This window comes from Weissella sp. ESL1156, from assembly GCF_058505625.1.
In genome coordinates, this window is sequence record NZ_CP196372.1 from 1,499,460 (window position 1) to 1,557,130 (window position 57,671).

At 37.9% G+C, this 57,671-nt stretch carries 52 protein-coding genes, 2 tRNA genes and 2 rRNA genes (1 of these 56 only partly in view); 48 read left to right on the forward strand and 8 right to left on the reverse strand.

Features of this window, described 5'->3' with window-relative positions:
* Window positions 1–17: 17 nt before the first annotated feature.
* The 5 genes from ACSKY2_RS07695 to ACSKY2_RS07715 all read left to right on the forward strand — a co-directional run bounded on the left by ACSKY2_RS07695 (window position 18) and on the right by ACSKY2_RS07715 (window position 5,308).
* Window positions 18–839, forward strand: a complete 822-nt coding sequence (locus ACSKY2_RS07695; RefSeq protein ID WP_489877348.1) for a TatD family hydrolase — start codon at window positions 18–20, stop codon at window positions 837–839.
* Window positions 829–1,386, forward strand: a complete 558-nt coding sequence (gene rnmV, locus ACSKY2_RS07700; protein ID WP_489877349.1) for a ribonuclease M5 — start codon at window positions 829–831, stop codon at window positions 1,384–1,386. Before ACSKY2_RS07695 ends, rnmV begins: the two co-directional genes overlap by 11 nt.
* Entirely contained in the window at window positions 1,386–2,282 is an 897-nt protein-coding gene (gene rsmA / locus ACSKY2_RS07705) for a 16S rRNA (adenine(1518)-N(6)/adenine(1519)-N(6))-dimethyltransferase RsmA (protein ID WP_489877350.1), read from the forward strand. The genes rnmV and rsmA overlap by 1 nt, the downstream gene beginning before the upstream one ends.
* A 50-nt stretch (window positions 2,283–2,332) precedes the next feature.
* On the forward strand, window positions 2,333–3,697 hold the full coding sequence (locus ACSKY2_RS07710; protein ID WP_489877351.1) for a hemolysin family protein: 1,365 nt from the start codon (window positions 2,333–2,335) through the stop codon (window positions 3,695–3,697).
* A 249-nt stretch (window positions 3,698–3,946) separates the two neighbouring features.
* Window positions 3,947–5,308 carry a hemolysin family protein gene (locus tag ACSKY2_RS07715; RefSeq protein ID WP_489877352.1) on the forward strand — a complete coding sequence of 454 codons (1,362 nt, stop codon included), beginning with the start codon at window positions 3,947–3,949 and terminating at the stop codon, window positions 5,306–5,308.
* 56 nt (window positions 5,309–5,364) lie between these two features.
* Here ACSKY2_RS07715 and ACSKY2_RS07720 read toward each other — a convergent pair whose 3' ends face one another.
* Window positions 5,365–5,598, reverse strand: coding sequence for a Veg family protein (locus ACSKY2_RS07720; protein WP_489840608.1), 234 nt, complete (start codon window positions 5,596–5,598; stop codon window positions 5,365–5,367).
* A 335-nt stretch (window positions 5,599–5,933) separates the two neighbouring features.
* Here ACSKY2_RS07720 and ACSKY2_RS07725 point away from each other — a divergent pair, with 335 nt between their 5' ends.
* The 10 genes from ACSKY2_RS07725 to ACSKY2_RS07770 all read left to right on the forward strand — a co-directional run bounded on the left by ACSKY2_RS07725 (window position 5,934) and on the right by ACSKY2_RS07770 (window position 15,763).
* A complete protein-coding gene (locus ACSKY2_RS07725) occupies window positions 5,934–6,407 on the forward strand; it encodes a deoxycytidylate deaminase (protein ID WP_489877353.1) in 474 nt (157 codons plus the stop codon).
* A 15-nt stretch (window positions 6,408–6,422) separates the two neighbouring features.
* Window positions 6,423–7,379: a thymidylate synthase gene (locus ACSKY2_RS07730; protein WP_489877354.1), complete on the forward strand. Its 957-nt coding sequence runs from the start codon at window positions 6,423–6,425 to the stop codon at window positions 7,377–7,379.
* A 182-nt stretch (window positions 7,380–7,561) separates the two neighbouring features.
* Window positions 7,562–8,893, forward strand: a complete 1,332-nt coding sequence (locus tag ACSKY2_RS07735; protein ID WP_489877355.1) for an LCP family protein — start codon at window positions 7,562–7,564, stop codon at window positions 8,891–8,893.
* A gap of 234 nt (window positions 8,894–9,127) precedes the next feature.
* Window positions 9,128–10,057, forward strand: coding sequence for a phosphate/phosphite/phosphonate ABC transporter substrate-binding protein (locus ACSKY2_RS07740; protein WP_489877356.1), 930 nt, complete (start codon window positions 9,128–9,130; stop codon window positions 10,055–10,057).
* A gap of 123 nt (window positions 10,058–10,180) precedes the next feature.
* Entirely contained in the window at window positions 10,181–10,945 is a 765-nt protein-coding gene (gene phnC / locus ACSKY2_RS07745; protein WP_489840378.1) for a phosphonate ABC transporter ATP-binding protein, read from the forward strand.
* Between the two features lie 3 nt (window positions 10,946–10,948).
* Complete coding sequence (gene phnE, locus ACSKY2_RS07750) at window positions 10,949–11,731, forward strand: phosphonate ABC transporter, permease protein PhnE (protein WP_489877357.1); 783 nt, start codon at window positions 10,949–10,951, stop codon at window positions 11,729–11,731.
* Window positions 11,731–12,525 carry a phosphonate ABC transporter, permease protein PhnE gene (phnE, locus tag ACSKY2_RS07755; RefSeq protein ID WP_489840376.1) on the forward strand — a complete coding sequence of 265 codons (795 nt, stop codon included), beginning with the start codon at window positions 11,731–11,733 and terminating at the stop codon, window positions 12,523–12,525. Before phnE (ACSKY2_RS07750) ends, phnE (ACSKY2_RS07755) begins: the two co-directional genes overlap by 1 nt.
* A gap of 159 nt (window positions 12,526–12,684) precedes the next feature.
* Window positions 12,685–14,244: a bifunctional metallophosphatase/5'-nucleotidase gene (locus ACSKY2_RS07760; protein ID WP_489877358.1), complete on the forward strand. Its 1,560-nt coding sequence runs from the start codon at window positions 12,685–12,687 to the stop codon at window positions 14,242–14,244.
* Window positions 14,245–14,588: 344 nt separating this feature from the next.
* On the forward strand, window positions 14,589–15,317 hold the full coding sequence (locus tag ACSKY2_RS07765) for a threonine/serine exporter family protein (protein WP_489840607.1): 729 nt from the start codon (window positions 14,589–14,591) through the stop codon (window positions 15,315–15,317).
* Complete coding sequence (locus tag ACSKY2_RS07770) at window positions 15,314–15,763, forward strand: threonine/serine exporter family protein (RefSeq protein WP_489840374.1); 450 nt, start codon at window positions 15,314–15,316, stop codon at window positions 15,761–15,763. The genes ACSKY2_RS07765 and ACSKY2_RS07770 overlap by 4 nt, the downstream gene beginning before the upstream one ends.
* A gap of 123 nt (window positions 15,764–15,886) precedes the next feature.
* On the opposite strand, the gene ACSKY2_RS07775 is transcribed toward ACSKY2_RS07770, so the two are convergent.
* On the reverse strand, window positions 15,887–16,165 hold the full coding sequence (locus tag ACSKY2_RS07775; protein ID WP_489840373.1) for a PspC domain-containing protein: 279 nt from the start codon (window positions 16,163–16,165) through the stop codon (window positions 15,887–15,889).
* Between the two features lie 116 nt (window positions 16,166–16,281).
* Here ACSKY2_RS07775 and ACSKY2_RS07780 point away from each other — a divergent pair, with 116 nt between their 5' ends.
* The 4 genes from ACSKY2_RS07780 to ACSKY2_RS07795 are packed head-to-tail and all read left to right on the forward strand — an operon-like array spanning window position 16,282 to window position 18,744.
* On the forward strand, window positions 16,282–16,605 hold the full coding sequence (locus ACSKY2_RS07780; RefSeq protein WP_489840372.1) for a PadR family transcriptional regulator: 324 nt from the start codon (window positions 16,282–16,284) through the stop codon (window positions 16,603–16,605).
* The gene (locus ACSKY2_RS07785) at window positions 16,595–17,227 is read left to right on the forward strand and encodes a DUF1700 domain-containing protein (RefSeq protein ID WP_489877359.1); all 633 of its coding nucleotides are present in this window, start codon (window positions 16,595–16,597) and stop codon (window positions 17,225–17,227) included. Before ACSKY2_RS07780 ends, ACSKY2_RS07785 begins: the two co-directional genes overlap by 11 nt.
* Window positions 17,220–18,158, forward strand: coding sequence for a DUF4097 family beta strand repeat-containing protein (locus ACSKY2_RS07790; protein WP_489877360.1), 939 nt, complete (start codon window positions 17,220–17,222; stop codon window positions 18,156–18,158). The genes ACSKY2_RS07785 and ACSKY2_RS07790 overlap by 8 nt, the downstream gene beginning before the upstream one ends.
* A gap of 34 nt (window positions 18,159–18,192) precedes the next feature.
* Window positions 18,193–18,744, forward strand: coding sequence for a DNA-3-methyladenine glycosylase I (locus ACSKY2_RS07795; protein ID WP_489878244.1), 552 nt, complete (start codon window positions 18,193–18,195; stop codon window positions 18,742–18,744).
* Window positions 18,745–19,004: 260 nt separating this feature from the next.
* Here the strand turns inward: ACSKY2_RS07795 and ACSKY2_RS07800 are convergent, their stop codons facing one another.
* Entirely contained in the window at window positions 19,005–19,904 is a 900-nt protein-coding gene (locus tag ACSKY2_RS07800; RefSeq protein ID WP_489877361.1) for a YihY/virulence factor BrkB family protein, read from the reverse strand.
* Window positions 19,905–20,080: 176 nt separating this feature from the next.
* Between ACSKY2_RS07800 and ACSKY2_RS07805 the strand changes: the two genes are divergently transcribed.
* Both ACSKY2_RS07805 and ACSKY2_RS07810 read left to right on the forward strand, forming a co-directional pair.
* A complete protein-coding gene (locus ACSKY2_RS07805) occupies window positions 20,081–20,476 on the forward strand; it encodes a LysM peptidoglycan-binding domain-containing protein (protein WP_489877362.1) in 396 nt (131 codons plus the stop codon).
* Between the two features lie 205 nt (window positions 20,477–20,681).
* Window positions 20,682–22,067 (forward strand): MFS transporter, encoded by a 1,386-nt coding sequence (locus ACSKY2_RS07810; protein WP_489877363.1) that lies wholly within the window; start codon window positions 20,682–20,684, stop codon window positions 22,065–22,067.
* A 135-nt stretch (window positions 22,068–22,202) separates the two neighbouring features.
* Here the strand turns inward: ACSKY2_RS07810 and ACSKY2_RS07815 are convergent, their stop codons facing one another.
* On the reverse strand, window positions 22,203–23,225 hold the full coding sequence (locus ACSKY2_RS07815) for a branched-chain amino acid aminotransferase (RefSeq protein ID WP_489840366.1): 1,023 nt from the start codon (window positions 23,223–23,225) through the stop codon (window positions 22,203–22,205).
* A gap of 54 nt (window positions 23,226–23,279) precedes the next feature.
* On the reverse strand, window positions 23,280–24,299 hold the full coding sequence (locus ACSKY2_RS07820) for a ketopantoate reductase family protein (RefSeq protein ID WP_489877364.1): 1,020 nt from the start codon (window positions 24,297–24,299) through the stop codon (window positions 23,280–23,282).
* Between the two features lie 688 nt (window positions 24,300–24,987).
* On the opposite strand from ACSKY2_RS07820, the gene ACSKY2_RS07825 reads away from it, so the two are divergent.
* Genes ACSKY2_RS07825 through ACSKY2_RS07850 form a run of 6 tightly spaced genes read left to right on the forward strand, consistent with a single transcriptional unit; the run spans window position 24,988 to window position 28,940 of the window.
* Entirely contained in the window at window positions 24,988–25,824 is an 837-nt protein-coding gene (locus ACSKY2_RS07825; protein ID WP_489877365.1) for an HAD family hydrolase, read from the forward strand.
* On the forward strand, window positions 25,817–26,770 hold the full coding sequence (locus tag ACSKY2_RS07830) for a LacI family DNA-binding transcriptional regulator (protein ID WP_489877366.1): 954 nt from the start codon (window positions 25,817–25,819) through the stop codon (window positions 26,768–26,770). The genes ACSKY2_RS07825 and ACSKY2_RS07830 overlap by 8 nt, the downstream gene beginning before the upstream one ends.
* Window positions 26,771–26,806: 36 nt before the next feature.
* The gene (locus ACSKY2_RS07835) at window positions 26,807–27,277 is read left to right on the forward strand and encodes a YbaK/EbsC family protein (RefSeq protein ID WP_489877367.1); all 471 of its coding nucleotides are present in this window, start codon (window positions 26,807–26,809) and stop codon (window positions 27,275–27,277) included.
* 37 nt (window positions 27,278–27,314) lie between these two features.
* Window positions 27,315–27,797 carry a GNAT family N-acetyltransferase gene (locus ACSKY2_RS07840; RefSeq protein WP_489877368.1) on the forward strand — a complete coding sequence of 161 codons (483 nt, stop codon included), beginning with the start codon at window positions 27,315–27,317 and terminating at the stop codon, window positions 27,795–27,797.
* 60 nt (window positions 27,798–27,857) lie between these two features.
* Window positions 27,858–28,307: a DUF3290 family protein gene (locus ACSKY2_RS07845; RefSeq protein WP_489840360.1), complete on the forward strand. Its 450-nt coding sequence runs from the start codon at window positions 27,858–27,860 to the stop codon at window positions 28,305–28,307.
* A 3-nt stretch (window positions 28,308–28,310) separates the two neighbouring features.
* Window positions 28,311–28,940 carry a DUF421 domain-containing protein gene (locus ACSKY2_RS07850; protein WP_489840359.1) on the forward strand — a complete coding sequence of 210 codons (630 nt, stop codon included), beginning with the start codon at window positions 28,311–28,313 and terminating at the stop codon, window positions 28,938–28,940.
* A 254-nt stretch (window positions 28,941–29,194) separates the two neighbouring features.
* Here the strand turns inward: ACSKY2_RS07850 and ACSKY2_RS07855 are convergent, their stop codons facing one another.
* Complete coding sequence (locus tag ACSKY2_RS07855) at window positions 29,195–30,166, reverse strand: AEC family transporter (RefSeq protein ID WP_489840358.1); 972 nt, start codon at window positions 30,164–30,166, stop codon at window positions 29,195–29,197.
* A gap of 116 nt (window positions 30,167–30,282) precedes the next feature.
* On the opposite strand from ACSKY2_RS07855, the gene ACSKY2_RS07860 reads away from it, so the two are divergent.
* Window positions 30,283–30,723, forward strand: coding sequence for a cytidine deaminase family protein (locus ACSKY2_RS07860; RefSeq protein ID WP_489877369.1), 441 nt, complete (start codon window positions 30,283–30,285; stop codon window positions 30,721–30,723).
* Window positions 30,724–30,917: 194 nt separating this feature from the next.
* Here ACSKY2_RS07860 and ACSKY2_RS07865 read toward each other — a convergent pair whose 3' ends face one another.
* A complete protein-coding gene (locus ACSKY2_RS07865) occupies window positions 30,918–32,324 on the reverse strand; it encodes an oligosaccharide flippase family protein (RefSeq protein WP_489877370.1) in 1,407 nt (468 codons plus the stop codon).
* A gap of 161 nt (window positions 32,325–32,485) precedes the next feature.
* Here ACSKY2_RS07865 and ACSKY2_RS07870 point away from each other — a divergent pair, with 161 nt between their 5' ends.
* The 4 genes from ACSKY2_RS07870 to ACSKY2_RS07885 all read left to right on the forward strand — a co-directional run bounded on the left by ACSKY2_RS07870 (window position 32,486) and on the right by ACSKY2_RS07885 (window position 35,753).
* A complete protein-coding gene (locus tag ACSKY2_RS07870) occupies window positions 32,486–33,130 on the forward strand; it encodes an ABC transporter ATP-binding protein (protein ID WP_489877371.1) in 645 nt (214 codons plus the stop codon).
* Window positions 33,130–33,891, forward strand: coding sequence for an ABC transporter permease (locus ACSKY2_RS07875; protein WP_489877372.1), 762 nt, complete (start codon window positions 33,130–33,132; stop codon window positions 33,889–33,891). The genes ACSKY2_RS07870 and ACSKY2_RS07875 overlap by 1 nt, the downstream gene beginning before the upstream one ends.
* A 370-nt stretch (window positions 33,892–34,261) precedes the next feature.
* A complete protein-coding gene (cbpA, locus tag ACSKY2_RS07880) occupies window positions 34,262–34,906 on the forward strand; it encodes a cyclic di-AMP binding protein CbpA (RefSeq protein ID WP_489840353.1) in 645 nt (214 codons plus the stop codon).
* 136 nt (window positions 34,907–35,042) lie between these two features.
* The gene (locus ACSKY2_RS07885) at window positions 35,043–35,753 is read left to right on the forward strand and encodes a TatD family hydrolase (protein WP_489877373.1); all 711 of its coding nucleotides are present in this window, start codon (window positions 35,043–35,045) and stop codon (window positions 35,751–35,753) included.
* A gap of 15 nt (window positions 35,754–35,768) precedes the next feature.
* Here the strand turns inward: ACSKY2_RS07885 and ACSKY2_RS07890 are convergent, their stop codons facing one another.
* A complete protein-coding gene (locus tag ACSKY2_RS07890) occupies window positions 35,769–36,371 on the reverse strand; it encodes a TetR/AcrR family transcriptional regulator (protein ID WP_489840351.1) in 603 nt (200 codons plus the stop codon).
* Window positions 36,372–36,505: 134 nt separating this feature from the next.
* Between ACSKY2_RS07890 and ACSKY2_RS07895 the strand changes: the two genes are divergently transcribed.
* The 16 genes from ACSKY2_RS07895 to ACSKY2_RS07970 form a co-directional block, all read left to right on the forward strand.
* Window positions 36,506–39,025 carry a YhgE/Pip family protein gene (locus ACSKY2_RS07895; RefSeq protein WP_489877374.1) on the forward strand — a complete coding sequence of 840 codons (2,520 nt, stop codon included), beginning with the start codon at window positions 36,506–36,508 and terminating at the stop codon, window positions 39,023–39,025.
* A gap of 218 nt (window positions 39,026–39,243) precedes the next feature.
* On the forward strand, window positions 39,244–40,200 hold the full coding sequence (locus tag ACSKY2_RS07900; RefSeq protein WP_489877375.1) for a TerC family protein: 957 nt from the start codon (window positions 39,244–39,246) through the stop codon (window positions 40,198–40,200).
* Window positions 40,201–40,561: 361 nt separating this feature from the next.
* Window positions 40,562–41,128 carry an aminoacyl-tRNA hydrolase gene (gene pth, locus ACSKY2_RS07905; RefSeq protein WP_489877376.1) on the forward strand — a complete coding sequence of 189 codons (567 nt, stop codon included), beginning with the start codon at window positions 40,562–40,564 and terminating at the stop codon, window positions 41,126–41,128.
* 17 nt (window positions 41,129–41,145) lie between these two features.
* Window positions 41,146–44,646 (forward strand): transcription-repair coupling factor, encoded by a 3,501-nt coding sequence (gene mfd / locus ACSKY2_RS07910; RefSeq protein WP_489877377.1) that lies wholly within the window; start codon window positions 41,146–41,148, stop codon window positions 44,644–44,646.
* Between the two features lie 4 nt (window positions 44,647–44,650).
* Window positions 44,651–46,249, forward strand: coding sequence for a polysaccharide biosynthesis protein (locus ACSKY2_RS07915; protein WP_489877378.1), 1,599 nt, complete (start codon window positions 44,651–44,653; stop codon window positions 46,247–46,249).
* Window positions 46,240–46,512, forward strand: coding sequence for an RNA-binding S4 domain-containing protein (locus ACSKY2_RS07920; RefSeq protein WP_489840345.1), 273 nt, complete (start codon window positions 46,240–46,242; stop codon window positions 46,510–46,512). Before ACSKY2_RS07915 ends, ACSKY2_RS07920 begins: the two co-directional genes overlap by 10 nt.
* A gap of 140 nt (window positions 46,513–46,652) precedes the next feature.
* Window positions 46,653–47,024 carry an FtsB family cell division protein gene (locus tag ACSKY2_RS07925; RefSeq protein WP_489840344.1) on the forward strand — a complete coding sequence of 124 codons (372 nt, stop codon included), beginning with the start codon at window positions 46,653–46,655 and terminating at the stop codon, window positions 47,022–47,024.
* 185 nt (window positions 47,025–47,209) lie between these two features.
* Complete coding sequence (gene tilS / locus ACSKY2_RS07930; protein WP_489877379.1) at window positions 47,210–48,184, forward strand: tRNA lysidine(34) synthetase TilS; 975 nt, start codon at window positions 47,210–47,212, stop codon at window positions 48,182–48,184.
* A 106-nt stretch (window positions 48,185–48,290) separates the two neighbouring features.
* The gene (gene hpt / locus ACSKY2_RS07935) at window positions 48,291–48,887 is read left to right on the forward strand and encodes a hypoxanthine phosphoribosyltransferase (RefSeq protein WP_489877380.1); all 597 of its coding nucleotides are present in this window, start codon (window positions 48,291–48,293) and stop codon (window positions 48,885–48,887) included.
* A 73-nt stretch (window positions 48,888–48,960) separates the two neighbouring features.
* A complete protein-coding gene (gene ftsH, locus ACSKY2_RS07940; RefSeq protein WP_489877381.1) occupies window positions 48,961–51,030 on the forward strand; it encodes an ATP-dependent zinc metalloprotease FtsH in 2,070 nt (689 codons plus the stop codon).
* 129 nt (window positions 51,031–51,159) lie between these two features.
* Entirely contained in the window at window positions 51,160–52,056 is an 897-nt protein-coding gene (hslO, locus tag ACSKY2_RS07945) for an Hsp33 family molecular chaperone HslO (protein WP_489877382.1), read from the forward strand.
* A 104-nt stretch (window positions 52,057–52,160) separates the two neighbouring features.
* Complete coding sequence (gene lysS, locus ACSKY2_RS07950; RefSeq protein WP_489877383.1) at window positions 52,161–53,645, forward strand: lysine--tRNA ligase; 1,485 nt, start codon at window positions 52,161–52,163, stop codon at window positions 53,643–53,645.
* Window positions 53,646–54,166: 521 nt separating this feature from the next.
* A 16S ribosomal RNA gene (locus ACSKY2_RS07955) occupies window positions 54,167–55,741 on the forward strand.
* Between the two features lie 89 nt (window positions 55,742–55,830).
* A tRNA-Ile gene (locus tag ACSKY2_RS07960) sits at window positions 55,831–55,904 on the forward strand.
* Window positions 55,905–55,910: 6 nt separating this feature from the next.
* Window positions 55,911–55,983, forward strand: a tRNA-Ala gene (locus tag ACSKY2_RS07965).
* Window positions 55,984–56,185: 202 nt separating this feature from the next.
* A 23S ribosomal RNA gene (locus ACSKY2_RS07970) occupies window positions 56,186–57,671 on the forward strand; it runs 1,430 nt beyond the window's last position.
* The 16S and 23S rRNA genes sit together here with 2 tRNA genes alongside, the layout of an rRNA operon.

Consider the following 57,671-nt stretch of genomic DNA (forward strand, 5'->3'; position numbering starts at 1 on the left):
ATAAAAGAGGACTGAACATGTCAATTTATAATTCAGGAAAACGACCATCAAATGGTTATGATACGCATACACATTTAAATGATGATACGTTTTGGCATGATGTCGCAGCTTATTGGGCTCGTGCGCGTGAGTTTCGGATTGTTGAGATGAACATTGTTGGTTTTGATATCCAATCTAATGAACGGGCTATTCAATTGGCACATGAATTTGAGGGGATGCACGCTATTATTGGTTGGCAACCGGAAGATATTGCGCAAATCAATGATAAAGCACTAGCAATTTATCGTGAACAATTAAAAGATGATGCCGTGATTGGTGTTGGAGAGACGGGATTAGATTACTATTGGGATGAAAATCCATCATCAACAGATCAAAAGCGTGCTTTTCAACAACAATTGGATTTAGCACACGAATTTAAATTACCAGTAACGGTGCATACACGCAGCGCAATCAAGGATACGTATCATTTGCTAAAAGAAGCTCATGTTGAAGAATTTGGTGGCGTGATGCATTCATTTACGGGTACGCCCGAAGAAACACAGCAATTTATTGACTTGGGGATGTATATTTCATTTTCAGGGATCGCAACTTTTAAGAATGCCAAAGAAGTACAAGAGACCGTGAAATCAGTGCCACTAGATAAATTATTGGTTGAAACGGATGCGCCTTACTTGGCACCAACACCAATGCGGGGCAAGCCAAACGAGCCAATGTATGTTCATTATACAATAGAACATATTGCTGATTTATTGGGAAAAACCTATAACGAAATTGCTGAAATAACAACAAATAATGCCCATCGCTTATGGCATTTAGATCAACAGACTAATGAAAATTAAAGAAGTGATTGTTGTCGAAGGACGGGCAGATACGGAAGCCTTACGGCATGCGGTGATAGCGGATACAATTGAAACAAATGGTTCAGCATTGAGTGAACAAACGATTGCAGCGATTAAACAAGCAGCAAAAACACGGGGCATCATTGTCTTTACTGATCCTGATTTTAATGGTGAGCGATTAAGAAAATTAATTAGTACAGCTGTCCCTGATGCCAAGCATGCTTTTTTAACGAAAGATGAAGCAGGGCGTCAGATTAAACATCATAGTTTAGGTATTGAGTATGCGACACCGGCAGTGTTGCGTATGGCACTTCAGTCAGTCTACACAGCACCAACTAAAACCATGCAATCAGATATTTCGTTGTCGGATTTACGGCAATGGGGCTTAATGGCAGGCCGTGATGCAGCAAAACGACGTGAATATGTGGCTGAAAAAATGGGCTTAGGTTATGTTAACGGTAAACAATTAATGAAACGCCTAACGATGTTTGGTATTAAGAAACAAGAACTCTTACAAATTTTACGGAAAATAGATGAGGAAAAATAATGACAGATGTGCCAGATATTGCGACGCCGATGCGGACGCAGGCCATTATGAATAGTTTTGGTATTAATACAAAAAAATCTTTGGGTCAAAATTTTTTGACAGATATTAATATTTTGAAAAATATTGTTGCCGCTGGAGATGTTCAACCAACAGATAATGTGATTGAAATCGGACCAGGTATTGGTGCTTTAACTGAGCAGCTGGCTCGGGCAGCAAAGGAAGTCTTAGCATTTGAAATTGATGATCGTTTGATACCAGTGCTGGAACATACTATGGCACCTTATGATAATGTCAAAGTTATTAATCAAGACATTTTAAAAGTAAATTTGGCAGAGGCGATTCAGCAACATTTTAGTGATCCAGATGCTCCGTTGAAATTAGTTGCAAACTTGCCTTATTACATCACAACACCAATTTTAATGCAGGTACTGCAATCAGAAGTAACATTTGCAAATATCGTTGTGATGATGCAAAAAGAAGTGGCCGATCGCTTGTCTGCAGAGGTGGGGACAAAAGATTACGGTGCATTAACATTAGCTGTGCAATATCGTATGCATGCGACCTTAGCGTTTACGGTCTCACGAACGGCATTTGTGCCAAACCCAAATGTTGATTCAGCGATTATTTCATTAACACCACGCGAACCTTTACAAACATTGCCACATAACGAAAAGCAATTATTTAATTTATTCAAAATTGGTTTTACGATGCGTCGTAAGACATTGTGGAATAATTTAATGACAGCTTTTGGTAAAGATGATGAAATGAAAGTGAAGTTAACTAACGCATTAACGTTGATTGACTTAGATCCACGGATTCGTGCAGAAAAATTATCGTTGGAACAATTTATCATATTGCATAATGCTTTAGTTGAATCAGGTGTGTACAGTAAGTAACGCCATTTGGTATAATTAAAATTATAACCAATTTTGAAAGAAGGTATGTCATGGATTCCGGTCCGTCTATTATCACTAATCTGGTGATTATCATTGTTATTTTGTTGTTAGCTGTTTTGTTCACTTTAACGGAGTATTCATTGGTTAAAGTACGTCCTAGTTCTTTGCGTGCGCTACAAGAAGCACGTGAGAAGCCTTCAGGTAAGATTTCTCATGCATTGAATATGTTGGACCATCTATCAGAATATCTATCAACAGCACAAGTTGGTATTACATTAACATCATTGATTTTAGGTTGGTTAGGTGAAAACTTTATTGCCACTTTGATTATCAATGCAAATATTTTGCCAGCTGCTATTGCACATAGTGTCGCATCAATCGCTGCTATTTTAATTTTTACGTTTATACATGCTGTATTTACTGATTTGGTACCTAAAAATATCGCCATTGATCAGCCTGTCAAAATATTATTAGCGATCGTTCGACCTGTTATGTTTTTTCATGTGATTTTATACCCATTAATTTGGTTGTTTGATCGTGCGGCCGCTTTCTTTACTAAGATTTTGGGATTTGACGCCCATCCTAATGAAGATATTTATTCCGAGGCTGAAATTTTATCTTTATCCAGAGATGCTGCTGATGCAGGGGAACTTGATGAAGAAGATTTAACGTTTATGACGCGTGCATTTGCCATGAATGACAAAGAAGCAATTGATATTATGATTGATCGTACGCAACTGACGGTTGTGAATGTCACAGATTCTATTGCAGATGCTTTGAATTTGTATTTAGAAGAAAAGTTTTCACGAATGCCAGTTGTTGCAGATAATGATAAAGATAAGATTCTTGGCTATGTCTTTTCATATGATTTGGTTCGTCAAGGACGAATCAGTCCAAATGCGTCAATTCGTACCGTATTACGTAACTTACCAACGGTTTCTGAAACGCAACCAATCACAGAAGTCTTACAAGAGATGATTGAACATCGTGCACCAATCGTTGTTGTAAAGGATGAGTTTGGTGGGACATCTGGTATTGTGACTGATAAAGATATTTATGAAGAATTATTTGGGTCAGTTCGAGATGAAATTGACGATGTCGCTGATGATTTAGTCGAAAAAATGGGCTCAGATACTGCTGGTAATATGCACTATAAAGTATCTGGTAAGATGACGTTATATGACTTTGAACGTTTCTTTAAGACAGAAATTAAATCTTTTGAAGAGTCGGAAAAAGTCACGTTAACTGGTTATGTCTTGGATGAGCATCCAGATTTCCATGTTGGCCAAGCAATTCACATTGCTAATTTTGAGATTACAGCGCTTGATTTTAAGGATGCTTATATCGAAGAGTTTGAGGTGGTTGCTCTACCTGCTACGGAAATTGATACATCAGACGATGCTGATAATAATTAATGATAAAGAGAATAAACATTAACCTCGTTTGATTGCATCATTCGATAGTCTAATAAATAAAATACAAGAAAGGTATCAAATTCCAATGTTTTGGAGAATTTGATGCCTTTTAAAATAAAAACGTTTGCTAAGCATGATATATTGAAGTAACTCAAATTAGATGAGACTGATTAGGTATGTCTCTAAATATAAAAAATTTGATATAATATGTTTAATTAGTGTCATTATATTTGAAAGTAGGAAATTAATTTGAGTGAAGGAAGATTGATTATATCAATCATTGTAATAATTTTAGTATTAATGTTTGCAGCATTATGTGTTTCTGCTGAATTTGCTTTGGTTAAAGTGCGTCGTAGTGCCTTAGTTGAATTACAAGAAGCTCGTGAAAAGCCATCACGTAAAATTGCTGCGACCATTCATATGGTTGATAATCTAAATGAATATCTCTCAACAACCCAGGTTGGTATTACGGTCACCGGTTTAGTCTTAGGTTGGATGGGTGAAGAAACAATTGCGCACCTGTTATTGGCAGGTGGTGTTTTGAAAGAAATGACAGGAACGAGTGCTGCAGCGATTGCATCAATTGTGGCGTTGATTCTGTTGACGTATATTGAAGTGGTATTAACTGAGTTGGTACCTAAAAATGTTTCGATTGAATTTCCAGTTAAAGTGGCACTGTTCGTTTCTGGTCCTTTACGACTATTTCACGTTTTGTTTTACCCATTTGTCTGGTTACTCAACAAGTCAGCGACTGGTGCAACTCATTTAATGGGTTTGCGGACAGCGTCTGAAGATAATGAAGTTTATTCAGAAGCCGAAATATTGAACTTATCACGTAATGCAGCTAGATTTGGTCAGTTACAAAATGAAGATTATGTCTTTATGGAACGTGCTTTTGAAATGAATGATAAAGTTGTTAACGATATTATGATTGATCGTACGCAGCTGTTAGTTGTCGATGTGACGGATAGTATTGAAGATGCGCTACATGCTTATTTTGAAACAAAACATTCACGATTTCCTGTCGTTGCTGATGGAGATAAAGATAAAATATTGGGTTATATTTTTAATTATGATATTATGCGCCAAGTAGAAGTCGACCGAACAGCATCGATTCGTAAGATTATTCGTAATATGCCAACAGTTCCAGAAAATATGCCAATTCAAGATGTTTTGAAATTAATGATTTCAAAGCGGACCCCTATGATTGTTGTAAAAGATGAGTATGGTGGTACATCAGGCATCGTAACGGATAAGGATATTTACGAGGAATTATTTGGTTCAGTGCGTGATGAAGTTGACTGGGTGGTTGATGACTTAGTTGAAAAGCTTGGTTCTGATGATAAGCAACAGATGCATTATAAAGTATCTGGTAAAATGACCGTTTATGATTTTGAACGATATTTTAAAACAGATATCCATGCTTTTGATAAATCAGATATGGTGACATTGACAGGATTTATTATTGAACAGTTCCCTGATATTAATGCAGGCGATACGATAGAATTAGAAAATTTTGCGATTACACCATTAGATTTTAAGGATGCATATATTAACGAATTTGAAGTGGTGCGTTTAGCAAAGCAAGATCAACATACGAATGAATCATAAAATAAAAGCGCTGATTATAACAATGTGATGTCATTATAATCAGCGCTTTTAATATATTAATCGAAATCAATTTCAATGTTTTCTGTCAAAATGTCGGTGTAGCTAAATGAAGCACGATCAAATTCGTGACCATCTTGTTCTAGATCAAGAACGAAAACTGAACGGAAGGTATTGCGAACGATTGCTTGGTGTTCAATGGTGCGGTGACGACTTTCGTGGGTTGTCAAAGTAATTTGTTCACCGATGTGTGCATCTAATTGTTGCTTAATTTCTGCTAATGCTGCAGGCATAAGAACTCCTCTCATGGGGCACCCCCATAGCCAGCGACAAATGAAATCGCTGCGTGAATTGTGAATGTTATTCTAAAAATAGATAAACCAAAGTTAATATCATTTTAACATAAATGAAATTTAAAATCAATCTTGCCTATGTCTACTTTTTGCAACAGTAAATTCAAAAAAATAGTAGCTATTTTAACATGTTTTTGGTATATAAAAAGGTCATTAAATAAATGTAGCAGGTACTATTAGATATTTTCGGTATTTCATAAAATTCAAGCCTTTTCATTGGAAGGTATCCTTGCTAATATTAGGAACAACTAGGACATATGAAGAGGGGTTAAAAAATGAAAGATGAACGTATTACTTGGGATAAATATTTTATGCTTCAGGCGATCATCTTAGCTGCACGTAGTACTTGTACCCGACTACATGTCGGCGCAGTAGTTGTGAAAGATGGGCGCATCATTGCAAGTGGTTATAATGGTTCTGTGTCAGGTACGCCCCATTGTACGGAAGTTGGTGATCTAATTGTCGATGGCCATTGTATTCGAGCGGTACATGCTGAACAAAATGCGTTAATGCAATTAGCAAAGATGGGAATTAGTGCTGATGGTGCGCAAGTATTTGTGACCGATTTTCCATGTGTGCATTGCACAAAATTATTGCTTCAAGCAGGTATTGTGAAGATTAATTATTTACGAAACTATCATAATGATGATTTTGTCGCAGATTTATTACAAGCAAAGCAAGTTGAGATTGAACAAATTAAAGTCGGATCAAGTGACTTACAGAAAATTGATTTCGAATCATATTTATAGAAAGGATATCATCGTATGAGTAAAAATGAACAGGGTTATTTAGATTTAGCACAGGATATATTGAACAATGGTGCTATCAAAGAAGATCGTACTGGGACTGGCACGCGATCAGTTTTTGGTCGTCAGTTACGGTTTGATATGAACGAGGGCTTTCCTTTACTGACAACAAAACGAGTGCCTTTTGGATTGATTAAGAGCGAATTATTGTGGTTTTTGCGCGGTGATACAAATATCAAATTTTTATTAGAACATAAAAATCATATCTGGGATGAATGGGCGTTTAAGAATTGGATCGAGTCTGTTGAATATGATGGCCCTGATATGACTGATTTTGGTCGTCGCTCGTTGGTGGATAAGGATTTTAAAGCACAGTATGACGAACAACACACGATCTTTGTTGATCGCATTTTAAATGATGATGAATTTGCGCAAAAATATGGTGAATTAGGTGATGTTTATGGTGCACAGTGGCGCCATTGGCGTCGGGTACAAGGTGGATTTATTGATCAAATTCAGGATGTTATCACACAAATAAAACAAAATCCGAATTCACGGCGATTGATTGTGACAGCATGGAATCCTGAAGATGTTCCCACCCAAGCTTTGCCACCTTGTCATACGTTGTTCCAATTTTATGTTGCAGATGGTAAATTGAGTTTACAATTGTATCAACGTTCAGCAGATGTTTTTTTAGGTGTGCCATTTAATATTGCCTCGTATTCACTGCTACTTCATATGATCGCTGCACAAACAGGATTAGAACCAGGTGAATTTATTCATACTTTTGGTGACACGCACATCTATTCAAATCACATTGAACAAGTGAAGGAACAGTTGCAACGTGATATGCGACCATTACCAACAATAACATTAAATCCTGAAGTTAAAGACATTGCTGACTACACGATGGCGGATATTAAATTGCACGACTATGATCCACACGCCAGCATTAAAGCGCCAGTGGCTGTTTAAAAAGATAAATTAGAATTGACTTCTTAATTTTGATTGATGATTATATCTACCAAATTTAAAATTATGGTATGATAGACAAGTTACTATAAGCTTTGTCAAAGGAAATTTTTGTAAACTCATAAGGGTTATTTTTTTAGAGTGTAACATATAATCAATTATTGAAGTTAAGAGAGGAGATGCTCATGGATAATGAGCCACAAACTCGATCGGCTCGTCGTGAAGCTGAGAATAAAGAAATTAAGCGGCGGAAACGCACAGGCGGACCACGTGGCAATAAAGCGCCACAGTCGGGGGAACCACGTAAGCATCCAATCCGTAATGCTATTTTACTAGTCGTTGCGTTGATTGTGTTAGCTGTTGGGGTGATGTTTGGTATTGCTTACAATAATACAAAAAGTGCAATTGATAATTCTTATCAAGGAACAGGATTAACGAAATCACGAAATGTTTCTAGCGTCATAAAAAATGGTAAGCCATTTTCTATTTTATTGTTGGGAACCGATACCGGAGAACTCGATCGAACATATAAAGGACGTACTGATTCTTTGATGTTAGTGACAGTTAATCCCAAAAAGGAAAAAGTAACGATCATGTCGTTACCACGTGATTCTGTTATTGCGCCAATTGGCTATGAAAATCAATTCCCACAAAAGCTAAATGCAGCTTATGAGTTTGGATCAGCAAAGACAACCATTCAAACGATTCAAAAGTGGTTGAATGTCCCAATTGATTATTATGCCTTGGTTAATATGGGTGGTTTGGAGAAAGTTATTAATCAGATTGGTGGTGTACAGGTCAAGTCACCATTAACATTTGGTTATAATCCATATACTGCACATAATACGGGTGATGTTATTTATAACTTTACTAAAGGATCTTCTACGTTTACATTAACAAAGAGTGGATCAACAAAGACTTATACAAAGATGAATGGTGCTGCTGCGTTAGCATTTTCACGAATGCGTTATGATGATCCACAAGGTGATTATGGTCGTCAAGCACGACAACGATTGGTTTTGCAAGCAATTGTTAAAAAAGCAAAGAGTAATCCAACAACTTTGATTAACCAAAAGTTCTTGAGTACCATTTCGGACTCAACCAAAACAGACTTAACTTTTGGTGATATGTTGACGATTGCGTCAAAGTATCTCAGTGCGACAAAAACAATCAAAACAGATCATGCACAAGGGACTGAGGTGACCTTAACTTCAGGTTCTTCAGAGTTAATTACACAAAGTGAAAAGCAACGTGTCACAAATATTTTGAGGTCATCATTAGGCCTAAAGCATAAGAAAACAGGATCACTTTATGGTGGTCATGTTGCGGAATCAACATTAACGGCAAATGGATTACCATCAGAGAATACGTCTTCTTCAACGAATACAACGACTAGTACTGCGGGTACGTATGGCACAACTAGTGATAGTACATATGGTACTACTGGTGCTGGCAATTACGGCGGTGGTGCGACTATGGATCCAAATGGTGTTGCAGGCGCAGGTGTTGGTTATTAACAAATATCATACAAAAGACATCAGTCAAATGTTAGACGGATGTCTTTTTTTGTAGGGGTTTTGATTAAAACACGAACAATTAATTGGTACAAACCAATTAGATAAAACGTTTTACAATAAAAGTGAACGATATAAATCATTGACGTTTTTAACGTTCGTTGATATTATTTAAGTAACCTTTAAGCATAACTATACATAGCGTGTATCAGACAAACATTAAGGAGTATAAAGGGCATGTTTAAGAAAATTGTAGCGGGAGCCACTGTCGCAATGTTAGCAACAACTGTTGTATCAGCGATACCAGCAGTTAATGCGGACGCAGCTTCAAAAGTTGATTTGAAAGAGTTGAACGTACAATTCGTACCTTCATCACAAGCAGATACGATCCAGGCAAAGGCTAAGCCATTGGAAAAGTTGTTGAAGAAGCAATTAGGTATTCCAGTTCACGTTACGATCTCAACTGATTACAATACAGTTGTCGAAGCAATGGGATCAGGCAAGGTTGATATGGGCTTCTTGCCACCTGATCCTTATGTGCAAGCACATAAGCAATATGGCGCAAAAGTTATTTTGCAGTCACAACGTTATGGTATCAACGATAAGAAAAATGATGGTTCTGATACTGACAAGTTAGTTGATTACTATCGGGCACTGGTTGTTGTCAAGAAGGATTCAAGCATTAAGAATGTTAAAGATTTGAAGGGCAAGAAGATTGCTGTTCAAAATCCAACGTCAGATGCTGGTTACATTTTCCCTGTTGTTGATTTGAACAAGAAGGGCATGAATGTTGTTAAGAATTCTAAACTAGTCACGGTTAAGGGACATGATCAAGGAATTATCTCAGTCGTTAATGGTGATACAGATGCTGCGTTTGTCTTTGATGATGCTCGTAACCTTGTTAAAAAGGATAATCCTAATGTCTTTAAAGATACACGTGTACTAGCTTACACAGCAAAGATTCCTAACGATACCATTACATTGCGTAAGGGTATCTCAAAGGCTGATACAAAGACCATTCAAAAGGCAATGATCAAGGTATCAAAGACAGCTAAGGGTAAGCAAGTTATGAAGGATGTTTACAGTTGGGCTGGTGTTTCAAAGTCAAAGGATTCAAACTTTGACACAGTTCGTAAGTATCAAAAGCAAGTTGAAAACATTAACTAAAAATCTATCATAAGCATATCTAAAAGCGAGCCCTGTCATAAACCATCATGACAAGACTCACTTTAATACATATTTGAAAATATATAATCTTTTTCGGGTTATATAGGATAGGATGGCATAATTATGGCTAATGGTGCAGGCACCATAAAAATTAATAATGTTTCTAAGATTTACCCTAATGGGACCATTGGATTGGATCATATTAATCTGGATATACAGTCAGGCGAATTTGTCGTGATTGTTGGTTTATCTGGTGCTGGTAAGAGTACATTATTAAGAGCAATCAATCGACTTCATGATGTGAGCGAAGGCGAAATTTTACTCGATGGCGTTGATATTACGAAAGCTAAAGGCAAGCAATTACGGGAACAACGACGTAATATTGCGATGATTTTCCAAAATTTTAACTTAGTAAAACGAGCAACCGTTGCACGTAATGTGTTAGCTGGTCGAGTAGGGTATTATTCAACCTTCAAAAGTACTTTTGGCTTATTTTCTAAGGAAGATAAAGAAAAAGCGGCTGCTACTTTGGATCGTGTCAATATGTTGGATAAATATTATATACGTGCAGATGAGTTATCTGGTGGGCAACAACAACGTGTTGCGATTGCCCGTTCAATGATGCAATCGCCAAATATTGTTTTAGCCGATGAACCAATTGCCTCACTTGATCCAAAAACAACAAAAATGGTGATGGATGATTTGCAACATCTGAATGATATGGGGATGACAGTTGTTGTTAATTTGCACAGTGTGTCATTGGCGATGGCGTATGCAACGCGAATTATTGGGCTACGTGGTGGTCAATTAGTTTATGATAAACCAATTGCTGAAGTCAACGCAGATGATTTCGATGGTATTTATGCTGAAGCGGGAGATGAGGAGTAAGCTATGAACGCAACTTTACCTGAACGCCAATTCAGTGAAAAGTGGCATGTTAAGGGCATTTTGTCTGTCCTCCTATTTGTCCTCATTTTTATTGGATCGGGTTATAAAACTGGCGCAACTGCAAACTTTAGTTGGGATCAATTTTGGCAATTATTGATTCGTATGATGCACCCAGATTGGACATTTATTTCTTCAATTATTACACCGATTGCACAAACGATTCAGATGGCACTTGTTGGGACCTTATTAGGGACAATTATTGCTGTACCATTTAGTTTGTTAGCAGCACGAAATATCGTTAAAAATACTTATTTACGCGGGATTATTCGTTTCTTTTTGAATTTGGTTCGCGCGTTACCAGATTTGTTGTTAGCGGCTGTTTTTGTTGCCATTGTCGGCATTGGACCAATGGCTGGTGTTGGTGCATTGACAATTTTTAGTTTTGGGATGATTTCTAAATTGTTCTACGAAGCGATTGAAACGATTGATGATGGACCAATTGAGGCACTCACTTCGGTTGGTGCGAATGGCATTCAGAAAATTGTTTTCGCTGTTATACCACAGGTGATGAATCAATTTTTAAGTTATTTTCTATATACATTAGAAATTAATGTCCGTGCCTCTACCGTACTTGGTTATTTAGGTGCCGGTGGTGTCGGTTTGTATTTGGATCAAACTTTATCGTTATTCCGTTACGATCGTACGGCAGTTGTTATTTTAGCAATTTTGGTAGTTGTTATTGTCGTTGATGGTATTTCAAATCGACTACGGGAGGCGTTGGCATAATGCAAAAAATTCAACGAAATCCGTGGCAAAAGTATGGTCCATGGATCATAACGATCTTAGTTGTGTTAATCTTTGTTTGGGCTTTTTCAGGTATTCCACTATCAACTGTGAAACCACAGGCGGTGGCGGTGACTAAGTCGATTATTCATGGTTTGTTCCATCCAGACTGGTCGTATGTTTATACTGGGGATGGTGAAGATTTGGTTAGTGCTTTGATTGAGACATTAGCCATTGCGTTCCTTGGAACATTTATTTCAGCTATTCTAACATTACCCTTTGCCTTTTTGGCCGCTCGAACGAAGAAAGGTTTCTTCACACCACGTTCGACGATTGGAAAATTAATTTTAACAATTATTCGAGTCTTTCCAGAAATTGTTTTGGCCATTATGTTTATTAAAGCAGTTGGACCAGGCGCTTATGCTGGTGTTTTGGCTGTTTCGATTCATTCCATTGGAATGTTAGGAAAATTGTTTTCGGAAGCAATTGAAAATATTGATCGTGGTCCGAACGAAGCAATTATCGCAGCGGGTGGCTCAGCTTTAGATGGACTGACTTTAGCAACCATTCCCGCTGTCATGCCAGAGTTTATGAATTATACACTTTACCGCTTTGAAATTGCGGTTCGCTCGGCTGCCATATTGGGAATTGTTGGTGCTGGTGGTATTGGTGCACCATTGATTTTTGCGCTACAGACGCGCCAGTGGTCTAAAGTTGGTATCATATTGTTAGGGATTATCGTGATGGTGACGGTGATTGATTTCTTATCTGGTCAATTACGTAAGCGTTTAGTTTAATGATGAAACTAATATGAATGAAATAGTGTATTGAGGAGATTTAAAGCAATGGGCATTGCGACGATCTTTTGGTACACGTCTAAGAGCTAGCGATCTACCAAATAAAGGGTTAGATTGCTGGCCCTTTCAGTTTAAAGTGATTAAGTAAGGGAGAATAACATGCAAGTAGCAATACTTTCAACGTCGGATGTGCACGGCTACATTCGGGCAGATGATTTTCGACGGCCATTATCAAATGATGGTCTTGGTCTAACGAGGGCAGCAACGATCATTGGTCAGTATAAGCAACAAGCTAAAACAGCAGGCGACGTTGTTTTAACCATTGAAAATGGTGATTTTATTCAAGGGTCACCGCTAACAAATTATATTGAAAAAGTAACACCTGATCAGGTAGACATTTATCAACAATTAGCTGATGAAATTGGTTATGATGTTCGAATCTTAGGTAATCATGAATTTAATTTTGGGCGAACATATATTGAAAAGGTCTTTGCGACAACACCTAATTTGTTAAATGCCAATATACTAGATGAACAGACGCAACAACCTTTTGTAGGGCAGGCATACAAAATTTTTGATCGGGCAGGTATTAAGATTGGGGTAATTGGCTTAACGACACAATTTATTCCACATTGGGAGCAGCCTGCTCATATTACAGGATTATTGTTTGAGGATCCGGTTGTTGCTGCCAAAAAATTGATTAAAGAGTTACGGCCACAAGTTGACGTTCTTGTGTTAGCTTATCATGGCGGTTTTGCGGAAGATTTGCAAACGGGTAAGCCAATAGAACGTGTTACGTCTGAAAATCAAGGTTTTCAACTACTACAATTATCAGGTGTTGATGCACTTGTCACAGGGCATCAACATCGTGAAATTGCAGAGGTTGTTCATGGTGTACCGACAACCCAACCAGGTTATCGTGGTGACCATGTTGGATTGATGACGATTACTCTAGATGATAAGAAACACCGTACGGCAGCTACTGCAGAATTATTGACGACTGGTACTGTACCAGAACGGCAAGATATTGTGACAACAATTGACCCATTACAAAAGCAAGTCAATGCTTGGTTAGACACACCAGTGGGTTATGTCGGAGACAATATGACCATTACTGATCATTTTGCAGCACGGTTGCATAATCACCCATTTATTGAACTAGTCAATCGCGTTCAAATGGCAGCAACGGGAACGCAAATCTCTAACACCGCGCTATTCAATAATGAAGTTCGGGGGTTAATGAATGCGGTAACACAACGTGATATTATGACAAATTATATTTTTCCGAACACATTAGTAGTTGAAAAATTAACGGGTCAAGATATAAAAGATGCCTTAGAGGTTAATGCGCGATATTTTAAGCTTGATGACACAGAACAACCAGCAATCAATCCATTGTTTACGACACCAAAAGTACAACATTATAATTATGATATTTGGAGTGGTATTGACTATACAATTGATATTCGTCGACCAATGGGTGATCGTGTTGTTGCAGTACGAAAAGATGGTCAAGCGCTTGACATGACAGCAACTTATGAAGTAACGATGAATAATTATCGTGCAGGTGGTGCGGGTAACTTCCCAATGTTTTCGATGACTAAAGCCGTTCGAGAAGTACAACGTGAAACAGCTGACTTAATCGGCGAATATATCATGGATCATCCAAAGATTCAGATTGCACAGCCAACTAATTTGCAGGTTATTTGGCAAGATTAAATCAATATTCATTAAAAAATGTTTTGACCAGGGTGATGGACATGACACTCAGAAAAAATGATATTTGTGTTGATTTATGAACGATGTTATTGCCATCGGCATGTTCGTGCTAGCTTTGCTGAATTTGTGATAACGATGACCAAGTAAGATGAGATGATAAAACATTTAAAGACCTGGTAGCCAAATTTTGTTGGCTATTAGGTCTTTAAATAGCGTGATAACAAATAAATAGTTGCTATAAAATACTTTGTTGACATGCTATGATTTATTTACGAAATCAATGTTTTTGGGAGGTAAAAAATGTGGTCAAAGAAAAATTAGATCATATTATTGATGTGTGTGGTATGGTTGCAAGAATTTTACTTGAGAACGGTGCTGAAACGACTCGAGTAGAATCAACCATTACTTACATTGGTAAAGCTGCTGGGATTGGTTTAAATTGCCATGCAACGATGACGGCTATTTTTATTAGTACCGAAAATGGGGCAACCACGCACTTGGTTAAGCCGAATATTTCATCTTTTAATTTACAAAAAGTAGATGAGATTAATACGCTGTCACGACAATTCTCAGCTCATGAAATCGATTTTAGTGAATTGGCACGTAAAGTACAGCTAATTGATCATAAAGTCATTGATTTTACTTGGCCACAAAAAATTATTGGTGCCGGATTTGTTTCAGTGGCGCCAATGTTACTTTTTAAAGCCACATGGTCTGATTTAGCATGCGCTTTTTTAATCGGTATTTTAGGTTATCTTGCTGCACAGTGGGGAAATCAACAGGCAACAGCACCTTATTTTAGTGCCATTGTTGGGGGCTTTGTCATTAGTTTGCTGGCAACTTTTTTACAACGTATTGGCATAGCCGATAGTGCTGCTAATATTATGATTAGTGCGTTAATGCCTCTTGTACCGGGGGTACCATTGACTAACTCTTTGCGTGAAATGATTGATCGAGACATTATTTCTGGTTTGGTACGTGGTGTCGATGCGATGATGATTGCTGGTTCAATTGGCATTGGTGCCATTGTTGGTAGTTTTATCGTCCATTTTGTAATGGGAGGTATCTCATGACATTTTTATGTGGCTTTATTTTTAGTTTTCTATCAACAGTTGGTTTTGGTATTATTACGAATGTGCCCCGTCGTGTTTTATTATCTGCCGGTATCACAGGCGCTTGTGGATGGACAGTGTATTTATTCACTGTGCAGATGACCCCCAATATTATTTTACAAAATTTTTTAGCGGCCTTAACGATTGGTCTCTTGGGTAACGTTGCAGCTATTTTAATGAAGGCACCGGTTAATATGATTTATGTGCCTAGTTTAGTATCATTAGTACCAGGTATTATTATCTATACAAGTTTAAAAGAATTTACGCTAGGTCATTATTTAAATGCCGGTCGTCATTTGATCAAAACGTTGGTCATTGCGTTGGCGATTGATATTGGTTTTGCGATTGCGGAATCTCTATTTAGGAGGATGCTACGTCCCCGCTTGAAAGCGATTAACAAAAAGTGACCGTTAAAATTAAGAGGCACCCAATCAGGTTGTTTACAGCGATTGGGTGCCTCTTAAATTAGCAGTCTTTTATTTTGAACAATTTTTCATATAACGCGTCTATTAAATTGAGACATGCAATTACTAAATTTGATCGTCTTCATCGGGGGTAACATCACGACGTTTTTCATCAGCATTTTCATCAAAACGATATTTGTATTGATTTTTTTTGGGCGAATCAGGCATAATCACAACGGCAACGATATAGATAAAAACGAATGGGAAGAATCCCGTAAAAATAGTGGCCGCTGCAAATAGTAAACGAACTAATGATGCATCTAAATCAAAATATTCTGAAATACCACCTAGGACACCTGATAAAACACGATCATTTGATTTTGTTAATTTCTTATCTTTGTTCATAATATTTCTCACTTTCTCCCAAAGTATTAGGGATTAAAACACTTTACAGACGGGTCTATATTCCTTATACTTGTATTATATTATATGTCTTATAGTATTGTAAAGGAAGATTAGCTATGGCAATGCAGTTATCAAGCGATTTAATGGATGGTCTGGTATTAGCGCTGCTTTCTGAAGAAGATTTATATGGTTATGCTTTAACAAAGCAGGTTCAAGAGCGATTTGCTGTCTCTGAATCTACGATGTATCCAGTCCTACGCCGTTTAAAAAAACGTGACTGGGTAACCACTTATGATGAACCTTTTGAAGGTCGTAATCGCAGATATTATAAAATATCTCAGTTGGGTCGACAAGAAATGAAGCGTATCCAAGATGAATGGCGTGATTTTAGTAATAAAATCAATACGTTAATCCTACAAGGAGACATCGATGGAAAATAGTATTTATTTTACACAAGTAAAAAATTATTTACAGCAATTAACGCCTGAAGAACAAGAAGATGTGATCCGCTTTTATCAAGAGTATACAACCGATGCACAATTATCTGGTGAACGGTTAATTTCTGAATTGGGGACACCAAAACAATTAGCACGACGTATATTAGTCGATTATTCATTGCGCCTTGAAGAGGACAAAGCATACCAAACTGGACATGATGTGAGTCATCAGGAACATCAAAATTGGTTAAAACGAGAATTTAATTTAATTAGTATTGTTTTAGAAGGATTACTGACATCGGTGGTTTGGTTGCCAGCCATGTTATTGATACTAATTTGTTTATTTGCGACAATCAGTATCGCTGTTTTTGTTGTGGTCGTCCTAATTTATTACCTAATGACGGGGTTATTCCAAATTGTCGGTGGTATTGCGATATTACCAACTAATTGGGCGACTGGTTTATATCAAGGTGGGATTGGCCTGATTATTGTTGGCTTACAGTTAGTCGCTTGGCCAATTGGTGTGATGATTGTTCGCTTAGTGTTCCGTGGTTTAATGCGCTTTGTGAAGTATGTTGGTCGTAAATTTTCTCATAAGGGCAAAGGGGTGACGCATCATGCATAAGGGATTTCGATATATTTTAACAGGGTTTATCGTCATTTCTTTTGGCGTTATTATTATGCTGATTGGCTTAGCACATGATGGACAAAATAATTTAGGGTGGCATAACGGGCACTTTGAAGTATCACAGATTAAAACGGTACATCGTGAGGTTAAATTTGTGAACAAAATTGATATTGAAACGGATAATGTGCCAGTTATTTTTCAAACAAGTAAACAAAAAAACGTGACGATTGCTGGTCGGATTACTAATCCAGACTTTTTACATGTTGTCCAAAGTGGTCATCAGTTAAAAATACACTATATCCCCAATCAAGAGAAGGGTTATGAAGTTGGTTTCGGTAAGCATGAACCTGAGAAATTGATTGTTACGATACCTGCTGATAAAAAATTAAATGAATATCGTCAATCTGCAATGGATGGCATGATGACAATTTCAAATTTACAAGCAACGCGTGCTATCTTAACCGCATCAGATTCGGATATTCATCTTAATCAAACAAAGTTACATAGTTTATCAGTTTCGGCGCACTCAGCGACAGTGGCTTTAAAAAAGGCACAGGTTTCACAAACAACTTTGAATGGTAGTGATAGTCATATCAACACAGATCAAGCTAATCTTGGTCGCTTAATGTTATCGGCAGATGAAAGTAAAGTGACATTGCAGCAGACGACGGCAGATACCAGCGCGATTCAAATGACAAGTGGTCATGTGAAACTACTGGATAGCCAGTTAACAGGACATAATATCATGACCATTATGGATGGTTCATTAAAGGTCGTTGGTTTATCTAATGTTGGCTTACAGATGCAAACAACTGCAGGGCACATTAAAGTTAATGGGACGAATTATGGTACTAATTATTTAGATGATTTGGCAACGAATAATCAATTAAATGTTGATGTCTCAGATGGTAATATTACAGTTAAGTGATTTGACCCTTGGTAAGGAGGAAGCGATGTCTGATTTGAAGCGTTGTCAATGGGTAGATGAACATGATGATTTGATGGTAGCCTATCATGATACCGAATGGGGTAAACCAGAGCATCGTGAACAAAGACTTTTTGAATTATTGAGTTTAGAAACGTACCAAGCAGGATTAAGTTGGCGAACAGTCTTACATAAACGACAAGCATTTCGACAAGCTTTTGCAAATTATGATTTCATAACAGTGGCCCAATATGATGAACAAGCGGTTGAATGTTTATTACAAAATAAGGCGATTATTCGACATCAGCAAAAAATACAAGCAACGATCAATAATGCGCAAGTTATTTTAGCTTTGCAAGAACGTGGACAAACTTTTGATCGATGGTTGTGGTCGTTTGTCGATCATCTGCCAATTGATCATCATGTCGTCAATTATCAAGCTGTGCCAGCGACAAATGAGTTAGCAATTTTCGTATCAAAGCAGATGAAAAAGATGGGCTTTAAATTTGTTGGTCCAGTGACGATTTATTCTTTCTTACAAGCAATTGGCATCATTAATGATCATGAAGTGACTTGTGCTTATCATTAAGTACAACAAAAAAGCACCGGCAACGTGGGATTGCTGGTGCTTTTTTAGTATGATGATAACCGAGTTATCATCATACTGACCACAAATAGACGAGTAAGGGGTATTTGTGGTTGTATTTTAAGGAGTAGGTTGTGTAGGTTAGTTAGGCCTACTAGCTAAGTCTTGCGGACTTAGGTTATGAGTCTGCTGTACATATAGTCAAAGGGAAGTTTGTTCCTATTAACAAATACTAATATAGCGCATAATATCCGATAATTCAACTATTTTTTCTTATTTTTTCCTGAATTTCGGAATAATAATTTGATCATGTACCAGTTACTTGCTCGATCATTAGATCGTGGCGGGAATAGTTCTTCTAAAATACTTGTAATAATGGTACCAATTAATGAAGCTAAGGCAATAAAATTGAACCACAATAATAAAATAATAGCAGAACTCAAAGCTTGATAAAATGTAAAAGTTTGGGCAGCAAAATTAACATACCATCCGAAAGCCTTTGCTAACCAAATCACGATGGTCACTTGGACAAATGTCCCAACGAAAATCCAAAGAATGCGTGGTTTTTTAATTGGTAACAGTGTGTTGAATAAAAAAGCGCCAACAAATAGGCCAATGGTGACGACAAGTCGTTTCGCGGATTCAATTTGATAGACAATGTGACTGCTAATTGGTAAAGCTTCTAAAACGTTTGAGCCAATTGAAGCAGTGATTAGCAAAATGCCAATAATACTTAAAATAATAATTAGCCAAAACATTGAAATAAAGCGATCAAAAATAGCAACATTATTAGGTTGGACGTTATAAATACCATTTTGAGCAATCCGAATCGCTGAAACGACACGAGACAGTGACCATAGTGTTATGATAATGGATGCTGATAATACGCCAACACCATTTTGACTTAAAATTGACCGAATAACAGGTTCAATAAAGGTGAACACTGATTCAGGGACAGCTGTTTGCGCATATTTTAATGCGGTGTCAATCGTTAGTCCCAAATAAGGTAGTAGGGTTCCTAGGATAACAATAGCTGGAAAAATTGATAATAAGCCAAAGTAAGCAATTGAAGAGCTAGCAGTGACGATATCAACACGTGAAGCAACGTCGATAATGGTTGCAACCAATTTATTATTGAAAAGCAGTTTAAAAAGTTGTTTCACGATGACTATTCTCCTAATCAAATTTGCGTCAATCAATTTATTTTATCAGTAAATCAAACGAAGGTACAATTTCTTGATAATTTAACCGCTGTATAAGTAAAAAAAGATAAAATAGTTCACAGGATATCAAAAAAGATGTTATGATATTCACAATAATAAACAAAGGTGAAGATAAGATGAAATCAAAACGTCCGTCTCGATTTAAATTTTGGCTAGTTATCTTGGTAGGCTATGTTTTGTTATTTGTTATTGGTTTTACATTACCAGTTGCTTATGGTGCATTAACAAATAAAAGCGCACAAACGACAGCAGTTTCAAGTACATCCAGTGCTAGTAGCAGTAGCCATAAAGTTAGTTCAAGTAAATCTTCATCTACAACGAGCTCAACAACAACACAAAGTACTCAGTCGACAAGTGCTACGTCTAATAAGAAAAAAGTTGTTGTGCAATCAGGTGAGACTGCTTATGCCATCGCCACAAAATATGGGTTAACGGTGACAAAATTACAAAACCTCAACCCATCAGTTGATTTGGATAATATGGTCGTTGGTCAGGAATTAAAAATTAAATAAGTCTCTTGATGTGATTAATATTAATGTCAGCAAGAAATAGCTGTTAGTCTAGCGGATGCTATCTGGTAGATTGACAGCTTTTAATATGCTCTAGAAGAGAATAACCTGTACGACAAGTATTTTGTAACATAAAAGATACTTACAACAAGGAAGAAAATGTGCTTAAATAAAAATCAGGCACTTTTATAGAGAATTAGGAGGATTTATGAACGAGGAGAAAGTTTCATCTAAAGTTATTTGGTCCATTGTGGCGACAGCAATTTTAGGATTTTCAGGTATTTTAACGGAAACATCAATGAATGTGACGTTTCCAGAATTAATTCAACAGTTTGGTCAACCAATGGGGACCGTCCAATGGTTGACAACGGCCTATTTACTGGTCGTTGCATTATTGATGCTGACATCAGCACATTTTAATGCGATTTTGAGTAAGCGCCAAACATACATAGTTGGTTGGGTAGCCTTTGTTATCGGAGATATTATTGCAATTATTGCGCCAAATTTTTGGATCTTATTATTAGGCCGTTTAATTATGGCCATCGGAACGGGGTTTGCTTTACCATTAGTATTTAATATTATATTTACCAGTGTCCCAATGTCTCAAATCGGTAAGTACATGGGGTTTGGCACATTGATTATTTCTTTAGCACCCGCATTGGGACCGGTGTACGGTGGTATTGTTGCCTATACACTCGGTTGGCGAGCTATTTTTATGATTATCTTACCAGTCACAATTATTTCATTAATGATTGGTTGGTTTAATCTTGATCGTCAAGTACCAAAGTCGACGAATAAATTTGCACTTGGCCAATTTATTTTAGTTGGTGCTTCATTAACATCAGCTTTGTTAGCGTTAGGACAATTAGAATCAGGAAAAATAACGGCGACGATTATTAGCTTAGCAATTGTTGCAATTGTTGCAATGGCTGGCTTTATTATCGTTGCAAAACGTGCGACGCATCAATTAATTGATTTATCAATTTTTCGTAGTAAGGCAATGGTGATGGCATTGTTAATTTATGCAACATCCCAAGCAATTAACTTGGCAGTTAATTTTGCATTACCACAATATAGTCAACTAACACTTGGGGCAACAACCATGATTGCCGGCTTTATTTTGATGCCAGGTTCATTGTTAGGATCAGCAGTCGCACCTATTTATGGTTCAATGTATGATCTTAAAGGAGCAAATCAGCCGTTAACATGGGGATCGATTGCCTTCTTGATTGTGATGATTATTTTTTCATTTATGGCACCAACCATTGCTTCGATCGGTCTAACTGTCATTTATGCCGTATTTACGTTAGCACGAAACCTAACTTTTAGTGTGTCAATGACTGCAGGTGTTGCTGAAGTCCAACCACAGCAGGCGGGTGATGTTAATGCCGTTTTTAATACGGTACAACAATTCGTAGGGGCTGTTGGTACGACAGTTGCAGCATTGTTCATTCAGACAACTGGTACAACCAAAGCAGCGATTGCTTCACAAACAGCAACTGGATTTAGTCATTTAATCTGGTTCAGTACGATTATTGTCGCCATCAGCTTTATCTGGTTAGTTATTTTTATGAAGACTAAGACAGCCAAGTAAATTTATTAATAGAATAATAGGTAAGGCGTTACAATCGGCTTCAAAACGTTTTTTATCCCACTCGCTTTTTTGTTAATAACAATAAAATACCAGATGGTCATCTGAAAGAAAGATTGCCATCTGGTATTTTTATTATTAATCAACCGTTTGTGTCCAGCCATAAGGGTCTGGCCGGTCACCGTATTGAATGCCAACGAGCTCATTGTATAGTTTGGTAGTGACTGGACCAGCTTCAGTTTCACTATAAAAAACATGTTTCTGACCGTCATAGGTTAATGAACCAACTGGTGAAATCACAGCAGCAGTTCCCATTGCACCGGCTTCAGCAAATTGGTCAACTTCCGCAAAAGGTACAGGCCGTTCAACCGGGTTTAATCCTTGATCCTTAGCAAGTTGAAGTAAGGAACGTTTCGTGATTGAAGGTAGAATAGAATTTGACTTAGGTGTCACAAATTGGCCTTCTTTTGTGATACCAAAGAAGTTTGCACCACCAAATTCATCAACATATTTATGTTCACGAGGATCAAGGAAAAGACAATCTGCATAGCCATCATGATGTGCTTTCGCTGAAGAAAACAAACTACTTGCATAATTACCAGATGTCTTTGCCTGACCAGTACCAGCATAAGATGCACGGTCGTAGTCACTCACTGTATAGGCTGCGGGATTTAAGCCATTAACATAGGCACCAACCGGTGTGGCATAAATGTGAAAGGTATATTCAGTAGCAGGGGCAACACCAACGACAGTTGTTGTACCAATCATAAATGGTCGTAAATAAAGTGAACCACCACTACCATATGGCGGAACGAATGCCTCATTTGCTTTAACTACTTGTTTGACAGCCGCAACGAAATCAGCAACAGGGTAAGGTGCCATTAGCATCCGTTCTGCAGAATTTACCATCCGTTCAGCGTTTAATTCTGGTCGAAATAGATTGATTTTACCATCTTTACGGCGATAAGCTTTTAATCCTTCAAAGACCTCTTGACCGTAATGAAGAACTTCAGCTGCAACGGATAGCTCAATTGTTGAACGAGTGGTTAATTCACCTGGCTGCCACTGACCATCTTTAAACTTTGCTTCAAAGTCATATGGTAAATCATGGTACTCAAAGCCTAGATTTTCCCAATCCAAATTTTCTACTTTTTCCTTCATGTTATATTCTCCTTGTTATTGATCATTGTAAATGATAATGTGTGTTTTTTTGGACTAACTAGCGGTGACAGATGTCTTTTTTCCATGAGCTTTGTCGTCATCAAGGACTTGTTTAATAAACTGGTCAACATCAAATTTGTCGACATATTCCGTGAGGTGGACAAGGTTACGTAAAAAGTTGTGTGTTGATGCTTCGTAATGATACTTTTTGCCTAAATCATAAAGGTACCCATTGATATAATCAACTTCTGTTTCTCGACCATTGGATAGATCTTGATACATTGATGGGAAATGCAGTGGATTACCAGTTTGACTAACAGAGACAACTTGTTGCCATTCTTCTTGACGTGTCGTCAGTAGTTTGATACCAGCACGTTCGCAGACATCATATGCTTCATCAATTAATTGGACAGCAAGTGCTTTTGTTGTGGGTGCTTGAATAAATTCTCCCATACGAATCCTAAACATTGTACAAAGTGTATTAACAACAGAATTAAAGATGACTTTGGCCATTAATGTACCAGAAAAATTGGTCGTTAAAGTTGGATTCATTCCCGCAACGTCAAAATCTGTCACAATTTGCTGCGTAACGCTATCGGGTTTTTCAGTTTGATTTGCAAAATTAACGGAACCAGCACCTTTTTGACCAATAAAATCAACATCCCCAGCAGCATTTAATACTGTGCCAATCATCGCTGTACCACCAATGACACGTTCTGCTGGAAAATATTGATTAATTTTTTCAATATGTCCCATCCCGTTCATACAAGTTAATACAACTTGATGTTCGTTAAAGAAATGTGCCGAACGTGATAAGAGCTCTTGGAGCAAATATTGTTTTGTAAAGACGATTAGAACATCAGCTTGGCCATCATATTCTTCTGGATAGTAAATATTAATGGGTACTAAGTGTTTATTCTGACCATCCCTAGCAACGTAAACACCGTGTTGTGCACGAATCGTTTCAACCTGTTCTGGCCATGTATCAACAAAATCAACCTCAAAACCAGCTGTTTGTAGTAAGACACCAAAGCGTAAGCCCATGGCACCAGCTCCTAATACTGCATATTTCATTTTATTTGCCTGCTTTCTTAGACGAGTTAGTCATTCCAAGTAAGACAATTTATCACCTTGGCAAGGTGTTGTCTGATTGATATGACAATAGTGATTAGTAATTATTGGACGGTCATTCGTTGTGTTATTAATCGCAGGTTCCATTAGCCATCACCTCCCCAAATTTAAAATTGATATGAAAAAAGCCCTTAACTTTTACCAGTTTATTGCTAAAAGTTAAGGGCGCTGACGCACGGTACCACCTTAATATTGTTTTATAAAAAACATCTTACGTACAGTCTATCGACGATACGTTCACATGATAATGGGTGTGCCCCAATGTTGTTTAGTGATTTGTTGAAGTTCACAACATTGCTCAGAGATGATCATTATTAATTTTTGTGTATCGCTTTTCACCAACCAACGACTCTCTAAACACAGCAAGTAATAAAATTCTCTTCATTGCTTTTTAATCATATTTTAATTTAACAAGAGATTAACTCATTCACAATTACTTGTCAATAAAAATTATAAAATTTATGTCATGATGACAAACCATGGTGATGATTAGTTCGCTGTTTTCATGGTATCATCAAATTTTTTCTAAAAAGGTAAAATCTTTGTTTACTTTCGTTAGCTTTTTGACACGGAGACTATTTTATAAGTTAAAATAAGGACAATAATGAGACTAAAGTGAGGAATATGAGTCATGATTAAACAAATATTTTTAGATATGGATGGGACTTTGTTGGATGAACAGGGGGGATTAACAGAGAATACAGTTACGACAATTATTGATGCAAAAATACCAGTTACTTTAGTCTCAGCTCGAGCACCCCAGGAAATGATTTTTGCTATTCAAAAATTAGCTCTAACAGCACCACAAGTGGCCTTTAATGGTGGGTTGATTTATCAGTTACAGGATAATCATCTACAAGTTATTCATACTAATCCGATTGCAAGTCAAGTTAGTATACAATTGGTTCAGTGGTTAGCAAAAAATTATTCAGAAATGAGTTTAAGCTATTATACACAAGATAATTGGTTCGTTAATCGACAAGGACCAGAAGTTGATCGTGAAATTTTGTTTACGGGGATGGTGCCACAGGATACAGCATTATCAACATTACACTCAGATAGTGATTTCGGTATTTTCAAAATTATGCTAATTGATTTGACGGCAACAAAATTGGACGCCATCACGCAGACTATTCTAGATTTGAACTTACCAGGAATCAATGTACAACAATCAGATAGTGAACATTTAGAAATCACAAGTGCGATAGCCGAAAAAGCATTTGGTGTTACTGACATTATGACTCATGAAAATTTATCAAAGTCAGAAACAGCAGCTTTCGGGGATGGGTATAATGATTTATCAATGTTTGGTGCAGTTGGAACTGCCATTGCAATGGGCAATGCACCGATTGCTGTGCAACAAGCTGCACAGTATGTTACTAAACCCAATACCGTTGATGGCGTTGCTTATGGAATAAAAAAATTTCTATTGCAAGAAACTGTGAAGAAGGAGAAAAATGATGGCTAATATTAAAGATATTGCACGGTTATCAGGGTATTCAGTCGCAACAGTTTCGCGATATATTAATCAGAATGGCTATGTTTCGACGGCGGCAGCGACGAAAATTCAACAGGTCATTACATCGGTTGACTATGTGCCAAATACGATTGCACGAGATTTGAGTACAGGTAAAACCAAAACGATTGGTGTGGTTGTCCCATTTTTAGAATATGCTTATTTTTCAAAATTATTTGCTGGTATTACAAAAGCAGCGTTTCGTATCGGGTATAACGTGGTGGCTCTAAAATCGAATTATGACGTTAATTTGGAATTAAAGTATTTGGAACAATTACATCAAAAAAATTATGATGGTTTAATTTTTACATCACATGGTTTGTCATTGGATAGTATGTTGGCTTATCAGAAATATGGACCAATTGTTTGCTGTCAAAATTTGGGAGATAGGCAATTAGCAGCAGCTTACTCAGTGCGTGAGACGACTTACTTAAAAGTATTTCGTCTATTAAAACAACAAGGTAATCAGCGAATAGCACTAACCTTTAATCGTTATTATGAAGAAAGTCCAACGAGTCGAGCGACAATTGATTGTTATGAACAAATATTTGGTCATAAACCAGAATTACAATATATTTTAACAGGTATATTGGGGTTTGAAGATGGTTATCAAGCAGCAAAAAAGTATTTATCATTACCCGAACTACCAGAGGCAATCTTTGCAAATGGGGATGATATTGCTGCTGGTATTCGTGAATGTTATCGTGACCGCCAACAACCAATGCCTATCTTAATTGGGCAAGATAATGAAATTTCAAGTCGTTTAATGAATATTTCAACCATTGATCATCACTATGAACAAATTGGTCAAAAGGCGGTCGATTTGGTTATTAGTGGGGAAATTTCACATATACCAATTGCATCTGAATTAATTATTCGCCATGGTAAAGTGCGTTAAAAGCAACAGTATAAATCATATGAGGGGGATGTCAGAATGTCTTTTCAGAAAGTAAATGAATATTTCAATCAGTTGGGGTTGGGTGATCGCGTGAAACGCTTTGATGAATCAAGTGCCACTGTTGTTGAAGCAGCACATGCGTTACATTGTGAACCATCACATATTGCAAAAACGATGTCTTTCTTAGTCAATGAGCAACCAGTGTTAGTTGTGATGGCTGGTGATGCAAAAGTTGATAATCATAACTTTAAAGCGGTCTTTCATAAACGACCTAAGATGATTGCGAGTGACCAAGTAGAATCATATATTGGCCATGCACCTGGTGGTGTTTGCCCCTTTGTTACCAAGGAAGATGTTGCCATTTTCTTAGATGAATCTTTAAAGCGCTTTGATATTGTTTACCCAGCGGCGGGGGACGATCATAGTGCTGTGGCATTATCTCTGGATGAATTAGCACAATATACAAACGCGCACCAATGGGTAGATGTTTGTAAAGATTGGCAGTAACGATGAATGAATCAATACCGTAATAGGAGGTGGCAAAATGATCAATATTCGACCAATTCAACAACGCGATGATAGATATCTTCAAGAACTGATTCAGTCGTTGTTGACGAGGCATCATCTAAATGTGCCAGGAACAGCATATTTTGATCCTGAATTGGCTCATTTGAGTGATTATTATCAAGTAAATGAACAGCGACAATATTTTGTTGCAATTGATGATCAAAATCACGTTCTTGGTGGAGCAGGGATTGCAGAATATGATGAACAAAAAAAGATTGCAGAATTACAAAAATTATATATAGATTATCAGGCGCAAGGACAACATTTAAGTTATCGATTATTAGATCAAGCCATACAGTTTGCGAAAGAAAAAGGGTATCAAAAAATTTATCTGGAAACACATCATGTTTTAACCGTGGCCATTCATGTTTATCAACGTTATGGGTTTACAGAATTAGAGGCACCATTGAATAGTGGGCAACACGCGACCATGGATCGTTTTTTTATAAAATCAATATAAAATGGTGTGTATTATTTTAAGAGTTTGAGACGACATTTTTAAGAGATAAGGAGTTGGACAATGAAGTTTTATACTTATCAATACTTATTAGATAATCAAACACATTTTCCATACTTACGTAGTATTATTATTGCTATTTTAGCCATTGCGTTTATTATTTTGCTGATACGTTATTTATCAAATAAATTAGAGATTAAATATAAGGATCTGGCAATTATTGTCGCGACAGCAATGATTTTAATGTTAGCGATTCAATTTAATGATTATACAAATTTTAGAACCAGTAGTCAGAAAAGTAGTCAAGAAGTATCTTTAGTCAAAGATGTGGCAAAAAAACTAAAAGTTAAACCACAAAAGTTGCTTGTTAATAATTTGCAAACAGGATCTGGTGATATTTTGGTTCGTAGTCCGCGCGGCGATTATCGGGTTATTTTTAATAATGACAGCTCAGAGTATGTCTTAGAGAAAATTAATTTGCGTTCAAATACTGTTACAGTAAAAGAGGATTAAAGTATGTTTTCATATTCAGATATATTTTTGAAACTAGTGATTGGTTTCGTCTTTATTACATTGCTGATTAAATTTAGTGGTAAGGGTAGTTTGGCACCCACATCACCGCTTGATCAAGTACAAAATTACGTTTTAGGTGGGATTATAGGTGGTATTTTATACAATCAAGCAATAACAGTTGCGCAATTTATTGTGATTTTGGCAATTTGGGCGTTATTAATGTTAACGACACGTTATTTAAAGATTCATATTCATTTAATCGGTAAATTTATCGATGGTGAACCGATGACCATTATTTATAATGGCAAATTATTAGTAGAAAACTGTCTACATGCTAATTTGTCGGCAAAGGAAATTGATTTTAAACTACGTGCAGCTGGCGTGTTAGATATTACAACTGTGAAACGTGCGATTCTAGAACAGAATGGTAGTATGACGATTTTAGGCAAAAATGATGAAGATGTTAGATTTCCTGTGATTATTGATGGCAAAGTGGACACGGATGTCTTACAAGTGATGAATAAAGATCAACACTGGTTGGATGAAGAACTTCGTGCTCAGGGAATTGACGATGTCAAAAATGTTTATATGGCAAGATATCGAAATAATAAATGGGATATTGCAACTTATTAAAAAGAGAAACAGCAACAGATAGAAAAATGAAAATTTCAGCTGGGCTAATTAATGATTATTATGAACGCATATAAACGACATTAGGCGGTAAATTAGCGAAATAATTTACCGCCTAAGAAAAGCAATTGATACAATTTTAACTTGTTTGATATGCCTCATTCGGTTTCAATATGAGAGGCACTTTTTTATACTTTTTAATTGTGTACGTATTTTTATACCGATAAATAAAGGTGTTGTCATGTCATTTCACTTGTTTAAATAAATAACATGATAATGACAACTGCAAACGGAAAGATGAAGATACTTTCGGTTAGAATACGTGTTGAAAAACCAACATCCATGTTATTTTGTTCGGCTAACATTGGTAATACAGTTAGCATTGGTGTGACGGATTGAATCATCAGGGTTTTAACAAACAGTTCTGGTAGTGCAATCCAACCAAGTAACTGGTTGACCCATAAAACAAGAAACATCATTAGCGGTGAAATGATAAATTTACCACATTGCGCAATGAAATCAATTTTTTCAATTTTCATGTCAGCCATTTGTGTTTTAGCAAGTTGGAGACCTAGAAAAATTAATGATAACGGCGTCACAACATTAGCAACATAATTAAATGCTTGATACAAAAAACCGTGGACAGGTAGTTTAATATTAACCACAAAGAAAATTAAACCAATAACAAAGCCCCACATTGGTGGTGTTAATAAATTCATGACACGTCGCCAAAGCGGTTCATGATGTTTAGCTGGTGCTTGAGGATTATCTTTATAAATTAATTTTACACCAACGCCCCAGGTTGCAATCGTGTTGGCAACGAAATAAGCGAGGAAATAAGGTAAACTTTTGTTACCAAACAAGGCTAGATTTAAAGGTAGACCAACGAATAGCGTATTCGCATTCACAAAAGCATTGATGAATAAACTATGACGTTCTTTACCAAGATGTAAAAGACGACCAATGGGAACGGCAATTAAGAAACACATAATGATAGCAATTGTAGATAACACAAAACCAATAAACAATGTGCTAAAATTTTGCCGGGTGATGTATTTTTGCGAAGAAATGAAGACGGATACTGGTAAAGCAACATTAACGACGATAGTTGATAAATCATTGATAAAGTATGGACTAACTATTTTTGATTTACCAATAATTAAGCCAATCACGATGACTGTAATAATGATCAAAACACTGTTTAGTGAAATTAAAAAAGTGGATAGCATATATGTGTAATCTCCTTAGAAGCACGTTTATGTATTAACAAATATATTTTACGCTTATGTTTTTTAAATGCGAAGTAAATTAGGGAATGTTAGTCAAGGTGAGAGGGGAAAATATCATGGCAGAGTGGCAACAATTGTATGAACAAGCAAAGCAAGAATATGATCCAAAGGAGATAAATCCATTTATTTATGCACATCATGTTGTTTGTGCATTAGAGGCTGAAAATGGGGCAGTTTTTACTGGCTTTTGTATTGAAAGTTGTTCAGGTGTTTGTAACTTATGCGCAGAACGTGTTGCAGCATTGAACATGTATGTTAATAGTGGTCAGACACATATTAAACGAATGATTGCCTTTCGAGATGCAGCTCCTAGTGGTGGTGGTACGGGGATGCCATGTGGTGCTTGCCAAGAATTTTTATTGCAATTAGATCAAAAAAATAAGCAAACAGAGATTATGGTAGATTACCAAAAAGGGCAGACGATTACCTTAGGTGAACTCATGCCTAATTGGTGGGGTGACATGCGTTATCATGAAAGCAATGGGACAGTACACTAAGTAAAAAAATTTTGATGATAGGCAAGCTGAATAACTAATATCACTAACTGACTAAGCCCATCGTAAAAATCAATTAGAATAGTCGGACGATATATGATGAAAATTGCCAATGATTTGTTGTATTGCAGGCATCATTTTCTTATTGTTCGGCTATTTTCTTGTTAAGTAGCTTTTGGCTCATCTTCATATTATTTTTAATGAGATATTAATTGTTTAATTTTTTGATGGTATAAGATTGAAACGACTAACAAGTAGAAGACAAATCCTACGAAAATTTCCATAACAAAATGGTATAAAGAAAAAGGAAGGTGTGCTGTCATGTATGACAGTAATAAAAACATGCTCATTGCAGCAAACAGAAATATTAAACTATCTAGTAACATGTGTGTGATATTGAGATATTTTTTAGCAACGTAAAATTGATACATTGTGACGACAATTTCAGCACAGATTGTTGCGTAGACGACACCGATATCGTGAAAAATCAAGATAGCAGGGTAATTTAAAATTAAGTTGGTTACTGCACCAAGTGAAACGGAATAAAGATAAAATTTAATTTTTTGAGTAGGTATTAAAAATTGCACACCAATAACATTACTCCAACCAACCAAGATAATGAGAATCGCCTCAACATTAATGTAATGGTTAATACCAATAAATTTATCTGAAAAAAACCACAATGAAAAATCTTCTGATAATGCATAAATACCAGCAATCATTGGAAAGCTTAAAAAACTAGTTATCGAAAAACTTTTGATAATTAGTTTTTTAATTTGTTCTGAGTGGTTGTTTGCGTATAACGCATTAATTCTTGGTATTAAGATAATTCCAGAAGCGGTCACAATGGTTATCAGAATTTTAATGAGACGATCAGCATTTTCAAAATAAGCAACTGCTGTCATGTTGCCAAATAATCCTAATGATGTTTTGTTGATGGTGACATAAAAAACAATCATTATTTCTGGTAGTAGTAATAATAGTGCTGGTTTAATATGTCTGACAATATCAAGATGGTGAAGATTTGGTTTTGTTATTTCATAATGTAAAGTAGCATAAATTGTTAAATTACCAAGTAGAGTAGTCACAGATAAAATGGTGATATACAAGAGCAAATCCGCCGAATCATTGATAAAAATGAGGATACTTAATGTTGATATGATGCGAATCATAAAATTTCGGATAGTAATCAGTTTAAAATTCTCCATACCTTGATATAACCAAGAGATGTCCAAAGCAACTGCGATAATCTGAATAGATTGTGCAAGATAGTAAAGTAAATAATGCCTTTGGGTACAATTAATAAAAATAAGGAAGGTAAACAATGTTAATCCTAGTATCAATAAACGTAAGATAAATAATTCCCAGAAAATTTGTGATCGCAAGGTTTTATTTTGATTGGTAATGGCAATTTGTTGACAGCCGTAGGTCATGCCGATACTACAAATTAAAATAAAATATTGGGTATTTGCAGCAGTAAATGAATGAATACCGAGAGAGGCAGGGCCTAAAATACGTGCAATATAGGGCATAGTTAGCAATGGCGTAAATAATGCAAAAATTTGATAAAGCGCATTGTAGATATAGTTACGTATTAAATTCATAAAATACCTCGGACAATGAAATTTTATCTTGAAATTATAACGCTAGATGATAAAAATTTATCTAAATTAATTGAACGTACAAAATATGATATTGATAATATTTTGCACTATTTATGCTATATAATATAGATGAATTAACGATGCCATGGGAAGGTGATTAAATGACGACGATTTTAGAGTTGCAACAAGTGAGCCTTGTAATTGATAAAAAAGAATTGTTAAAAAATATGACATTACAAGTACCAACGGGTTCTTGGTTGACGATTACTGGTCCATCTGGTTCTGGTAAGAGTTTATTACTGAAATTAATTGCTAGTTTATTAACACCAACGACCGGGAACATTTATTTTGATGGGAAAAATCAGCACACGTTTGACAAAGCAATTTATCGACAACAAGTGTCATATTGTTTTCAACAACCAAGTTTATTTGGTCGAACAGTAAAAGATAACTTAATAATGCCATTCACGATTAGAAATAAAGATTTTGATGAACAAAGGGTGATAACAGCCTTAAATTCAGTTGACTTAACAGCTGATTTTTTAAAAAAAGATATTAAGACATTATCAGGCGGGCAAAAACAACGAGTAGCATTGATTAGAAATTTATTATTTCAACCCCAAATTTTATTGCTAGATGAAATAACAACAGGACTAGATGCAAAAACGAAAGACATTGTACAACGATTAATACTGACCTATCAAAAAAGAGGGGTCACCATTTTGTCAGTGACTCATGATGAAGGGGAAATTATTAATGCTGACCGCTTAATTCGGATTATTGATGGTGAATTGGAGAAAAAATAATGAATAATGATTTATTGGTGAGCCCAACGGCGTTAACGTTTGCGGTTATTTTGGTGATCATTGCGTTAATTATCAATTTACATGAGAAAATTGGTCTTGAAAAGGATATGATCATCGGTGTTTTCCGAGCAATTATTCAGCTGGTGATTGTTGGTTATGTTTTGACTTATGTCATAAAAACCAATCAATATTGGTTGACGTCATTAATGATATTAATCATCATTTTCAATGCCGCTGCAAATGCGCGTAAACGAGCACATCGTATGCCATATGGTTTTTGGATCAGTTTATTTGCGATTACGATTGCGACAGGGATAACCCTAGCGTTATTAGTAACAACAGGTGTGATCAAATTTGTACCTAGTCAGATGGTGCCAATTTCAGGTATGATTGCAAGTAATGTGATGGTTGCGATTGGATTAGCTTATCGGAGTATGTATGAAAATTTCAATGATCAACGGCAACCCGTTTTAGAAATGTTGGCCTTGGGTGCATCTGCCAAACAAGCATCTATTGAAATTGTGCGACGGGCGATTCGGACAAGTCTCGCACCAACGATTGATTCAGCAAAAACAGTTGGTTTGGTTAGTTTACCAGGGATGATGTCTGGACTAATTTTTGCTGGTGTTGATCCAACCAAAGCAATCATGTATCAAATCATGGTCACTTTTATGTTATTAGCTTCAACGAGTATCGGTAGTGTGATTGCTTGTTATCTGATGTACCCACAATACTATAATCAGGATTTACAATTGCGTTAAATAAAAATTGTTGTTACAGCAAGGAGTCAGGCTTTTAGAACATGATTAAAGACGTCAATCTACCAATTTTAAGTTGATAGATTGACGCTCTTTTCAGCTGGTCATAACGACTGATATCCACCCCCTTTTTTAGTGTTTATTTATTAAACAAATGTTTTTCTATTCATGTCTCTTAAGGATGACAGACAATAAATTTATCTGATTTTTTTAAAATTATTAGGCTATTTTAAGTGGTTATTGTCATAATAATAAAATTCCTAATCTTCTCATTTAATGTGAATTTTAGGTTACGATTATCAGAAAACAGTGCAGTGGTAAAGGTTTCGTGGTATTATAATTAGATTAGAAACTAAGGATAGGAGTTGTCTAGATGCTAGCGACATTGGTTAAATCTCGAGACGTTTTAACGACGCTCAGTGAAAATGCAACACTTCAAGATGCATTAGATATCTTTGATCATTCCGGATTTCGGGCTATTCCTATTTTGGATGAAAGTGGGCAATTGTTTCGCGGGGCAATTTATAAGTTACATATTTATCACCACATGATACAGGGTGGGGATTTGAATATGCCGGTTACGAGTTATATGCGAAACATGACAAAGTTTGTGCGTGTGGAAGCGACATTTTATGAGGCGTTTTTTACCTTAAAAGATTTGCCATTCATTTCTGTTTTGAATGAAGACAATCACTTTATGGGTATCTTGACGCATAGTCGTATGATGAGGTTATTAGCTGATTCTTGGGCAACGAATGAAGGCCGATATAGCTTGACAGTGGTATCAGATGGTGAGCGGGGTAGTTTGGAAAAAGCGGCTCATATTATTTCACGCTATACCACGATTTCATCAGCAATGACTTTGGATCCTGATCGAAATCCACGAACGACCCGGCTATTATTTACACTACCAAATACAGTCAGTGAAGGATCATTATCAAAAATTATCAAAATTTTGTCCAGAAAAGGGTATCACTTGGAGTCATTGGAAGATCTGTCACAGTCGTCATATATGTGATAATCAGAGAGAAAAATGTGGTTTATTGTCGTGTTTATATAGTGACACATACAATACGTATGTATCTTTTGAGAATAGATGCAACGAGCTGAGGCAGTGATTGCTGCCTTGGCTTTTTTGTTGTAGAGGAGAGGGTATGTTAGTTGATATGCATTGCCATAGTGATGGTAATCCAAATTTAATACAAGTACAAAAAAATGCAGGGATTGCAACGATTTTAAATGCAACGACTGCCGAGGAATTCCAATTTAACAAACAATACGCTGGTCGAAGACAGCTGACAAGTTATGGTGTTCATCCGTGGGAGTCACAACGGCAAAAAATCGATCAGAGTTTATTAACGCAGGCACCGATTATTGGTGAGATTGGTTTAGATAGTGTTTGGACAGACGTGCCGCTTGTGGACCAGCGGCATCTCTTTGCACAACAGTTGGCAGCGGCTGCTGGCATGAAAAAGCCTGTTATTTTACATACAAAAGGTTGTGAACAAGAAATTTTAACAGCGATCAATGACATGTCAAATCTAACAGTGTTGGTGCATTGGTATTCATCACCAATGCACCAAGATGACTATATTGCTCGCCAACATAGTTACTTTTCCATTGGACCTGATGTATTGACCGATGAAGTGGTCCAGAAATTTGCGAAAAAGGTACCACTATCACACTTATTTATTGAATCAGATGGTTTAGCAAGTTTGAGTTGGGTATTACAACGTGAAGTGACGGTTCAAGAATATGTGCCGTTATTGGAAAAGTTATATCAAACAGTCGCTGATTTGCGAGGGATATCAGTTAAGCAATTAAATGCTCAGATTGAAAAAAATTGGCAATATTTATTTGGTTAGTGGACGTCCTGGTTATTAGTCAAATGATAGTAAATCATGAGGGGCTATAAAACGACTCCGCATTAAAATATCAGCTAATTCTTCAGGCGATTCAGGGTGTGCTTTATCGATCCAATGGCGCACAATATTAAGAATGCTATTGATTGCAATTTCTTTCGTGTAATCAATTGGGATATCAGTTGAGAAATGTCCCTTATTTTTGGCCAATTGTCTCGTAAATAAGTCGTCTACCACGGCCTTAATTTGTGAGAAAAATTGAGGGTCGCCATTTGATGAAAATAGGGCATGCATGGTCTCTCGTTCACCATCAACGTAACCGAGTGCCTGATTAAAGACACGATAAGCGGCACTAGATCTGTCAACATTGGTATCATTACTAAGTGGCTCTTTTAAATTATCTTTTAGAGCAGTCGTAATGTTAATCATCAACTCATCTTCTATTTTTGCGAGTAATTCGTATTTATCAGTATAATGCACATAAAATGTTCCCCGACTAACACGAGCTTCGCGTGTAATATCAGATACAGTAATGTTGTTGAATCCTTTTTTTTCAATAAGATGAATAAAAGATGTTTTAATATTTTGTTGGGTTCTTTCGTTACGTTCAGCTTGTTTCATAATATGGTCTCCATTTATTGAACAACGTGTTAAAAATTGTCTATTGTACTAACTTCCTATTAGCATTAATATAATGCAGGTAGATAAATTATTCAACAAGTTGTTCAATAATTTATATAGGAGGAGAGAATGCAATGTTAAAATCAGAGTGGCAGTGGTTAAAAGCACATAAATTTTATATGTTAGTTATTTTTGTCTTATTTTTTGTGCCATCAATATATGCCGTTACCTTCCTAGGATCATTGTGGAATCCCTATGGTGAAGTGAGTAAATTACCGGTCGCAGTTGTCAATAAAGATAAAGCTGTGACTTACCAAGGTAAAAAGTTGACAGTTGGACAAGATTTAAAAAAAGAATTACAAAAATCGAACGCCATGAATTTTAAATTTCCATCAGCGCAAGTCGCACAAAAGGGCCTCAATGATGGTAAGTATTATACAGTTATTACGATTCCAAAGAATTTTTCGAAAAATGCAACAACCTTATTAAACAAGCAACCTAAGCAAATGAAATTGCACTATGAAACAAGCTCAGGACATAGTTTCATTGCTGGAAAATTATCTGAGTCTGGTGCGAAACAAATTGGGACACAAATATCTGGTAAAGTGACCAAGATTTATACAAAAACGATTTTTAAAGAAATCAAACAAGCTGGTTTAGGTATGACGGCGGCTGGTAAAGCGAATAAAAAGTTGGCTAATGGGGCCAGTACGTTAAAATCAGGCAGTGATCAAGTGACTGCTAACCTTGAAAAATTGGCTGCAAGTTCACTAACATTTGAAGATGGTGCTCACACATTGACACAAGGAATAGAACAATACACGTCAGCAGTTGGCACGGCAAGTGGTGGTAGTCAACAATTAGCGAGTGGATTGCATCAAATGAATCAGCAAGCACCAACGCTCATTAACGGTGTGAGTCAATTACGTCAAGGCACACAACAGTATACACATGCAGTTGCAACAGCAAGTCATGGTAGTGAAACATTATCTAATGGGTTAAATCAATTAAATCAACAGATTCCCACATTAACTTCAGGTGTAACGAAGTTAAATGATGGATTAACACAATTAAATAATGAGCTGGTTGATAACGATGTGAAAGGCAACTTAGCTAAAGTACAAAAAGGAGTTGCTGAGTTATCGCGTATCGTTGATGATACAAAGGCCGTATTGCCTGATGATCAAACAATCAACAATCAATTTAGTACGTTACAATCAGATTTGAAAGCCTTGGCACAGGCTAACGCTGCAGACCAAGGCACGTTATCAAGCAATGTCAATGCCGCACTACAAGCAGCAGGCATTAGTGCGACTGACGAGCAAAAAACAAAATTTGTGCAAGCAATGGTCAGCAAGCAAAGTGATACGCAAACGGCAAAAGTATTAGCAACAATAACCGAGCATGCTGATGCATTGCAAAATAATGTTAATCAACTACAGCAAGTTGCAAAAACACATCAAGCAACTTTAACTGAATTAGCACAGACTGCTAAAAGTACTGATTTGCACCAGGTTAATAATCAATTAACGGCGATGCAAAAATTACCAGATGCAGTTTCTCAGTTAGCAACAGGGTCAAAACAGTTAACGAGTAAAATGCCAACCATGCAGCAAGCTGTTGGACAATTAGCTGTTGGTGGGCAAACGTTGACGAGTGGCTTACAGACGTTGCAAAATCAGTCAGCAACATTAAATAATGGTCTAACGACTTTACAATCTGGTGCACAAACATTAAGCAGCGGTGTTGGACAGTTAGATGGTGGTGCAACACAGTTGACGAGTGGCCTACAAACATTGACTGGTATGAATGGTCAATTAACGAGCGGTGCTAAGCAATTAAGCAGTGGGGCTAGTCAAATTAGTAACGGTTCCGGGCAATTAGCAAGTGCAACACAACAAATGGGACCAGCCTTGTCACAGATGAATGCGGGTAATTCAACATTGGCTAATAAATTAGCTGATGCGGGCAAGCAAGCTAATCAACTAAAGGGAACAAAAAAGACAGTACAGCAAATGGCAAATCCAGCAACTGTGACACATACAGAGAAGGATAAAGTACCTAATAATGGTACTGGTATGATTCCATATATGTTCTCAGTTGGGATGTTTGTGGGGATGATGGCCTTGAATCTCATGCTTGATATGGTTTCACCACGAGGTAAAGTTTCTTCATTAGGTGCTTGGTTTGGTTCAAAAATGTTGATTCTTTTTGGTATTGCAACAATGACCACAGTCACGTTATATGCATTAAGTGATTGGATTTTGGGGATGAATCCTGTTGAGCCAGGGCAAACGTTCTTATTCATGTTACTAATAAGTTATGTGGATGCAGCATTAGTGACAGCCATTTATATGTGGTTTGGTAAAGCGGGTGCTTTTGTTTCAATGGTGTTATTGGTCTTACAACTGAGTGTCGCTGCTGGCACATATCCTATTGAATTGTCGAATAAGTTTTACGAATGGTTACATCCATTCGTACCAATGACTTATTCTGTCAGTGGTTTGCGTGAAACAATCATGATTGGTGGATCAATTTCAACCGAAGTGACTGTCTTAGTGAGTGTTGGGTTAGTATCATTATTGGCGATGTTCCTCTTCTTCGTTGTGAAGCAACATAATTTTAAAATAATAGAAAATATGCAAGCAGATTAAAAATGATAAATACAAAAGTGTGATTGTGTCGCACACATATGACAGCATAAACATTATCGCGTTGGTTGAGTAATGTTTGTGCTTTTTGCATTAATCATATATTTTTTAATATTGTTATGCTTAATTAAAAGAAATGTTAATCGTAACAACATGTGTGGTCATTATCTGATAAAATAAGCTAATAGAGAATTGAACTATTATAAAAGGAAGCGTATTAAATGACAGTTAGTATCTGGGTTTGGATTGGCTTTTTTCTATTTGTTATTGCCATGTTGACATTGGATTTAGGCGTTTTTAATAAAAAAGAAGAGGTGCCGACATTTGGTAAATCACTTTTTCAAACCGCGGTTTGGATCGCGCTAGCATTTATTTTTGCAGCGGGTATTTGGTATTTTGAAGGTAGCGGTCATGCCGTAGATTTTGTAACGGGTTATCTACTAGAAGAGTCATTAAGTATGGATAATTTGTTCATCTTTATCCTCGTATTTGGCTTTTTTGGTATCGAAGCCCGTTATCAACATCGCGTATTGTTCTGGGGAATTTTCGGGGCAATTATCATGCGAGTACTCTTTATTTTAGGAGGAGCAGCACTGTTACATAAATTTGAATGGTTAATGTATTTATTTGGTATTTTTTTGGTTTATACAGGCATCAAAATGTTGTTCAATAAGGAAAAAAATCAGGATCTGAATGATAGTAAATTGATCCAAGGATTGCGTAAGATTCTCCCAGTAAAAGATGATGTTAGTCAGCCACACTTTATTGTAAAAGAAAATGGCAAGCATTATGTGACACCATTTCTGATTGCGTTAATTTTTATTGAATTATCTGATATTTTATTTGCGGTCGATTCTATTCCAGCAGTTTTGGCTGTGACACAAGATACGTTTATTGTTGTGACATCAAATATTTTTGCAGTATTAGGATTACGATCATTGTTCTTTGCATTATCAAAGTTGCTACCAATGTTCCGTTATATCAAATATGCTTTGGCGGTGATTTTAGCCTTTATTGGCGCAAAGATGTTGATAAATGAAGCGGGTAAAATGTGGCACTGGCATTTTGAAATTTCAAATGTTGCGTCATTAATTGTCATTGTGAGTTTGATTGTTATTGCCATCGTTGCTTCCGTTGCTAGGACACGCTGGGAAGATGCTCGTGGTATGAAAAAATAAGGCAAATTGCCATTGTGGTTAGTCAATAACGATACGATATTTTAGGGACTAACAAGTAACCAATTATAATGGGGTACTTGTTAGTTTTTTTAATGACGTAAACATAAATAGTCAAATGGCACAAACCAACGATGAGAAATGGCAAATGAACGTTTTTAAGATCACCAGCAATGAGTGGTATTAAAAACTTCAGACTATCAAATCAGGATAAATTGGTTTAAAATTTATAATCATTAGGGTACCTCGTGAACGTGAGGGTAACATCCCATAAACAAAGTAAATCAGGTACTAGGGTGGGGACTAAGTCAGTCTCGACCCATTTCGTGCGTTGGTTGAAGATAAAAAGTGAGGCATACAAATAATGAAAATGATTGTTGGATTAGGCAATATTGGTAAAGAATATGATGGGACACGCCATAATATTGGGTTTATGACCATTGACGCGTTTGCAAATAAATATTCGGCTAAGTTTAAACAAGATGCCACACATCATGCTTTTGTGGCTGATGTGCATATCAATCATGAAAAAGTGATATTAGTAAAACCAACAACCTATATGAATGACTCAGGTCAAGCAGTTCGGCCGTTAGTTGATTACTATAAATTAGATTTAGCAGATTTATTGATTGTTCAAGATGATATGGATATGGATCTAGGTCGTTTACGTTTACGCCAGCAGGGGTCAGCTGGTGGTCATAATGGGATTAAAAGTATTGCTAGTCATTTAAATACGCAAAAATTTAACCGATTAAAATTTGGAATCGGTCATCCAGCCCATGTGCACCAAGCAGTTGTTGATTATGTATTAGGACATTTTGGTAAAGACGAACAAGCTGATTTATTAGCCGGATTGGATAAAGCCGTGACAATTTTTGAAAGCTTTGCTGCGGGTCAAGAAATGCCAATGTTAATGAATCAATTTAATTAAAAGGATAGTGATGTGTTATGCAACTAACGGAACTTTTACAACAGGATAAATCATTACAGCAGTTAGCCATTGATTTAAAAAAAGGTGGCCGTCATTTAATAACAGGTATTTCTGGTACGGCACGAACGGTTTATTTAGCTGCATTACAACAAAAAAATCGTCAACCAATGGTGGTTGTCTCAGATAGTCAATTTCATGCAGATCAATTAGCGGAGGATCTACAGGCTTTGCTGGGAGATAAACATGTTGCTGTATTCCCTGCTGAGGAAAGTTTAGCAGCAGAAATGGCAGTGACATCATTAGATACGCGACTTGCACGGGTGAAGGCTTTGCATCTGTTATTAACAGATCCGCAGGCAGTTATTGTGACAGGGATTGCTGGTGCGCAACGTTATTTGCCACCAGTTGTAACGTTTCAACAAGCCCAATTAACCATTGATTTTGATCATGAATACGATTTGCAGCAATTGGAATCAAGCTTGCATCAAATGGGTTATCATCGTAATACAACAGTTGAGCAACCAGGAGAGTACGCTATTCGTGGGTCAATTATTGACATTTATCCCTTAGATGCAGATTATCCTGTGCGACTAGATTTTTTTGATACAGCATTAGATTCAATGCGCACTTTTGATGCTGAAAGCCAACGGAGTATTAAAAATCTAGAGACATTGACCATTTTACCTGCCACTGATTTAGTCATCAGTGATGCAGCACGACAAGCGGCTAGTACGCAATTAGAACTAGCGATGACGAAACAACGTGACCGACTTGTCGGTGCAGAAAAAAGGCATTTAACAGAGGCGATGACCCCATTGTTGACATCATTAGCAGATGGTCAATTATTACCAGAGATTCGGGCGTATTTGCATACATTGTATCCTGATGCAGCTAGCATTTTTGATTACTTACCCAAAAAAGGTTACGTTGTCTTTGATGATTATCCACGAGCGGTTGAAAATGCGGCACAAATGCGTTTAGATGACACAAATTGGTGGACAGATAAGTTAGACAAACAGCAAGGATTAACGAATGCTGATTTTGGCTGGTCTTTAACTGATCAAGCGCGTGATATTCAGCAAACCAGTTTGATTTTTTCGCCACTGCAACGAGGGATTGGTCAATTACGACAAACCAGTCTCACAAATGTGACTGTGCGACCAACACAACAATTCTTTGCTCAAATGTCCTTGTTAAAAGGGGAAATATCACGTTGGCAAAAACAAAACATGACGGTTATTTTTCTAACCAATACTGATGAACGACAGGGAAAATTAGTGCAAACATTAGCCGATTTTGGGATGCAAGTAAATCGTGTGGCGGCTGATGCAATTGTTGCGGGTAGAACACAAGTGACGACCTTACCATTAAGTGCGGGTTTTGAACTACCAATGCAAAAAATTGTTGTTTTGACAGAAAAAGAGTTATTCCAACAAGTTCGGAAACGGGCACCAAAACGACAAACGCTATCGAATGCTGAACGCATTAAAAGTTATAATGAACTAAAACCAGGTGATTATGTCGTTCATGTAAACCATGGTATTGGTATTTATGAAGGCATGCAAACGATTGAAAATCGTGGTGTCAAGCAGGATTATATTACGATTGCCTATCAAAAAGGTGATAAACTATTTATTCCTGTTACGCAACTTGATCTTGTCCAGAAGTATGTTGGTGCTGCCGAAAAAGCACCAAAGATCAATAAAATGGGTGGGACGGAATGGCAACGCGCGAAAGCCAAAGTTGCGAAGAAAGTTGAAGATATTGCTGATGACTTATTAGCTTTATATGCTGAACGTGAGGTTAAGCAGGGATATGCTTTTGCACCTGACGATGAGGCAATGCATGAATTTGAAGCAGCTTTTCCATATCCTGAAACACCAGATCAAATTCGTTCAATCAAGGAAATTAAAGCCGATATGGAGAAGTCACGACCAATGGATCGGTTATTGGTTGGAGACGTTGGTTTCGGTAAGACAGAAGTCGCGATGCGTGCTGCTTTTAAGGCCGCTCATGAGGGTAAGCAAGTGGCGATGCTGGTACCCACAACGATTTTGGCACAGCAGCATTATGAATCATTTTTGAATCGTTTTGAAGGCACACATCTCACGATTGCTTGGATGTCACGTTTTCAAACGAAAAAGCAAATGACGGAGATTAAGGCCGGTTTGAAAAATCACACGATTGATATTGTTATTGGCACGCATAGTCTGTTAGCGAAAGATATCGTTTTTGGTGATCTTGGTCTACTGATTATTGACGAAGAACAGCGTTTTGGTGTGAAACACAAGGAACGATTAAAAAGCTTACAAACAAATGTTGATGTCTTAACACTTACAGCAACGCCAATTCCACGAACACTAAATATGGCGATGGTCGGTGTTCGTGACTTATCTGTGATTGAAACACCACCAGCTAATCGTTATCCGATTCAAACATATGTGATGGAGCAAAATGGCCGCGTAATTGCGAATGCCATTGAACGGGAAATGGCACGTGGTGGGCAAACTTTTTATCTACATAATCGCGTTGCCGATATTGAAAAGGTCGCTGGCATGATTCAAAGTCTAGTACCTGAAGCGCAAGTTGCTTACATCCATGGTCAAATGACAGAAACACAAATGGAAGGTATTTTGGTTGACTTTATTAATGGTGAGTACGATGTATTAGTGACAACCACGATTATTGAAACAGGTGTTGATATTCCTAATGCGAATACCTTATTTGTGGAAAATGCTGATTATATGGGCTTAGCACAACTTTACCAATTGCGCGGGCGTGTTGGGCGTTCACATCATGTGGCGTATGCTTACTTCACTTATCCAGGTACACGGTCGTTGAATGAGGAAAGTGAAAAACGGTTAACAGCCATTCGTGATTTCACTGAGTTAGGTTCTGGGTTTAAGATTGCCATGCGTGACTTGTCAATTCGTGGTGCTGGTGATTTACTAGGGCAATCACAACATGGCTTTATTAATGCTGTTGGGTATGATTTATACACACAAATGCTTCAAGATGCTGTTGCTGTTAAGCAGGGTAAACAACAAAAGCGCTTTGATTCAGAATTAGACTTACAGGTAGAAGCTTACCTACCTGCAAACTATGTGGCAGATGGACCACAAAAAATTGATTTGTATCAACGTATTCGTAAAGCAACCAAGCCAGAACAATTTGCAGAAATTACAGATGATTTGGTAGATCGTTTTGGTGACATACCAGCAGCAGCTAATCGTTTGTTGGTTGTGTCAAAATTAAAGGCATTGGCTGATCAACTTGGTATTGCACAAATTAAGCGGACGATTAATCAGCCAATGATTGTCACAGTAGACTTTGATAAGCAGGCACAAATGACAAGTGAACAAGTGCAACAAGCAATGTCCTTGACGAAAACGCGTGGACAAATTAAAGTAAATGAACCGGTATTGTTTGCGATGGCGATCCAACCAAAACAAACAGATGATGAATGGTTACAAACATTAATGCAGTTTTTAGAGACTTTATTGCCAAAAAAGGATTAAGTAGATGAGTAAAAGTAGTCAAAATTTGATGGCTGGTGCGGGTATTTTAACGTTAGCTGGTATTATTGCAAAGATACTAAGTGCCGTGTATCGGATTCCTTTTCAAAACTTAGTTGGCAATACTGGCTTTTATGTCTATCAACAGGTTTATCCTATTTATGGTATTGGTATGGTACTAGCTTTGAGTGGTTGGCCATTATTTATTTCTAAGATCATTACAGAACAAACAAGCGAGGCACGCCAACAACTAGTGGCCCGACGCTTATTTTGGTTATTACTGATGATCAGCTGCTTTCTTTTTTTACTAGTTTATGGTGGTGCACCAATATTGGCTTTAGGTATGGGTGATGATTTAAAGTTGATACCTGTTATTAGAGCTGTTGCCTGGATGTTTTGGCTGATGCCATTCTTATCAGTTGGTCGTGGCTTTGCGCAAGGTCAGTTAAATATGGTGCCAACGGCAGTCTCACAAGTCATTGAGCAAATCGTGCGTGTGGGTATTATTATTGGTGTTGCTTGGTGGGGTGTACATGCTAATTGGTCAGTGTATAGAATTGGTACTTGGGCAATGGCAGCAGCAGCAGTTGCTGGTATACTGGCAACGGGGTATATGACGAAAACGATTCGGTCAGTTTGGCAATTACCGCTTTCGCAAGAAATCAAAAAAGATCGGACGATTGGCTGGTTACATATTTTTCGACGTTTATGGTCTGAAGGTAATTTATTAGCGATGTTGACAGGATTGTTAGTACTGTTACAATTGGTTGATTCTTTTTCGACAAAAGGATTATTAGAAGTATCTGGTTTGACGGCACATGCAGCAGAGTATGCTAAAGGTGTTTACGATCGAGGTCAGCCACTCGTGCAACTTGGTATGGTATTGGCAACGGCAGTCAGTACATCTTTACTACCAGTATTACGTCATCATGTTGTTCGACACGCCGATAGTGATTTTAAACACGATTTTCAAATGATGTTAAGGTTATCGTTGATTTTATCTGGTGTTGCAACAATTGGTTTGATAGCTGTTATGCCTGTGGTTAATCAGGTGCTGTTTAGCACCCGCGAAGGTAGCAGTGCCTTAATGATTTTTGTGTTGACGATTATACCTGCAACATTGATTTTAATTATCACGAGTGTGCTGCAAAGTTTAGACTATACGCGATGGGTTGGTTGGTTTGTACTTATCACCATGATCTTGAAATATGTGTTGAATATGATTTTAATTTCTCGTTACGGTATTTTTGGAGCTTCATGGGCAACTTTTATTGCCTTGTTGCCGATGTTATATTTCGTGACGCGTCGCTTACCAAAACAATTACGACAACATTGGCATGGCAAGAATTGGTGGCTAAAATTAGGGGCGACATTACTATCTGTATTGATTGGTGCAGGTGCGTGGTGTCAAGTAAGCGACTTGATTATTGGTTCATCACGAGTGGCTAGCTTATTAACGCTCATAATAGCGGTCCTAATTGGTATAATAATATTTATAATGATGATTTGGCATTTACGTCTGTTGTCAATGGAAGAATGGTACGCCTTACCTAAAGGTTATAAAATATATCATTTCTTAAAACGAAAGGGAAACTCATGCGATTAGATAAATATTTAAAGGTCTCACGTTTAATTAAACGACGTTCAGTAGCAAAAGATATTTCAGATCAAGGACGAATTGACATTAATGGCAAAAAAGCCAAGTCATCTAGTGATGTCAAAACAGGTGACGAATTAACAATTCGGTTTGGTAATAAAACATCAGTCATTGCAGTTGAACGAATTGTTGAAACAACCAAAAAAGATGAAGCTGAACACATGTATCGCATTGTTTCAGAATCATATGCGCAGGATTTTGATGCGGAATAAGATAACGTTCTGTTATGTTTTTATACGAAATTATTAAGAAATGATAATGAGAGTTAAGAAAATTTAATTCTTGCGGTACAGTTATAGTGTTTAAGAATATCGATTGAGATTTGATATGACTATCAGGAAGGTGATTAGGGATGCGTAAAATTAAAAGACAATCAAATATACAACCACTAAACGCTGCTGGTAAAAATCATATTGTCTATGAAGCACGGCAAGCTCGGTATTCACGCTATATTCATTTTCGGCGTCGTTTGATTTTAGCAGTCATTATCATTATTGTTGCTGTGATTGCAATGGTTAATCTTCACAAACAATATACAAAGTATACGACGGCATCTGCTGGTTTGCAGGAAACGAATCAGACGTTAACGAATGCCAAAAATTCGCATTCTGATTTAAAACAAGAAGTTAAAGATTTGGGTGATGATAGCTATTTGGAAAAATTAGTTCGTGAGAAGTACATGTACACGAAAGATAATGAAGTTGTCTTTAATATCCCTGATTAATTTAACCGATGATGGGCAATATGTCGTCTGATTAGGCGGAAGTTTTCTGATTATATCGGATACTTCCGCCTTTTAATCGTTTATAACATGTCATTGTTTTGGTGTGCCATTATGAAATGCGACATTAGTTTTGTGCTATTTTGACATATAATAAGATTAGTCAGCAAAAAGGTAGGGTAAATAGAATGAAACCCAAAGTATTACGAGCCAATTTAATTCGACAGATACGTGAGCAACGGTTGTTTCAGGCGACGGATCATGTTTTGGTGGCAGTATCTGGTGGACAAGATTCGTTACGGTTGTTGCGTTGGCTGACTGATGGTGGGTTACCATTGGATATTCAACCACAAGTTAGTGCGATCTACATTAATCATCAACTGCGATCAGATGCATCAGAGGAAGAACAGTTTGTACGCCATATTTTTGAAAAGACGCCACATTTAAAGACGACTACGGTACAACGATTAGATTGGCCAGAAGCACCGACTGTTGCAGTCGAAGAACAAGCGCGTGAAAAAAGATATGCAGCGATGTTTACCATTGCAAAAAAGATCGGTGCAAATATGATTGTGACCGCACATCATCGTGATGATCAAGTAGAAACAATTCTATATAAATTAGTGCGTGGGAGTCGATTAGATCAATTGACAGGGATGGCAGCAAAACAAACTTTGTCAAATGGATTAGAGTTGGTTCGACCATTCTTAGGGATTCCCAAAGCGGCTCTTGATGATTTGGTTAAGGAACCTGTGCAAGAATGGATTGACGACTATACGAATAATGATCAGCAATATGCACGAAATCGTCTCCGCCATGCCGTTATTCCTGATTTACAGCAAATTAATCATCAAGCATTAGATCATATTATAGATTTTGCAGATCAATTAACAGCATTACAAACATTGGCGTTGCCACAATTGGATCGTGGTGTTCAGCGATTAAAAGCTGGCACACTTGATTGGCAATTACCAACCGATCAATTATTATTGGTGCTACAACGATGGTTGCAAGAACAACAAATATTAGATATTAAAAATCGGCAATTGCGCCAAGTGATTCAATTAATGAGAAATCAAAATGTTGCGATTGGCACAGTGCAATTAAGTGAAAATGAACAATTAGTGAGGGATCATCAATGGTTGCGATTGTTAAAAGGTTAAAACTTTTATAGTTCTTTGAGTTATTGACTAAACATTTGGAGATAAACATGTTATTCTTAAATCTATGTAACAGTAGGGGAATTAAGATTTAGGAGATTAACAAAACATGAACCAACCGGACATGAATAATGATATCGAACGGATATTATATAGCGAGGCAGATATTGCGAAAGCTGCGAAGCGTGTTGGCGAGCAATTAGTTGCTGACTATCAGGGTCGGACACCGATTATTCTTTCAGTACTAAAAGGTGCTGTTTTGTGGACAGTTGATGTAATGCGTCATATGCAATATGCAGAAGTCGAATTCATTGATGTTTCTAGCTATAACGGTGGCGTCTCTTCATCAGGAAATGTAGATTTGGTAACGGATCTACAAACGGATATCAATGGTCGTGATGTCATTATCATGGAAGATATCGTGGATACTGGCCGGTCACTAAAGTTTATGATTGAGTTATTAAAAAGTCGTGGTGCAAAATCAGTAAAAACTGCTAGTTTATTGGATAAAAAAGATGGTCGTGTTGTGGAAGCAGCAGTTGACTATGTTGGCTTTGATGTACCAAAAGCCTTCGTGGTAGGGTATGGTCTTGATTACAAGCAACTATACCGTAATCTACCCTATGTTGGTGTTTTGAAACGTGAAGTTTATGATCCAAAACATGCTGATGTTGTTGACACGGTAGATATCACACCAAATCACTAATTAAACTGTAAATTAATCATGTCGTACATAATAATATGATAGTAACTGCTATTACTATCTGCAGGAGGAATTGATGAAAAACCAACGAAACGGGAATTTTGTCCGAAATAGTTTGTTTTACGTAATCGTAGTCCTTGGTATTATGGGTTTGATATATTGGGTAGCCGGGCCCACACAGACCTCAAATACGAAGACTATCTCTACGTCAACATTTATGACGGAATTGCGTGACAAGAAAATTTCAAAAGTCACGATTCAGCCAGGCGATGGTGTCTACAACGTCAAGGGTGAGTATACCAAAGCACAGTCAAGTAAAAATTCGGGTGATAACGATACCTTTGCGTCACTGTTAGGCGGTGGTCAATCAGGAAAGGCAACTTCCTTTGAGACAAAGTTAGTCGGTAGTGACACAGTTGTTGCTAATGTCCAAAAAATTGCTGAAAAAGCAGACACTGATATTACGACAAAGCCACAACCTACTAATTTCTGGGGAACCTTCTTGGTCACGATATTACCATTGATCTTAATGGTTGGTTTGTTCTACCTCATGATGGGTGGCTTGAACCAAGGTGGTCAAGGTGGTCGTGGCAATATGATGGGTATTGGTAAGTCAAAGGCAAAGCCAGCTGACCCATCAGAAAATAAGAAGCGCTTCGCAGATGTAGCAGGTGCTGAAGAAGAAAAACAAGAACTGGTTGAAGTTGTTGAGTTCTTGAAAGATCCAAAGAAGTTCTTGAAGTTAGGTGCTCGTATTCCATCAGGTGTTCTATTAGAGGGCCCTCCCGGAACTGGTAAAACATTGCTTGCCAAAGCGGTTGCTGGTGAAGCTGGTGTGCCATTCTTCTCAATTTCTGGTTCAGATTTCGTTGAAATGTTCGTTGGTGTTGGTGCTAGCCGTGTGCGTGATTTGTTCGAAAATGCCAAGAAAGCAGCGCCATCAATTATCTTTATCGATGAAATTGATGCGGTTGGACGTCAGCGTGGTAACGGCATGGGCGGTGGCCATGATGAACGTGAACAAACATTGAACCAAATGTTGGTCGAAATGGATGGGTTCGAAGGTAATGAAGGTGTTATCGTCATGGCAGCCACAAACCGTTCCGATGTGTTGGATCCTGCTTTACTTCGTCCTGGTCGTTTTGATCGAAAGATTTTGGTTGGACAACCTGATGTTAAGGGTCGTGAAGCAATCTTGAAGGTTCATGCAAAGAACAAACCATTAGATTCAAGCGTTGATTTGAAAGAAATTGCTAAGCAAACACCTGGCTTTGTCGGTGCTGACTTGGAAAACTTGTTAAATGAAGCGGCTTTGTTAGCTGCTCGTCAAAACAATAATACGATTACTGCAAAAGATTTGGATGAAGCTGAAGATCGTGTGATTGCTGGACCTGCCAAGAAAGATCGTGTGGTTTCAGCAAAAGAACGTGAAACAGTTGCTTATCACGAAGCTGGACATGCGATTGTTGGTTTGGTATTAAATGAAGCACGTGTCGTTCATAAAGTAACGATTGTTCCACGTGGACGAGCAGGTGGTTATGCCATTATGCTTCCTCGTGAAGATCAGATGCTGATGAGTAAGACTGATGCGATGGATCAAGTTGCTGGTTTGATGGGTGGTCGTGCGGCTGAAGTCTTGATATTTAATCAACAATCTTCAGGTGCTTCGAACGACTTTGAGCAGGCTACTGGACTTGCGCGTGCTATGGTAACGCAATATGGTATGTCTGATAAGTTGGGAATGGTTCAGTTGGAAAAGAATAATGGACCACAGTATGGTCAACCATTATACTCAGATACAACGTCACGCCTAATTGATGAAGAAGTTCGCCATATTACAACGCAAGGTTATGAAACAGCATGCGACATTATCTTACGTTATAAAGAACGTCATGAAGCCATTGCGCAAGCTTTGTTAGAGTATGAGACGTTGGATGAGAAGCAAATTTTGAGTTTGTTCAACACTGGTAAGATGCCAGATAAAGATGGCTCAAAATCAGAAGGAGCAACACCAATGTCATATGAAGAAGCAAAGAAAGCAGCCAATGATAAGTTGACTGAAGATGTTTCTTCTGAACAAATAACAGCTTCAGAAGCAATCACACCAGAGAATAAGTCTGATGATGATGATCATGATGAAGCCTAATAATGGTTAGATTAAGAGTTAGAAAATTTATTTTTCTAACTCTTTTTTGCTATGCAACAAAGGCTCAAATTTCATACACGGTGTGTTACACTTGATAACGGAAAACACAATAAAGAAAAGGATATCAATATGACAGATAAATTAGTACGTGCGATAACAAACGATGGTAAATTTCGTGCGATTGCTATTGAAGCAACAGATATGATGAAAAAAGTTGCAACATTTCATGATGCATCACAACTGGGGACAACAATTCTTGGTCGTGCACTCATTGGTTCGTTAATGGTCTCAAATGCGATTCTAAAAGGGGAAGAACGGTTAGCGATTAGTATTGATGGTCAAGGACCTGCCGGTAAAATCGTTGTTGAAGCATCTGCACAGGGAGAAGTTCGTGGGTATGTAACGAATCCGCAAGTCACATTGCCTTTAACTTTAAAAGGGCAACCAAATGTGGCGGATGCTGTTGGGACAAATGGTTTTTTATCTGTGACGAAAGATTTTGGCACTGACGAGCCGTTCACTGGTCAAGTGGCGTTAGTTACGGGTGAAATTGGTGATGATTTAACTTACTACATGGCGAAATCAGAGCAGATCCCCTCTGCAGTTGCGGTGTCTGTGATGGTTGATCCAGATGGTACGGTAGTGACGGCTGGTGGGTTCATGGTTTCAACTTTACCAGATGCAACAGATGAAGATATTGCCGTGCTAGAAGAAAAATTGGCGCATTTTCCAGCTATTTCGACACAAATGATGGAAGGATTTACAGCGAGTGATTTGTTAACAAATTTGTTTGGTGCAGAAACTATCAAAGTATTATCAACAACAGAAGTTGCTTTGTATCCTGAAATTACAAAGCATGACTATGCACGAATGTTAGCAACTTTACCATTATCAGAATTACAAACGATTTTAGCAGAAGATCATGGTATTGAAATTGTTGATCGTTTTACTGGTAAGATTATTAATTTTGATGAAAGTGAATTACAATCAATTATTGCTAATAAAGTTGTTAGTGGAAAAAATTAGTGTTGAGGCTTGCAAAATTTGCAGAAGATTGGCAAACTTATAGATATGTATGGTGAAAACCAACAACGAACTAATAAAAGGAAAAATGAGGCAGGAATAGGATTATGGCTGACCAACAAGTGTCATTAAATGACCAAATGATCAAGCGCCGTGAAAAAATGACTGAACTGCGTGATGCAGGGATCGATCCATTTGGTCACCGCTTTGATCGGACGCATATGGCATCTGAATTACATGCATTGTATGATGATGTTTCAGGTGAAGATTTAGAAGCACAAGCAAATGAAGTAGCAATTGCTGGACGTATGATGACAAAGCGTCGCTCAGGTAAAATTAGTTTTGCTGATATTAAGGATCGTTCAGGACGTATCCAAGTCTTTGTTCAAAAGCCTGTTGTTGGTGAAGAGGCTTACGATTGGTTTAAGAAGTCAGATTTAGGTGATTGGTTAGGCTTTAAAGGAACCATCATGAAGACACGTGCTGGTGAATTGTCATTAAATGTGACTGAAATTACGCACTTATCAAAAGCTTTGCGTCCATTGCCTGATAAGTTCCATGGGTTAACCGATGTTGAGACAAAATATCGTCAACGATATTTGGATTTGATTGCAAATGATGAATCTTTTGAACGTTTCCAAAAGCGGTCAAAGATCATTTCTGCTATTCGTTCCTACATGGATGGCGATGGCTTTATAGAAGTGGAAACACCGATGCTACAAAATGCTGCTGGTGGCGCTGCAGCACGGCCATTTATTACACATCACAATGCATTAAATATTGACTTGTATATGCGTATTGCGCTTGAGTTGCATTTAAAACGTTTAATTGTTGGTGGCATGGAACGCGTTTATGAAATTGGTCGCGTCTTCCGAAATGAGGGGATGGATCCAAAGCACAATCCCGAATTTACGGTCATGGAATCATACGCTGCTTTTTGGGATCTTAGTGACGTCATGACTGAGACTGAAAATATTTTTAAAGCAGCTGCAAAGGTTGTTGCAGATGATATGATTATCACCTACCAAGATAACACGATTGATTTGGCTAAGCCGTTTGCTCGCAAACATATGGTGGACTTAATCAAAGAGAAAACGGGCGTTGATTTTTGGCAACATTACACCATTGAAGAAGCTCGTGCGATTGCTGATGAAAAGGGTGTAAAGTATGAACAATACTGGGGCATTGGTCATATTATTAATGAGTTCTTTGAGGACTTTGTGGAAGAGACATTAATTGAACCAACTTTTGTCTATGGTCATCCAGTAGAAGTATCACCATTGGCAAAGAAGAGTGACGATGATCAGCGTTTTGCACAACGTTTTGAATTGTTTATTTCGGGCGGTGAGTATGCTAACGCCTTTACTGAGCTGAATGATCCGATTGACCAACGTGAACGTTTTGAAGCACAAGCAGCCGAGCGGGCAGCTGGAAACGATGAAGCTGAAGGTATTGATGAAGACTTTATTGAGGCTCTAGAGTATGGTATGCCACCTACTGGTGGATTAGGTATCGGTATTGATCGGTTAGTGATGTTACTAACAAATGCAGATACCATTCGTGACGTATTGTTATTCCCAACGATGCGTTAAAATAAGTGTCATTGTTTGATAAATAGCATCATGTTAATAGGTAATTCTCTGATTATTTGGAGAATTACCTTTTTATATAGAAAAAATGTCATTTGCTTATTCTTTAGTTGCATAGGTTTTTAAATTAGTACTTGCAATCTGCTTTATAACGTCGTATTATATAAAAGTTGGGTTTTGGAAATGATTTAAAAATCAATTCAAATCACATCAAAACTTATCTAAATTATAGTGTTGACATTTAAATCAACATACTGTAATATAGTTTGAGTTGTGGTAAACGTTTCGGATTGCTTTGTTAATCTGAAAATTAGTTATTGACAGATGAATAGTTTGTTGATAAACTAATTGAGTTGTGGGACGCAACGTAGATCATTGAAAACTGAATATCGTTTCGATGAAACAAATGTGTAGGGTCATCAAGCAATTTGCTTGATACAAAAACATTTGCGAAGTCAATTCGCTAGTAAATTCGTTTAACTTCTGTTAAACAACAAAAAAACAATGAGTTATACTCAAGCTTTTAAAATGAGAGTTTGATCCTGGCTCAGGATGAACGCTGGCGGCGTGCCTAATACATGCAAGTCGAACGCTTTGTCTTTAAATGAAATGACGAGCTTGCTCAGATTTGATTTTATCTGACAAAGAGTGGCGAACGGGTGAGTAACACGTGGGTAACCTACCTCTTAGCAGGGGATAACATTTGGAAACAAGTGCTAATACCGTATAATACCAACAACCGCATGGTTGTTGGTTGAAAGATGGTTCTGCTATCACTAAGAGATGGACCCGCGGTGCATTAGCTAGTTGGTAAGGTAAAGGCTTACCAAGGCCATGATGCATAGCCGAGTTGAGAGACTGATCGGCCACAATGGGACTGAGACACGGCCCATACTCCTACGGGAGGCAGCAGTAGGGAATCTTCCACAATGGGCGCAAGCCTGATGGAGCAACGCCGCGTGTGTGATGAAGGGTTTCGGCTCGTAAAACACTGTTATAAGAGAAGAACGGCACTGAGAGTAACTGTTCAGTGTGTGACGGTATCTTACCAGAAAGGAACGGCTAAATACGTGCCAGCAGCCGCGGTAATACGTATGTTCCAAGCGTTATCCGGATTTATTGGGCGTAAAGCGAGCGCAGACGGTTATTTAAGTCTGAAGTGAAAGCCCTCAGCTCAACTGAGGAATGGCTTTGGAAACTGGATGACTTGAGTGCAGTAGAGGAAAGTGGAACTCCATGTGTAGCGGTGAAATGCGTAGATATATGGAAGAACACCAGTGGCGAAGGCGGCTTTCTGGACTGTAACTGACGTTGAGGCTCGAAAGTGTGGGTAGCAAACAGGATTAGATACCCTGGTAGTCCACACCGTAAACGATGAGTGCTAGATGTTCGAGGGTTTCCGCCCTTGAGTGTCGTAGCTAACGCATTAAGCACTCCGCCTGGGGAGTACGACCGCAAGGTTGAAACTCAAAGGAATTGACGGGGACCCGCACAAGCGGTGGAGCATGTGGTTTAATTCGAAGCAACGCGAAGAACCTTACCAGGTCTTGACATCCCTTGCTAATCCTAGAAATAGGACGTTCCCTTCGGGGACAAGGTGACAGGTGGTGCATGGTTGTCGTCAGCTCGTGTCGTGAGATGTTGGGTTAAGTCCCGCAACGAGCGCAACCCTTATTATTAGTTGCCAGCATTCAGTTGGGCACTCTAGTGAGACTGCCGGTGACAAACCGGAGGAAGGTGGGGATGACGTCAAATCATCATGCCCCTTATGACCTGGGCTACACACGTGCTACAATGGCATATACAACGAGTCGCCAACCCGCGAGGGTGCGCTAATCTCTTAAAGTATGTCTCAGTTCGGATTGTAGGCTGCAACTCGCCTACATGAAGTCGGAATCGCTAGTAATCGCGGATCAGCACGCCGCGGTGAATACGTTCCCGGGTCTTGTACACACCGCCCGTCACACCATGAGAGTTTGTAACACCCAAAGCCGGTGGGGTAACCTTTTAGGAGCCAGCCGTCTAAGGTGGGACAGATGATTAGGGTGAAGTCGTAACAAGGTAGCCGTAGGAGAACCTGCGGCTGGATCACCTCCTTTCTAAGGAAAATCGGAAACCTACACAATCAACGAAACGATATTTAGTTTTGAGTGATTTACACTCAATGAAGACAGAGAGTCGAATCTCTGGGACTGTAGCTCAGCTGGTTAGAGCGCACCCCTGATAAGGGTGAGGTCGGAGGTTCGAGTCCTCTCAGTCCCATGATATGGGGAATTAGCTCAGCTGGGAGAGCGCCTGCTTTGCAAGCAGGAGGTCATCGGTTCGATCCCGATATTCTCCATCGCAACCAAACGGTTGCTTATTAGTTCTTTGAAAACTGAATCATAATTGTAAATTTTTAAATTCATTTCAATTGATATTAATCAATTAAATTGAGCCGAAAAAATACACCGCGTAATTTTTTGAGTTTTTTAAATCAGTTTAAAATCGCTTGTGACCATTGAGTCACAATACTCAAACGAAATCATCAACGAGAGTTGATCGGTTAAGTTATTAAGGGCGCATGGTGAATGCCTTGGCACTAGGAGCCGATGAAGGACGGGACTAACACCGATATGCCTCGGGGAGCTGTAAGTAAGCTATGATCCGGGGATTTCCGAATGGGGGAACCCAACTTGTGATGCAAGTTATCGTTCAATGAATACATAGTTGAACGAAGGTAGACGTTGTGAACTGAAACATCTCATTAGCAACAGGAGAAGAAAGAAAAATCGATTCCGTCAGTAGCGGCGAGCGAACGCGGAGAAGCCCAAACCAGTGTGCTTGCACACTGGGGTTGTAGGACTACCGTTGTGGAGTTACAAATTTGTTTATTAGCAGAAGCAGCTGGGAAGCTGAGCGAAACAGGGTGATAGCCCCGTATGCGAAAGTAAGCAAACTCCCGTGTAGGATCCTGAGTACGGCCGGACACGTGAAATCCGGTCGGAAACTGCGAGGACCATCTCGTAAGGCTAAATACTCCCTAGTGACCGATAGTGAACCAGTACCGTGAGGGAAAGGTGAAAAGCACCCCGGAAGGGGAGTGAAAAAGTTCCTGAAACCATGTGCCTACAACAAGTTAGAGCCCGTTAATGGGTGATAGCGTGCCTTTTGTAGAATGAACCGGCGAGTTACGATAACATGCAAGGTTAAGGTGGAAAGACCGGAGCCGTAGCGAAAGCGAGTCTGAAATGGGCGTTCGAGTATGTTGTTGTAGACCCGAAACCAGGTGACCTACCCATGTCCAGGGTGAAGGTGCGGTAAAACGCACTGGAGGCCCGAACCCGTACATGTTGAAAAATGTTGGGATGAGGTGTGGGTAGCGGTGAAATTCCAATCGAACTTGGAGATAGCTGGTTCTCTCCGAAATAGCTTTAGGGCTAGCCTCGGAAGATAGCGTGTTGGAGGTAGAGCACTGTTTTGGTGCGGGGCCCATCTCGGGTTACTAAATTAAGATAAACTCCGAATGCCAATCACGTATGTCCGGGAGTCAGACAGTGAGTGATAAGATCCATTGTCGAAAGGGGAACAGCCCAGATCGTCAGTTAAGGTCCCTAAGTGTGTGTTAAGTGGAAAAGGATGTGAAGTTGCATAGACAACTAGGATGTTGGCTCAGAAGCAGCCACCATTTAAAGAGTGCGTAATAGCTCACTAGTCGAGTGATTCTGCGCCGAAAATGTACCGGGGCTAAACACACCACCGAAACTACGGGTGCCACATCAGTGGCGCGATAGGAGAGCGTTCTAAGGGCGATGAAGTCAGACCGTGAGGACTGGTGGAGCGCTTAGAAGTGAGAATGCCGGTATGAGTAGCGAAAGACAGGTGAGAATCCTGTCCACCGTATGACTAAGGTTTCCTGGGGAAGGCTCGTCCTCCCAGGGTTAGTCGGGACCTAAGGCGAGGCCGAAAGGCGTAGTCGATGGCTAACAGGTTGAGATTCCTGTACCAGGTGAACATGTTTGAACAATGGAGGGACGCAGAAGGCTAACA

Bases quoted from the DNA above. Each gene is read 5' to 3' on its own strand.
- ACSKY2_RS07695 (WP_489877348.1), top strand. From the start codon at position 18: ATGTCAATTTATAATTCAGGAAAACGACCATCAAATGGTTATGATACG.
- rnmV (WP_489877349.1), top strand. From the start codon at position 829: ATGAAAATTAAAGAAGTGATTGTTGTCGAAGGACGGGCAGATACGGAA.
- rsmA (WP_489877350.1), top strand. From the start codon at position 1,386: ATGACAGATGTGCCAGATATTGCGACGCCGATGCGGACGCAGGCCATT.
- ACSKY2_RS07710 (WP_489877351.1), top strand. From the start codon at position 2,333: ATGGATTCCGGTCCGTCTATTATCACTAATCTGGTGATTATCATTGTT.
- ACSKY2_RS07720 (WP_489840608.1), bottom strand. From the start codon at position 5,598: ATGCCTGCAGCATTAGCAGAAATTAAGCAACAATTAGATGCACACATC.
- ACSKY2_RS07725 (WP_489877353.1), top strand. From the start codon at position 5,934: ATGAAAGATGAACGTATTACTTGGGATAAATATTTTATGCTTCAGGCG.
- ACSKY2_RS07730 (WP_489877354.1), top strand. From the start codon at position 6,423: ATGAGTAAAAATGAACAGGGTTATTTAGATTTAGCACAGGATATATTG.
- ACSKY2_RS07735 (WP_489877355.1), top strand. From the start codon at position 7,562: ATGGATAATGAGCCACAAACTCGATCGGCTCGTCGTGAAGCTGAGAAT.
- ACSKY2_RS07740 (WP_489877356.1), top strand. From the start codon at position 9,128: ATGTTTAAGAAAATTGTAGCGGGAGCCACTGTCGCAATGTTAGCAACA.
- phnC (WP_489840378.1), top strand. From the start codon at position 10,181: ATGGCTAATGGTGCAGGCACCATAAAAATTAATAATGTTTCTAAGATT.
- phnE (WP_489877357.1), top strand. From the start codon at position 10,949: ATGAACGCAACTTTACCTGAACGCCAATTCAGTGAAAAGTGGCATGTT.
- phnE (WP_489840376.1), top strand. From the start codon at position 11,731: ATGCAAAAAATTCAACGAAATCCGTGGCAAAAGTATGGTCCATGGATC.
- ACSKY2_RS07760 (WP_489877358.1), top strand. From the start codon at position 12,685: ATGCAAGTAGCAATACTTTCAACGTCGGATGTGCACGGCTACATTCGG.
- ACSKY2_RS07765 (WP_489840607.1), top strand. From the start codon at position 14,589: ATGGTTGCAAGAATTTTACTTGAGAACGGTGCTGAAACGACTCGAGTA.
- ACSKY2_RS07770 (WP_489840374.1), top strand. From the start codon at position 15,314: ATGACATTTTTATGTGGCTTTATTTTTAGTTTTCTATCAACAGTTGGT.
- ACSKY2_RS07775 (WP_489840373.1), bottom strand. From the start codon at position 16,165: ATGAACAAAGATAAGAAATTAACAAAATCAAATGATCGTGTTTTATCA.
- ACSKY2_RS07780 (WP_489840372.1), top strand. From the start codon at position 16,282: ATGGCAATGCAGTTATCAAGCGATTTAATGGATGGTCTGGTATTAGCG.
- ACSKY2_RS07785 (WP_489877359.1), top strand. From the start codon at position 16,595: ATGGAAAATAGTATTTATTTTACACAAGTAAAAAATTATTTACAGCAA.
- ACSKY2_RS07790 (WP_489877360.1), top strand. From the start codon at position 17,220: ATGCATAAGGGATTTCGATATATTTTAACAGGGTTTATCGTCATTTCT.
- ACSKY2_RS07805 (WP_489877362.1), top strand. From the start codon at position 20,081: ATGAAATCAAAACGTCCGTCTCGATTTAAATTTTGGCTAGTTATCTTG.
- ACSKY2_RS07810 (WP_489877363.1), top strand. From the start codon at position 20,682: ATGAACGAGGAGAAAGTTTCATCTAAAGTTATTTGGTCCATTGTGGCG.
- ACSKY2_RS07815 (WP_489840366.1), bottom strand. From the start codon at position 23,225: ATGAAGGAAAAAGTAGAAAATTTGGATTGGGAAAATCTAGGCTTTGAG.
- ACSKY2_RS07820 (WP_489877364.1), bottom strand. From the start codon at position 24,299: ATGAAATATGCAGTATTAGGAGCTGGTGCCATGGGCTTACGCTTTGGT.
- ACSKY2_RS07825 (WP_489877365.1), top strand. From the start codon at position 24,988: ATGATTAAACAAATATTTTTAGATATGGATGGGACTTTGTTGGATGAA.
- ACSKY2_RS07830 (WP_489877366.1), top strand. From the start codon at position 25,817: ATGGCTAATATTAAAGATATTGCACGGTTATCAGGGTATTCAGTCGCA.
- ACSKY2_RS07835 (WP_489877367.1), top strand. From the start codon at position 26,807: ATGTCTTTTCAGAAAGTAAATGAATATTTCAATCAGTTGGGGTTGGGT.
- ACSKY2_RS07840 (WP_489877368.1), top strand. From the start codon at position 27,315: ATGATCAATATTCGACCAATTCAACAACGCGATGATAGATATCTTCAA.
- ACSKY2_RS07845 (WP_489840360.1), top strand. From the start codon at position 27,858: ATGAAGTTTTATACTTATCAATACTTATTAGATAATCAAACACATTTT.
- ACSKY2_RS07850 (WP_489840359.1), top strand. From the start codon at position 28,311: ATGTTTTCATATTCAGATATATTTTTGAAACTAGTGATTGGTTTCGTC.
- ACSKY2_RS07855 (WP_489840358.1), bottom strand. From the start codon at position 30,166: ATGCTATCCACTTTTTTAATTTCACTAAACAGTGTTTTGATCATTATT.
- ACSKY2_RS07860 (WP_489877369.1), top strand. From the start codon at position 30,283: ATGGCAGAGTGGCAACAATTGTATGAACAAGCAAAGCAAGAATATGAT.
- ACSKY2_RS07865 (WP_489877370.1), bottom strand. From the start codon at position 32,324: ATGAATTTAATACGTAACTATATCTACAATGCGCTTTATCAAATTTTT.
- ACSKY2_RS07870 (WP_489877371.1), top strand. From the start codon at position 32,486: ATGACGACGATTTTAGAGTTGCAACAAGTGAGCCTTGTAATTGATAAA.
- ACSKY2_RS07875 (WP_489877372.1), top strand. From the start codon at position 33,130: ATGAATAATGATTTATTGGTGAGCCCAACGGCGTTAACGTTTGCGGTT.
- cbpA (WP_489840353.1), top strand. From the start codon at position 34,262: ATGCTAGCGACATTGGTTAAATCTCGAGACGTTTTAACGACGCTCAGT.
- ACSKY2_RS07885 (WP_489877373.1), top strand. From the start codon at position 35,043: ATGTTAGTTGATATGCATTGCCATAGTGATGGTAATCCAAATTTAATA.
- ACSKY2_RS07890 (WP_489840351.1), bottom strand. From the start codon at position 36,371: ATGAAACAAGCTGAACGTAACGAAAGAACCCAACAAAATATTAAAACA.
- ACSKY2_RS07895 (WP_489877374.1), top strand. From the start codon at position 36,506: ATGTTAAAATCAGAGTGGCAGTGGTTAAAAGCACATAAATTTTATATG.
- ACSKY2_RS07900 (WP_489877375.1), top strand. From the start codon at position 39,244: ATGACAGTTAGTATCTGGGTTTGGATTGGCTTTTTTCTATTTGTTATT.
- pth (WP_489877376.1), top strand. From the start codon at position 40,562: ATGAAAATGATTGTTGGATTAGGCAATATTGGTAAAGAATATGATGGG.
- mfd (WP_489877377.1), top strand. From the start codon at position 41,146: ATGCAACTAACGGAACTTTTACAACAGGATAAATCATTACAGCAGTTA.
- ACSKY2_RS07915 (WP_489877378.1), top strand. From the start codon at position 44,651: ATGAGTAAAAGTAGTCAAAATTTGATGGCTGGTGCGGGTATTTTAACG.
- ACSKY2_RS07920 (WP_489840345.1), top strand. From the start codon at position 46,240: ATGCGATTAGATAAATATTTAAAGGTCTCACGTTTAATTAAACGACGT.
- ACSKY2_RS07925 (WP_489840344.1), top strand. From the start codon at position 46,653: ATGCGTAAAATTAAAAGACAATCAAATATACAACCACTAAACGCTGCT.
- tilS (WP_489877379.1), top strand. From the start codon at position 47,210: ATGAAACCCAAAGTATTACGAGCCAATTTAATTCGACAGATACGTGAG.
- hpt (WP_489877380.1), top strand. From the start codon at position 48,291: ATGAACCAACCGGACATGAATAATGATATCGAACGGATATTATATAGC.
- ftsH (WP_489877381.1), top strand. From the start codon at position 48,961: ATGAAAAACCAACGAAACGGGAATTTTGTCCGAAATAGTTTGTTTTAC.
- hslO (WP_489877382.1), top strand. From the start codon at position 51,160: ATGACAGATAAATTAGTACGTGCGATAACAAACGATGGTAAATTTCGT.
- lysS (WP_489877383.1), top strand. From the start codon at position 52,161: ATGGCTGACCAACAAGTGTCATTAAATGACCAAATGATCAAGCGCCGT.